Annotated in this window: 29 protein-coding genes, 2 tRNA genes and 1 pseudogene (1 of these 32 running past the window's edge); 11 read left to right on the top strand and 21 right to left on the bottom strand. The window is 50.6% G+C overall.

Annotated elements, in window-relative coordinates:
- Positions 1 to 339 precede the first annotated feature (339 nt).
- From B5G16_RS08690 to B5G16_RS08645, 11 genes are all read right to left on the bottom strand, one after another.
- A complete protein-coding gene (locus tag B5G16_RS08690) occupies positions 340 to 1,905 on the bottom strand; it encodes a calcineurin-like phosphoesterase C-terminal domain-containing protein (RefSeq protein ID WP_087263326.1) in 1,566 nt (521 codons plus the stop codon).
- Positions 1,905 to 3,926 carry an SUMF1/EgtB/PvdO family nonheme iron enzyme gene (locus tag B5G16_RS08685; RefSeq protein ID WP_087263324.1) on the bottom strand — a complete coding sequence of 674 codons (2,022 nt, stop codon included), beginning with the start codon at positions 3,924 to 3,926 and terminating at the stop codon, positions 1,905 to 1,907. The genes B5G16_RS08690 and B5G16_RS08685 overlap by 1 nt, the downstream gene beginning before the upstream one ends.
- 51 nt (positions 3,927 to 3,977) lie before the next feature.
- A complete protein-coding gene (locus tag B5G16_RS12585; protein WP_143260856.1) occupies positions 3,978 to 4,598 on the bottom strand; it encodes a hypothetical protein in 621 nt (206 codons plus the stop codon).
- A 75-nt stretch (positions 4,599 to 4,673) separates the two neighbouring features.
- Positions 4,674 to 5,984 carry a DUF5689 domain-containing protein gene (locus B5G16_RS12580; RefSeq protein ID WP_143260855.1) on the bottom strand — a complete coding sequence of 437 codons (1,311 nt, stop codon included), beginning with the start codon at positions 5,982 to 5,984 and terminating at the stop codon, positions 4,674 to 4,676.
- 12 nt (positions 5,985 to 5,996) lie between these two features.
- The gene (locus B5G16_RS08675) at positions 5,997 to 7,481 is read right to left on the bottom strand and encodes a SusD/RagB family nutrient-binding outer membrane lipoprotein (protein WP_087263320.1); all 1,485 of its coding nucleotides are present in this window, start codon (positions 7,479 to 7,481) and stop codon (positions 5,997 to 5,999) included.
- Between the two features lie 12 nt (positions 7,482 to 7,493).
- Positions 7,494 to 10,667: a SusC/RagA family TonB-linked outer membrane protein gene (locus B5G16_RS08670; protein ID WP_262481319.1), complete on the bottom strand. Its 3,174-nt coding sequence runs from the start codon at positions 10,665 to 10,667 to the stop codon at positions 7,494 to 7,496.
- A gap of 41 nt (positions 10,668 to 10,708) precedes the next feature.
- Positions 10,709 to 12,484, bottom strand: a complete 1,776-nt coding sequence (locus B5G16_RS08665) for an L-fucose isomerase (protein ID WP_087263316.1) — start codon at positions 12,482 to 12,484, stop codon at positions 10,709 to 10,711.
- Positions 12,485 to 12,506: 22 nt separating this feature from the next.
- The gene (locus tag B5G16_RS08660; RefSeq protein ID WP_087263314.1) at positions 12,507 to 13,991 is read right to left on the bottom strand and encodes a sodium:solute symporter; all 1,485 of its coding nucleotides are present in this window, start codon (positions 13,989 to 13,991) and stop codon (positions 12,507 to 12,509) included.
- An 87-nt stretch (positions 13,992 to 14,078) separates the two neighbouring features.
- Complete coding sequence (locus B5G16_RS08655; RefSeq protein WP_087263312.1) at positions 14,079 to 14,990, bottom strand: dihydrodipicolinate synthase family protein; 912 nt, start codon at positions 14,988 to 14,990, stop codon at positions 14,079 to 14,081.
- Positions 14,991 to 15,002: 12 nt separating this feature from the next.
- Positions 15,003 to 15,848 carry an alpha/beta hydrolase gene (locus B5G16_RS08650; RefSeq protein WP_239406051.1) on the bottom strand — a complete coding sequence of 282 codons (846 nt, stop codon included), beginning with the start codon at positions 15,846 to 15,848 and terminating at the stop codon, positions 15,003 to 15,005.
- 253 nt (positions 15,849 to 16,101) lie between these two features.
- Complete coding sequence (locus B5G16_RS08645; RefSeq protein ID WP_087263308.1) at positions 16,102 to 17,160, bottom strand: LacI family DNA-binding transcriptional regulator; 1,059 nt, start codon at positions 17,158 to 17,160, stop codon at positions 16,102 to 16,104.
- 111 nt (positions 17,161 to 17,271) lie between these two features.
- On the opposite strand from B5G16_RS08645, the pseudogene B5G16_RS08640 reads away from it, so the two are divergent.
- Positions 17,272 to 18,413: pseudogene (locus B5G16_RS08640) on the top strand (DUF6786 family protein).
- A gap of 12 nt (positions 18,414 to 18,425) precedes the next feature.
- Positions 18,426 to 20,060: a ribulokinase gene (locus B5G16_RS08635; protein ID WP_087263306.1), complete on the top strand. Its 1,635-nt coding sequence runs from the start codon at positions 18,426 to 18,428 to the stop codon at positions 20,058 to 20,060.
- Between the two features lie 610 nt (positions 20,061 to 20,670).
- Here the strand turns inward: B5G16_RS08635 and B5G16_RS08630 are convergent.
- Positions 20,671 to 21,903 carry a toxin-antitoxin system YwqK family antitoxin gene (locus B5G16_RS08630; RefSeq protein WP_204228068.1) on the bottom strand — a complete coding sequence of 411 codons (1,233 nt, stop codon included), beginning with the start codon at positions 21,901 to 21,903 and terminating at the stop codon, positions 20,671 to 20,673.
- Positions 21,904 to 22,162: 259 nt separating this feature from the next.
- Here B5G16_RS08630 and B5G16_RS08625 point away from each other — a divergent pair, with 259 nt between their 5' ends.
- From B5G16_RS08625 to B5G16_RS08605, 5 genes are read left to right on the top strand one after another with little or no spacing between them, the layout of a single operon-like run.
- A complete protein-coding gene (locus B5G16_RS08625) occupies positions 22,163 to 23,731 on the top strand; it encodes a type I restriction-modification system subunit M (RefSeq protein ID WP_087263304.1) in 1,569 nt (522 codons plus the stop codon).
- A gap of 6 nt (positions 23,732 to 23,737) precedes the next feature.
- A complete protein-coding gene (locus tag B5G16_RS08620; RefSeq protein ID WP_087263302.1) occupies positions 23,738 to 25,585 on the top strand; it encodes a DUF262 domain-containing protein in 1,848 nt (615 codons plus the stop codon).
- Positions 25,572 to 26,714, top strand: a complete 1,143-nt coding sequence (locus B5G16_RS08615; protein WP_087263300.1) for a restriction endonuclease subunit S — start codon at positions 25,572 to 25,574, stop codon at positions 26,712 to 26,714. The genes B5G16_RS08620 and B5G16_RS08615 overlap by 14 nt, the downstream gene beginning before the upstream one ends.
- 11 nt (positions 26,715 to 26,725) lie before the next feature.
- Positions 26,726 to 27,547, top strand: coding sequence for a haloacid dehalogenase-like hydrolase (locus B5G16_RS08610; protein ID WP_087263297.1), 822 nt, complete (start codon positions 26,726 to 26,728; stop codon positions 27,545 to 27,547).
- A 31-nt stretch (positions 27,548 to 27,578) separates the two neighbouring features.
- A complete protein-coding gene (locus B5G16_RS08605) occupies positions 27,579 to 30,737 on the top strand; it encodes a type I restriction endonuclease subunit R (RefSeq protein WP_087263295.1) in 3,159 nt (1,052 codons plus the stop codon).
- Between the two features lie 18 nt (positions 30,738 to 30,755).
- Here the strand turns inward: B5G16_RS08605 and B5G16_RS12575 are convergent, their stop codons facing one another.
- From B5G16_RS12575 to B5G16_RS08585, 5 genes are all read right to left on the bottom strand, one after another.
- Positions 30,756 to 31,772, bottom strand: a complete 1,017-nt coding sequence (locus tag B5G16_RS12575; protein WP_087405562.1) for a hypothetical protein — start codon at positions 31,770 to 31,772, stop codon at positions 30,756 to 30,758.
- Between the two features lie 125 nt (positions 31,773 to 31,897).
- Positions 31,898 to 32,782: a relaxase/mobilization nuclease domain-containing protein gene (locus tag B5G16_RS08600; protein WP_087263292.1), complete on the bottom strand. Its 885-nt coding sequence runs from the start codon at positions 32,780 to 32,782 to the stop codon at positions 31,898 to 31,900.
- Positions 32,779 to 33,147, bottom strand: coding sequence for a MobC family plasmid mobilization relaxosome protein (locus tag B5G16_RS08595; RefSeq protein ID WP_087263290.1), 369 nt, complete (start codon positions 33,145 to 33,147; stop codon positions 32,779 to 32,781). The genes B5G16_RS08600 and B5G16_RS08595 overlap by 4 nt, the downstream gene beginning before the upstream one ends.
- Before the next feature lie 74 nt (positions 33,148 to 33,221).
- The gene (locus B5G16_RS08590; protein ID WP_087263288.1) at positions 33,222 to 34,463 is read right to left on the bottom strand and encodes a site-specific integrase; all 1,242 of its coding nucleotides are present in this window, start codon (positions 34,461 to 34,463) and stop codon (positions 33,222 to 33,224) included.
- Positions 34,464 to 34,753: 290 nt separating this feature from the next.
- Positions 34,754 to 34,835, bottom strand: a tRNA-Leu gene (locus tag B5G16_RS08585).
- Between the two features lie 97 nt (positions 34,836 to 34,932).
- Here B5G16_RS08585 and B5G16_RS08580 point away from each other — a divergent pair.
- The 3 genes from B5G16_RS08580 to B5G16_RS08570 are packed head-to-tail and all read left to right on the top strand — an operon-like array spanning position 34,933 to position 38,334.
- The gene (locus B5G16_RS08580) at positions 34,933 to 36,486 is read left to right on the top strand and encodes an NAD(P)/FAD-dependent oxidoreductase (RefSeq protein WP_087263285.1); all 1,554 of its coding nucleotides are present in this window, start codon (positions 34,933 to 34,935) and stop codon (positions 36,484 to 36,486) included.
- Positions 36,487 to 36,497: 11 nt separating this feature from the next.
- Positions 36,498 to 37,382, top strand: a complete 885-nt coding sequence (locus B5G16_RS08575) for a glycosyltransferase family 2 protein (RefSeq protein WP_087263283.1) — start codon at positions 36,498 to 36,500, stop codon at positions 37,380 to 37,382.
- Positions 37,357 to 38,334, top strand: coding sequence for a Stealth CR1 domain-containing protein (locus B5G16_RS08570; RefSeq protein ID WP_239406048.1), 978 nt, complete (start codon positions 37,357 to 37,359; stop codon positions 38,332 to 38,334). The genes B5G16_RS08575 and B5G16_RS08570 overlap by 26 nt, the downstream gene beginning before the upstream one ends.
- A gap of 59 nt (positions 38,335 to 38,393) precedes the next feature.
- Here the strand turns inward: B5G16_RS08570 and B5G16_RS08565 are convergent, their stop codons facing one another.
- Positions 38,394 to 39,239, bottom strand: a complete 846-nt coding sequence (locus B5G16_RS08565; protein ID WP_087263279.1) for a glycosyltransferase family 2 protein — start codon at positions 39,237 to 39,239, stop codon at positions 38,394 to 38,396.
- Between the two features lie 903 nt (positions 39,240 to 40,142).
- Entirely contained in the window at positions 40,143 to 40,889 is a 747-nt protein-coding gene (locus B5G16_RS08560; RefSeq protein ID WP_087263277.1) for a DUF3298 and DUF4163 domain-containing protein, read from the bottom strand.
- Positions 40,890 to 41,031: 142 nt separating this feature from the next.
- Between B5G16_RS08560 and B5G16_RS08555 the strand changes: the two genes are divergently transcribed.
- Positions 41,032 to 41,103: transfer RNA gene (locus B5G16_RS08555), tRNA-Glu, on the top strand.
- Between the two features lie 179 nt (positions 41,104 to 41,282).
- On the opposite strand, the gene hpf is transcribed toward B5G16_RS08555, so the two are convergent.
- Both hpf and B5G16_RS08545 read right to left on the bottom strand, forming a co-directional pair.
- The gene (gene hpf / locus B5G16_RS08550; protein WP_087263273.1) at positions 41,283 to 41,579 is read right to left on the bottom strand and encodes a ribosome hibernation-promoting factor, HPF/YfiA family; all 297 of its coding nucleotides are present in this window, start codon (positions 41,577 to 41,579) and stop codon (positions 41,283 to 41,285) included.
- A gap of 23 nt (positions 41,580 to 41,602) precedes the next feature.
- Positions 41,603 to 41,812, bottom strand: partial view of a tyrosine-type recombinase/integrase gene (locus tag B5G16_RS08545; RefSeq protein WP_087263271.1) — the final stretch only. Its footprint extends 693 nt past the window's final position; only the last 210 of its 903 coding nucleotides appear in the window; its start codon lies beyond the right edge, outside the window; its stop codon occupies positions 41,603 to 41,605.

The raw sequence follows: 41,812 nt of genomic DNA, 5'->3' as shown, positions 1-41,812 counted from the left end.
AACACAAAAAGAAGAACAACACGCCGCGGCGTGTTGTTCTGAAACCAAGAATCGCTATATTTGCATATCTGAAGAATCTGAAGGCACCTCCCCAGACACACTTTTTGAAACACTACCGGTGCCGCGGATCGACCTGGATCGGGAATTATTCCCCGAGTGAAGACTATAACACAAAAATAAGATCCACACGCCGCGGCGTGTGGATCTGAAACCAAGAATCGCTATATTTGCATATCTGAAGAATCTGAAGGCTCCTTCCCAGACACACTTTTTGAAACACAACCGGCTTTTTCCTTCCAAATATACACTTTTGGAAACATTCCACAAAAAAATCAAACATTAATTCATATTTTCAAAAAAATATTTGGGCCTCTCCATCTTTTCTTCATAGACAATACCAAATCGATCCGTCACCCGAACGATAATCTGCGAATCGCTCCGTTTGGCCTTCGCTCGGAACATATGAATATTACTTACAGCTCGCCAATCATTCGGCCTATGATTAAATTGCTGAGTTTGGTCGCGCAAATACATATAAAGCGGATCTTTTCCCCAAAACTGCTCTACGGCAAGCTCTTGACCATCTTCATAAACCGCAACGCGCCACAAAGGATCCCAATTGAATACATTTACAATTATTTCATTTGCATCTGTTTCTTCACAATACTCCTTAGGAACAGCATTCATGTCATACGCACGGAATTGACTTTTTTCAATCGATAATCCCACTGCCTTATAAAACCACTGAATTTTTTTACCGGAAATCTCAAATATCTGATATCCACTCAATGTTCCATCTGTAGTGATCGGACGAATATCATTCAACTGCCAAGAAATAGCCGAAGCCGAAGCCAACGTATGCTCCGTAATATTATCAGCAATACATATATTGCGATTACGATGGTCATGTCCCGACAAAATATGAACTTCTGAATACGGTTTCAACAAGTCAATCAATACCGATACATCCTGATATTCCGAACTTCTTTTCTCTATAATAGGAATGCCATTCGACAAACCAGAATAACGATAAGCAGGAACATGCATGGAGACAATCAACGGGGTCTCTTTATCAACAAATGACAAATCCTTTTTCAACCATTCAAGTTGGACACTATCAATATAATATTTGTATTTTCGATTGCCAAGCCCAATGATGTTATCCAACATTATATAATGTACATCTCCAATATTCAACGAATAATAAGTAGGACCGATATATTTGCGATAAGCCCGGGACGCTTTCCAATCGACATCCTCATCCGTCAACCCCATAACAGCAGGATCATTATCATGGTTGCCCATCACATGATAAATCATCGTTGGATACTTTTTGAATTCATTTAAATAATTAGGCAACATGAAATTATTCTTATACCACCGATTATCAGTGGTCATATCACCCAAAGAGATCGAGAATTTTTCTCCGGAAGTTTCATTCAATGTTTGAGAAATATCCGGCAAAAATATCGTTCTGAATTGCTTCAAATCTTTAAATACAGCATCCCCTACTAAATGAATATCGGCCATAACGAATAGTTTATACGATTCATTCGGCATGGGCAATAATTCAAAATCCGCATGATCCATCTTTGTTCCTTTTATTGGCAAGCAATGGGCTGGAAGAATTCCGTCTTTCGCTACACTATAACCCGACGGTATGCTGATAAACACATATTCCATATGTTTATGCGCATTAATAAAATATATTCCTTCCGTATCCGTTTTGACAAGATCGACACCATCGGATATAATTGCACCTTCTACAGGCTTCCCTAAACAAGTTACCCTACCGGATATCGGTACAATCTGTTCGGTGTTGTCCTTTTTTCCTAATACATCTGTGGCACAGGCGTTAACAATATATGCCCCAACAAATAAAAAAAACAGTGCTCCTTTTTTCATTATTGTTCTTGTGTGTTGATTTCTGGTTTTTCCATGATCCAAGCCATATTGAAACGATAATGTATTCCACTGCTGACCAAATGGATCGTATTATCCGGAGTTTGAGTTGCAGCCAAATATCCTAAAGGCTCGGAATTTGTTTCTGTCATCCGAAAATACCCGGTCCAGCCTCGTCCGTCCAATAATCTCGGTATTCCATCCGTAAGCAAGCGCTTCACAGGCCATGTTTTACCCTCATCAAATGAAAGAGCCGCAAACATCCCATATCCAACATATTTTTGACCGGAAGCACTCTCAAATTCCATCCCTTGACGCTCTTTGTCGCTTGGATGATGAGTAAATGAAATTAGTAATAACGGGCCTTCATTCAATCTTCGCAGAACTAACCGTTGCCCTGAATAAATAGGAAGAAATTCCGTAGCCGAATAGGTCCAGGTTCTTCCCATGTCCGAAGATCGACTGCATGGCATACGCAATCCCGGATGATCGACATCACCCTCTATGTTGTTATTCCTACCTAAAGCCATCAGATCTCCATTATTGAGTTCTACGACTCCGGCATGAATCCCGGCAATCAGGCCGCCCTCATTTCCAGCTTCATATAACGGAATAACCGGATCCGTATAAGGGGTTTGCCAAGTCTTTCCATGATCTTTGCTAACGTGTATGGCCGAACCGCCAAAATGTCCCGGAACGGCATCGCAGGGTTGTACAAAACAGCCGTTACGGGTAATAAATCCTCCCGCAATGACCTGGTTTCTCAGCGTATGTTCAGGAACAATCATACGCGGCCGACTCCATGTCGCTCCATTATCATGGCTTTCTCGAAGTATAATGGCTAAATTCCGCCACCCCCCGAGAGCTTCAATTCCATTTAAATGATAAAGGACTCCGTTTTCGTCTCGCAAAAGCGATGATCCTGTCAAATTCCGATCCGCAACACATAAGAACTCTCTAGGCTTATCCCAACTTTCATGTCCAACTCGAAGTCGACTGTAAAGAATCACCATTTCCCGTCCAGATTCCTCCTGTGTTGAAAACCAAACAGCCAATAAATCACCATTCGAGCACCATGTGATAGCAGGGCAATGATTATGCCCGAAAAAAGGGACGGAACTCCAATTGTCGGGATCATAAATATAAGGGATCGGTTCCAGAAAGAACGGTTCCTTCCGGGGTTGATGCCATTTAAAAGAGTGCCGAGAGATTGGGGCGACATCGGATTTGACAGCAGAACCATAGGTCAGAGGCATATCCGTCTCAACGATTCTGAAACCGACAGCATAATTTCTATCCTCAGGAATCATCGCTGAGCGATTAGCCGATCGCAAATATTTTACAGGTGTATTATGGCTTCCTCCACGGGTGACTCGAAATAAGCCATCCGAAGGCCCGGCGGGATTGATTTGAAAATCTGAGCTATAAGGTCCATACCAATCGAGACACCACTCTTCGACATTTCCGTGCATGTCATACAGTCCCCAGTCATTAGCCGGATACATGGCCGTCCGCAAGGAAACAGGTTTGGGAGTCTGGTTATAAGCTTGTGCTTTATGCTGTTTCGCAGGCAAGCCGTTGGTTCCGGTATTAAAGGGCGTTGTTGTCCCAGCCCGGCAAGCATACTCCCATTCAGCTTCTGTCGGTAGCCTGTAATTTTTTTTCTCTTTTGCAGAGAGCCATTTGCAAAAACCGACAGCATCGTCATAACTAACAAATACCACTGCGTCGTCATCCTCCGTAGAAAATCCGTTTTTACCTCTCAGAGCACGATGAGTCGGATCATATTGTTCATATTGCAAATTCGTAATCTCCGTAGCTGACATTAGGAAGGGCGATTCAATACGCACAAGATGCGCGGGGGCTTCATCACGATCTTCAACAGCGCCATAACCTCTGGACCCCATGATAAATTCGCCAGAATCAATATGAGCCATTTTAATTCCCAATGAATTGACCGAATATTGTGCCCAAAGAGACAATGGTTGAAACAACAGGATACCGATAAAAACAAATCTTGCCATACAATTAATTATTTATCCATCAATCGGAGCCAATTCCAGCAATGTGCAAATTCAGTTTTCGACAGAACCATACACGGCCAAAGCCGGACGATTGGAGGTACTTTTTCCAATACGGAATGCCGTATTCTCCCAACCATCCTTACTGTCCCAGGCGTACAAGCGAAAGTATATGCGCGTCTTGGATGGGATGTTTTGTAAATCTGAAATCGTAGAAAGGTCTATGGGTTCTTGTATTTCTCCATCGTTGGATGTCGGTGAAACACGAACAGGATGTCCAACGTTCACATAATTGTCTCCATCCACACTATAAGCAAAAACATACTCCTGTGGGCCATTAGGCTGTATTCTCAAAATGAGCTCAATACGATCAAGACTCATTCGATAATTTTTACGGGTTTTCAAAGAAAACTGATAAAACGTTTTCTTACGAACGGCTTCCACAAAAGATTTACACTCCGGCCAAATTCCGGCAAATGAATAGGTTGCTTTCTGACGCTGAACACCGACACCTCTCGTCAATTCAGATCCAAACATATAAGGATCCTCAAATGTTGACATTGCGATTTCCTCATCTCCTCTTGTATCCGGTCCGAATTGCCAAGCAACCAATTGGGCACAAGCGATTCCAGGATAAAGGACCGAGGCAAATATTGCCACTATAATCCATTTCATGATTCAATGATTTATAAAGCCCCTGCAAGAGGATAGTGAAAGACTCACTAATCCTCTTGCTGAGGGGTAATTTTTCTATTCGCAACGGGTCATTCCTTCAATGGTCAAGGCATAAGGTCGTTCCGGACGACTTTGCCCGATACGAAATGCCGAAGTCGCATTCGTGGCTCCCCAGGCATATACCCGAATAATTATGGGAGATGAGAAACTTTGAATACCTTCCACTTCTTCCAACGACAGTGTCGGTTGTTGTATCCCGTTATTGTCCGAAGTCTTTCCTTCGAACTTGAGTTCTCCGCTCATCGGAACAAAATGTTCACCTTGGTCATCACTATACATCCACATATAATTTTTGGGAGCTTCTGTTTGTACACGTAAAGCAACGTCCAAAGATAATAAAGAAACTTTCGCATTATTTTTGGGAACAATCGAAAATTCATAGTATGAACCATGCTCCATAGCCGCTACTCGATCGATATCGATAGGCCATACGGCGGAAAAAGCATTGGATGCTTGCTGTGCCTCAAGGCCAGGACCTCTACTCAACGTAGAGATCTCCAGGTTTGGATCAACAACCGTGGCATCTCGTGTAAGTCCTGCTGAAATGTTATAACCTGTTAAATTCCAAGCGAGTAAAATATATTTTTCAATGATATCCGAAGCGAACCGAGGCCAAAGCGATATGACCGCTGTTCCACTCTGTTCATAGTCGGCAAATGCAATTCCAATATAAGTTGCAGGCTTCTCCGGAACCGACAGCTCCGACACAGGAGAGTCTGGTTGAGCATAGATAGTTAAAGAGCCTGTTTCATCTTCGACAAACAAACCGCCTTCATATGAAAGATCCGGAGACGAAGGATCTGCCGGTGAGCAATTGGCAATTTTGACCAATACGGATTCATATTCATCCGGAAGAGTCAGCAATGCAGACGCCGTTATCGTCTGAGGTGTAAGTCGATGATCCGAACTTAACACCTTTACGTCGGACTCGCCTACCCCATCAATCATCAAACATCCATTCCCCCTTACGAGGCGTTTGTCCTTGATTTGGAATAGAACGGAATCGCCCAATTTAAGAGTTGAGGCTACATCATCTCCGACACGCAATGCTATTCCACGAGTCTTTGTACGTAACGTGCTCTGGATCGTAATGATTCCATCAGGCATATTGCCGTTCTGATAATCTGCATTCACAACTCCAGCAATCTGTACTCCACCAGATAACTTGTCTTGCGTCAAAACCAGATCACTCCCTTTGTATAATGCTCGGACATCCATGATTGAGACCGTCGGATTCAAAGTTCCTGCAGCCCAATCCGGATTCTCTTTACATGCACTTCCCCAAAGACATGCAATAAAAGAAACGAAACATACTATTCTTTTCATAACCATAATTACTTATTCATTGACACCTCTTTGCCACCATACTTTGGTACTGATTTCATCACTGCCTTGCACGGCAACTGCAGCATAATAATTATCCCGGTTAGTAGTTTGCAAGTAAACCGGATAATTCAAGCGCGACGGCAGCTCCTTATTGTTGAGCAAACCCTCTCCTTTAGGCAATATGGGGTACCCAGTTCTTCGACATTCAAACCATTGCTGCAAATCGGTATAAAACAGCGCATAATATTTTTGCAAGTGGATCTTTGCCATTTTATCATCCAAGCCTTCAGCGTCATCCCACTTAATGGCTGGATTATCCAAATAACTGGCCGACACCGTTAAATCCCAAAAATCAAATGCAGCCTCGACCCCATTTTCATAATGCGTTGCGGCATCACCCGAAATATAGTTTTTTACAATGGCTTCCGCAAGTAAAAATTCCAATTCCGCATAATTCATCATATTTCCCAATCGAGGATCTGTTTTGAGAGCCACCAAAAAAGTAGATTTTCTTACAACGGACTCTCCGACTGGATAACCGCTCGGAATCCCCGCATATGCCCCTTCATAATCCACCATCCATTTCGACCTGCGCGGATCATTCCACAAGTTCAAATTATCTGCAAAAAATTCACATACGGGATAAACTCGCCAATCTTCATCCCGCATGGAATAAAATGGCGAGATATAAGGAGTTTCACCTGTCCAGCGTAAAACGGCAGAATCGTCATTACTTGCCATAATCGGATAATTGTCGGGACTGGTATCGATCATTTCTGCAAGTTTCGAAGCTACAAACGATTCATTTTTAGCCGAAACACGCATCAGTAACCTTATGTACAATGAATTGGCAAATTTGCGCCATTTCAAAGCATTTCCGCCAAACACAGGATCACATACTACCTGATCCTCGGGTAAATCGACACCGTCGCTCAACAAGGTATTCGCCTGTTCCAGTTTCTTGAAAATTTCCGTATAAACAAACTCCTGCCGATCAAACGCAGGTGTCAGAATCCCGTCCCGTCCCTGACAGGCTTCGGTATAAGGGATGTCACCGTAGGTATCCGTTAACATGGAGAAGACCCAACTTTCGCAGATCAACGATATACCCATATAAGTATTATAGACCTTCTCATTGGCTACGCTGTAAAGCGTTTGAGCGAATGCGTACATATCCTTGAAGTTGGTTATTTCCACATACCACTCGTTCCAAAGATAATCAGCTTCAGACTTCCGAATATCATAACGAAAAATTTTACCTTCCGTATCGCCATAATTTACAGTCACCTGCATCAGTTCATTATTAATACGGCGGCATCTGCTCATATTCGATTTCACAACGCTGGACAATGCCGGCGCAAGCAAAGCTTGAGGCAGCGCCGTTTCACTCGCATTAGGATTCCGACTGAGTTCCTCGAAATTCCTGGTGCAAGAGCCTGCAATAAGCGTAATGAGCGCAAATAATATTACAATGGCCGGTTTACAATATCGATTCATAAAACACGTTGTTTAAAATTCAATATTCAGTTTTACTCCGAAATTACGGGTTGCCGGGAATTGAGCTATTTCAAACCCCTTGTCAATCGAACCATTATTCAAGGTTCCGAATTCGGGATCAAATGCAGGCCAGTTTGTGATCATAAACAAATCACGCCCATAAATACCTATACTCAATTTCTGCAGGCCCAATTTTTTTGAAATTTTTGTAGGGAAAGTATAACCCAGTGTAATCTCCCGAAGTTTCAAAAAGTCCGTGCTATAAATGTTTCCTTCGATATTTTCACGGCCATAATGACGAGTATAATAAGTCCATATTTCCGTTGCAACAACATCGTTTTTACGATACGATCCGTCCGGATTCTGAATTACACCGTCTCCAATGATGCCATTATATCGTCCGGGCAGTGTCCTTTTGAGTTTTCCCTGCTCCATAAGGATTGCTGTAGTTTGCGAATAGCCTTTACCTCCGAACTGTCCGTCAAAAAGAATACTGAAGTTAAATCCTTTGTATTTGAGTTCCGTACCCATCGAGAATTTACCTTTTGGCGTACTGTCACCCAAATAGATCAGGTCTGTATTCAAAAGGGGATATCCATCTTCTCCGTATACGATCTGGCCATCCGGAGCACGCATGTATCCAGTTCCGTAAATAGCACTCATGCTTTGTCCGACACGAGCCTCCATAGCTCCACGACCCGACAAAGTATTCTGCAGGCGCAAGGCAAACAAATCATCCGTCAGTTCAAGAACCTTGTTTTCATTCATTGAGAATGTGCCGAACAAACTCCAGGTCCAGCCGTTTCGGTTACGAATGGGAGTGGCGTTGGCTTCGATTTCAAGGCCTCTGTTACGGACCACTCCTCCGTTTACCACCTTGTTATCATAACCTGACGACCGATCCAATGTAGCAGTCAAGATCTGATCCTTGGTTGTTCCTTGATACAAGGCAATATCAAAACCGAGCCTGTTGTTCAGGAACCGCACGTCTGCACCGATTTCCCAAGTTCGAGTTCGCTGAGGTTTCAAATCTGGATTAGGCAGCGTTTTGGGGTTCATCAATCCTCCGGCATAACCGTCGGCAATGGAATACACATAGGTATTTTGATAAACTTTCGTTCCGCTGCTGCCAACTTCCGAGAAAGATGCCCGTAATTTTGCAAAAGTGATCCATCGCGGCATCCGGAACATATCGGACAAAACAGCACTCAAGTTGACAGAAGGATAAAAGAACGAAGAGTTGTCAGTCGATTGCGGAGTTGCCAACACACTACTCCAGTCATTTCGGGCTGTAAGATCCAGAAACAGATAATTGTTGTACGAAAACGTCAGCATTCCGTAAATACTATTGATAACATAGTCACTCTGATAAGGAAGCGTCAATACCTGGAACTTACTGTTGGAAAGGCTGAATACTTGAGGATACATCAGCGCATCAGCCCTATTGTTTTCTCGTCTGTAACGGTTATGTAACGTACTTCCACCCAGTGATGCAGACAAATCAAATGCCGATATTTTTTTCTCATACTTGAGCAGGAAATCACCGGTGAGTTCCTGTGCAAATATTTTTGTCGTACGATACATGCCGTATTTGAATTTATTCGTATCCATAGGGCGTTGTTCCGATCTGTCTTCGTACGACATATCCATCGACCCCCGCAACATCAGACTTAAACCCTTGATGATGTTATAATTCATCTGGACATTTCCAGTCACCGTATGCCGATCGAGTTTGTTGAGCATTTCATTGACAATCAAGTAAGGGTTGTCGGGCGAAGAACTGAACGGATAGCTTTGTTCCACACCTTCTTTGCCAGGCATCCAGTAATCTTTCAGCCAATCCAGATTTCCATTAGGGACCTGCATGATGTTCCAATACATGACCGTCTGGTTGTTATAACCGGTAGCCGGAAGATTATCGCTGTTTTTATTGGTATAATTCACTTTGGTGGACAATCGGATTTTTTCCGACAGCTTGTGATTTACCGAGACGGAAACCGTATTGCGCGTATAACCCGTATTCGGCACGATCCATTCGTTGTATACATTGGTATATCCCAATCGGAAGTTTGTATTGGAAGATCCGCCGCTCAAAGATATGCTATTCGTATATGTCTGTCCAGTTCTGAAGAAATCCTTGTGATTATTCGGATATGGTTGCCACAGAGTTCGTTCTTTGCTCTGACCATGCGTAACGGGATCATACTGATAGAACATTTGTCCATCAAATTTAGGTCCCCAGGCTACGCTCGCCGAACGTGTATTGGGACCATCCTCCGTATTGCCCCAAGAAAAATAATTCACACCCTCTTTGCCAGACCCATATTCATACTGATAATCGGGCCAATGATATGGAGTTTCAAAATTGGCGGTCGACGAGAATGAAACCTTGACACCTTGCGTCGAACTCTCACCGGATTTCGTCGTGATAATAATGGCTCCATGTGCGCCTCGTTGACCATACAACGCTGCGGCACCAGCGCCTTTAAGGACATTGATGCTTTCGATATCCTCCGGATTTATATCATTCAATGCGCTTCCGAAATCGACCGGAGAATCTTCCCCCAAATAAGCATCATTTCCGGATCCCGTAGCTAAGCCACTGCTGTTATTTATAACAACTCCGTCAATGACAATCAGAGCCTGGTTATCACCGGTCAGATTACTCTCTCCGCGTAATATAATCTTGTTAGATCCCGAAGGACCTGCATCGGAGCGAACCAGATTCAAACCTGCAATCTTTCCAGACAGAGCTGAGGTCCAGTTATTAGACAAGGCCTCTGAAATCCTGTCACCATTGATTTGGGTTGTTGCATAACCTAATGCCTTCTGCTCTCTTTTGATTCCGAGGGCTGTAACAACGACATCATTGATTTTTTGAGATTCTTCTTTGAGGACTACATCTATCCGGGTTTGAGTGCCGACAAGTTTCTCTTCGGTTGAATAACCCATATACGAAAAAACCAATACGGCATGTTTCGGAACCGTTATTTTGTACTCTCCTTTCAAACCTGTAATACGTCCAATATTGGTATTCTTTACCAATACGGTCACGCCTACCATGGGAGCTCCTTTTTCGTCTGTTACGACACCCGAAACAGTAAATTGTTCTTGTGCAGCAAGACGAAACGAAATGAGTACGAATATCAAAACCAATAGGCACCTCCCAATTCGTTTTGCTAGCATACAAACATCCATCTTATTAATTTTTAAGGGTTAATAAATATTCACTTATAAATTGGCCCGTAATTCATGCAGGCGCGGAAATCGCTTCCTTCGGGATCGGTGCCAAAGGCGCCCCAGGCCGAGGGTCGGAACAGCGACTCTTCCGGGAGGTTGTGCATCGCTACCGGAATGCGCAGCATCGAGGCCAGCGTCACCAGATCCGCACCGACATGTCCGTAGCTGATCGCTCCGTGGTTCGCGCCCCAGGCGTTCATCACCGAATAGACGTCGCGGAAAGCGCCGTAGCCCGTCAGACGCGGGGCAAACCAGGTCGTCGGCCATGTCTGGTCGGTACGCTTGTTGATCACCTCGAAGATCTTCGGAGCAACGTTCACCGCCCAGCCTTCGGCGATCTGCAGTACGGGTCCGAGCCCCTTGACCAGATTCAGACGGCACATCGTCATCGGCATCTCGCCGCGCGTGAGGAAATGCGACGAGAAACCACCGCCGCGCATGTATTCGCGACCGGCCGGATACCACGTCGTGGCGGCCAGACTGGCCTCGACATCAGCCTGCGTGATCTCCCAGAAGGGCTTCATCACCGGTTCTCCGGCCGCATTGGTCTGCCGGCCCGTTGCGTCGAGCGTACACGAGCCCGAGTTGATCAGGTGGATGATGCCGCCTGCAGCCTTGCCTTCGAGCTGCAGCCCCGTCACTCGCTCCACGGCCTCGGGCGACCAGTAGGTGCGTACGTCGGCAAAAATCTGCGCACGGTTGGTCAGCAGGTGCATGAGCAGCATCGAGACGCCGTTCAGCGTATCGTTCTCCGTGGCAAAGGTGACCGCCTCCCGAATGCCGTTCCAGTCGAACGACGAGTTGAGCATCGCCTCCGAGAAGTCACCGTCGGGCCGGAAATCGGTCCACTGACGCTGGCCCTGAAATCCACCCGCAATGGCGTTGTGACCCATGGCCTCCTCCTCGAAGCCCATGGAGGCCAGAACCGGATTGCCGTGCATCAGGTCACGGATGATCATCGTCATCTTCACCACATACTCCCAGATCTGCTCCTTCTTTTCGCGCGGATAGATCAGATGCTCGGGATTGCAGTCCCGGCCTTCGTTCACCTTGCAGTATTTCGTCACCCAGGCCATGGCCCGCTCAAACTCCCCGTGGTCGTAGATGCCCAGTTCGATCCGCCGCTCGATCTCCGAGCAGTCGACCGCCTCGTTGCGCATCCCGAGATACTCCTGGAAGAAGTCCGGATTGGGCATCGAACCGGCAATGCCCATCGACACCGAACCGATCGAAAGATAGGATTTGCCGCGCATCTGCATCACGGCCACCGCGGCACGTCCGAAACGCAGCAGTTTCTCGCGCACGTCGGCCGGAATCGTCTCGTCGGTCACGTCCTGCACGTCGCGGCCGTAGATACCGAAGGCCGGCAGCCCCTTCTGATTGTGTCCGGCCAGCGCCGAGGCCAGATAGACGGCTCCGGGGCGCTCCGTACCGTTGAAGCCCCAGATGGCCTTCGGCGTCAGCGGATCCATGTCGATCGTCTCGGCGCCGTAGCACCAGCACGGAGTCACCGAAAGTACGGCTCCGACATTCTCCACCCGGAATTTTTCGGCGCAGGCGGCCGCTTCGGCCACACCGCCGATCGTCGTGTCGGCAATCACGCACTCAACGGGCGTACCGTCCGAATAGCGCAACTCCTCGGCATACAGGCGGGCCACACGCCGGGCCATGCCCATGGTCATTGCTTCCAGTGATTCACGGATCCCGCCGCGGCGGCCGTCGATGATCGGACGGATCCCAATTTTAGGTCGATAGTTTTTCATGGCTCTGTTGGTTGGTTTTTCGTTACAAATTGGCTTTTTTACGGGTCAGCGCCGTCAGCAGGAAGCCGACCAGGAAGATGACCGTCGTTCCGAAGACGATCGTCAGATAGGTATGCAGCGGGCTGTGGAACCGGTAGAAGGGCGAACCCTCGTTGATCAGCGGCGAGAGGCTCATCCAGGCAATGGTCAGCAACCCGAGAATCACCGCCACAACGGCATGTACCCGACGGACATTGCGGCAGACGACACCCAGCAGGAAGAGACCCAGCATGCCGCCGCTGAAGATCGACGAGAGTTTCCACCAGGCATCCAGCACGCCGTCGATGCTCATCATCATCAACCCCATGACGATACCCAGTGCTCCGACCACGAACGACGTGGCATAGAGCACCCGCATGCTGCCCTTTTCGGAGAGGTCGCGCTTCGAGAGGCGCTTGGCGAAATCCGTCAGCACGATCGTGGCCGAGGAGTTGATGCTTGTCGCCACGGTGGACATGCCGGCCGAGAAGAGCGAGGCGATGACCAGACCCGTCAGACCGGTCGGCAGCCCGTGGACGATGAACCACGGAAAGATCTGATCGGCCGGCGTCCCGGCAGGCAGCAGCTCGGGCTGCGCCGTGTAGTAGGAGAAGAGTGCCGTGCCGATGTAGACAAAGACGAGCGACACGGGGATGTAGAGCAGACCGCCGAAGAGGGTCGACTTCACGGCTTCGGCCGTCGAACGGGTCGTCATGTAGCGCTGCACGTAGTTCTGGTCGATGCCGTAGTTCTGCATGTTGACGAAGAGACCGTAGATGAGCACCACCCAGAAGGTCGGCTCCGTAAGGCTTGTGCCGAAGCTGCCGAGGCTGAACTTGCCGTGTTCGGCGGCGATCCGGAAGAGCTGCCCCGGGCCCTCGGGCATGCCGAAGGTCAACAGCAGTGCGCAGGCCACAGCCCCGACGATGAGGATGATGCCTTGAATGGCATCGGTCCAAACTACGGCGGCGATTCCACCCAGCAGCGTATAGGCCAGCGTGGCGATGCCTGTGCAGACGATAATCGTCGCCACGTCCCAGCCGAACATCGTGTGCAGCGGCAGGGCCAGCAGCAACAGGATCGAGCCGACGCGCGCCAACTGCGTCAGCAGGTAGCAGATCGCTGCATAGCACCGCGCCCAGTAGCCGAAGCGGAGTTCCAGATAATGATACGCCGAGACGCTGTTGACGTTACGGTAGAGCGGGATGAAGACCTTAGCCGCGAGCCATGTGGCGATGGGAATCGAGAGGCTGAAGACGAAGGGATTCCAGTTGCCTTTGTATGCATCGCCGGGCAACCCCAGAAAGCTGATGCTGCTGACAAACGTGGCGAAGATCGACATGCCCACGACCCACGTGGGAAGCGACCCTTCGGCTGCCGTGAAGGCCGCGGCACCCTTGCGGCTGCGGAAGTAGAACGAGCAACCGAAAAGGGCGACACCGCCGACAAAAAGAAAGAAGACGATATAATCGAGGATGGTTATATCCATGGTTGTTCAGGTTAGATTTTCGATTCGGTATTCAATCCGGGCGTGGCGGTCCGGAGAGCGTCCTACCCGGGATTTCGGGACTCAGGATCAACCGACGCACTTGACACCCAGCGTCTCGAGGGCCTGGCGGATCCGGTTACGCTCCTCGGCGCGGAACTTCCGGTAGGGATACGAGAGGTAGTCGTCGCAGATACCCAGCAGCGACAGGGCGCACTTCACGCCTTTCAGGTAGCTCGAGCCGTACTTCCCGACGGTGTAGATCGAGGTGCTGATCTGCATGATCCGGCGCTGCAGCTCGCGGACGCGGGCAATGTCGTGTTTGCAGGCCGCGTCGTACATCGCCACGTAGAGCTCCGGGAAGAGGTTCGCACCGCCGTTCACGCCGCCGTCGGCTCCCATCAGCACGCATTCGCCCGTCAGCTCCTCCGGACCGACATACAGCGCAAAATCATCCCGGTCGCCCAGGTGATAGATCAACGTCTGGAAGTAGGTCATGTTGGCGGAGCTGTCCTTCAGTCCGACGATGTTCGGGTGGTCGGCGAGCGTCTTGACGGTTGCAGGTTCGAGGAAGACCTTGACATGCGAAGGCATATTGTAGAGGTAGAGCGGCAGCGGAAGCCGATCGGCCAGTGCCGTATAATACTCGATGAGCTCCTGCTGCGAGGGAGCAAAGTAGTAAGGTGCGGCGGCCACAACGCCGACGGCACCGCATTTGGCAGCGTGTTCAGCCAGACGGACGCTCTCGTCGAGAGAGGTGTCCGTAACGCCCACCAGCACGGGTACACGCCCCGCCACTTGCCGGCAGACCCGTTCCACAAATTCATAGCGGAGCCGGTAGGTCAGGCTCTGGGCTTCACCTGTCGTTCCGAGCAGAAAAAGCGCATGGACGCTGCCGGCCAGCATGTGCTCGACCAGGCGCGAGGTTCCTTCAAGATCCAGTTCGTCATCCCCTTTCAGCGGGGTGATCATCGGTGGGATGATTCCTTTGATGCAAGTCATGGTTTTTCGTTTTTATTTGGATTGTTTCGTATTGTCGTGTTCGCGGATCCAGCGCAGAATGAGCGGATAGGTCTCCTCGCCATAGCGGTAGCGCTCGCGCATCCAGAAGCCGTGGCCGCCCTGCGGGAAGATGTGCATCTCGGCCCGCACGCCCTGCTTCTTGAGGGCCCGGTAGAAGCGGATCGAGTTTTCGGGAACCACCGCCCGGTCGTCGTCGCACAACACCAGCAGCACCTCGGGCATCCCTTCATGCACCTGTTCGCAGGTCGAGTAGCGTTTCCGAAGGGCCTCCTCCCCGCTGCGCGCACCGAGCAGGTTTTCGCGCGTCCGCGCCGAGGAGTAGCTCATCGTGATCACGGGATAGACCAGCACGCCGAAATCGGGCCGCGACTCTGCATCGGGATACTCCGTCAGGAGCGTCGAGACGAAATGCCCCCCGGCCGAGAATCCTATCACACCGACGCTCCGCGGAGCGACACCCCACGAGCTGGCCTCGCTGCGGATTACGTGCATGGCCTGCACGCCGTCTTCAAGCGGAATTTCAGGATGGCCGTTCGGCATCCTGTATTTCAGCACGGCGGCAACGATTCCCTGCCCGTTGAGCCATTCTGCCGTCCGGTACCCTTCATAGGTGACGCAAACCTTCTCGTAACTGCCCCCGGGGACCACCAGCATGATCTGTCCCGTCGCCCGGGCCGAGTCGGGAAGAAAAACCTCCAACTCGGGGATGCTCACCCCTACATAATAGCCCTTGTCATTGATCGACTCGGGAGTTCCCTCCAGTCCGTTCTTCGAGGGCGTTCCCTCCGGGAACAGCGGAATGCGTAGCGGCTCCCGAGCCTCAGCGATACTGGCCATAAATAAGGTCAGTCCGATTAGAAGATAGCGTCTCATAATATAAATCCTGACAAAATAAGCATCCGACTATCAAGTATTTCGCTCTCCAATTGTTTTCAACTTAAGAATCAATCAACTTTTGATATTAACGAGATAACTTAATTAAAGAAAAAAGGAATATAAGTAAAAACGTTTTAATAATTCATCTATAATGTGCCATTACTAGTCGTTTTCTTACTATCACACCTTTTCCGGAAGACAAACCTCAATAGCCTTATCCCTTTACAGTTGTTGAGTCATCGACCGACTCTTTATCAGTATATTCAATAATTTCAGGCGACAGCACGACGCGCGTGCAGACCATCGGTTGATCCCGATGTTCGATACTCTTCAGCAACAGATCCAGTGCTTCAGCTCCGAAGCGGTCAATGGGTTGGCTCACGCAGGCCGCCGCTGTCTTGTAGAGGTCGAACGCCTCGTTCGTATCGAAGCAAACCATCGAAAAGTCACGCGGGATCTGCCACCCCTGCCGGAAAATGACGGTAACGCCCTGCAGCGCCAACGTATTGGTTGCGAAGACAAAAGCCTCAACCTGCCGTTCGCGTACATCCCGCAGGATCTCGGTAATGCGATCCATGCGGTCGTGGCGCAGGTGGTGAATCCGGACATATTCGCCCAGTCCGTTCTCCGTCATGCAGGCACGATATCCCTCCTCACGTTCGCGGATATTCGAAAGATTCATCGAATAAGAGATCATCTCAATCTTCCTGCACCCCTGTTTCACAAGCACTTCCGTCACCTGACCGCCAGCCCGTCGGTTATTGAGCACCACACTGCTCAGATCGGCCCCGGGAACTTCACGGTCCAGCAGGACCAGCGGAAAATTCTCGTCGGCAAGTTTACGGAGAATCGGGTCTGCTCCTTCGCAGGGGACCACGATCAGTCCGTCGATCCCCTTGTTGCGGAAGACTTCGATCAGATTCTCGAGTTTCTGTGAATTTTCGTCCGTACTGCCGAACAACACCGTATACTTATGTTTATAGGCCCGGTCCTCGATGCAGCGCGCAATGTCGGCAAAGAACTTGTTCGAGATGTCCGAAACGATGACCCCGATCGTGTTGGTCTTGCCGCTCCGCAGCATTCTGGCCGCATCATTCGGTTGATAATTAAGATGTTCCGCCACGGATCGAATCCGTTCGGCCGTCTCCTTGTTGACCCGGTAGCCGCCCTTTCCGTCCGATTTGCCGTTCATGACAAACGAGACCAGCGCAATCGAAACGCCGGCTTCCGCAGCAATATCCTTGATTGTTATCTTACGAGTCCGTTCTCCCATTTTTTTATCTGTCGGATAATTTGGAGGGATAGAAATTTTCGTTACCTTTGCAAAGGTAATTAAAACGTTTTAACAAACAAATTTTTTCCATCTTTTTTTATTCCATCCGACATGAGAAACTATGCAGAGGAGCTGGATTTTCTGAAATCCTGCCAGATCGAAACCCTCGAACTCTCCGACGAAACACCCGCCGGGGCACGAGTCTGCATCGTCCCCCAATGGCAGGGATGGGTGATGACCTCCACGGCCCGCGGCGAACGAGGAGCGGGTTTCGGATGGATCAACCGCCCGTTGATCGCATCGAAATCCACCCTCCCGCATTTCAACCCCGTAGGCGGCGAGGAGCGCTTCTGGCTCGGACCGGAAGGCGGCCCCTATTCCTTTTATTTTGCACCCGGAGCTGCGCAGAACTATGAAAACTGGCGCGTCCCGGCGGCTCTCGACACTCTGCCGTTCGAGGTTGTCGAGGCTTCGAAGCGCAAAGTCCGGCTGATGCAGGAGGTGGAACTGGGAAACGCATCCGGACACCGGTTCCGGATCGGCATCGACCGCAGCATCAAGCTGCTCCGCCCCACCGAATCCGAATTTCTGCGCAAGATTCCGGCCGCAGGCAAACTCGACACGGTCATCTACCGCAGCGTGAACCGCATCACCAACCTCGGAGAGCAGGTCTGGACTCCCCAAAGCGGGGCCCCTTCGATCTGGATGCTCGGCATGTTCCCGCCCACGACCTCGACAACCGTCTTCATCCCCTACGCCAACCCCGGCTCAGGCGAGATCGTCCGCAGCGACTATTTCGGGGCGATGCCGGCCAACCGGCTCCGGGTCAGTCCGGGACTGGTCTGCATCGCATCGACGGAGCCTTCCGCTCCAAAATCGGCATCCCGGCGGGCCGCGACACCGGCTGCTGCGGCAGCTACGATCCCAAGGCCGGCAGCATCACCCTCATCCGCCACACCCGCTCGACCGAGGGCGACCGCTACGTGGACAGCCGCTGGGGCCATCAGGATGACCCGTTCGGCGGCGATGTCATCAACGCCTACAACGACGGTCCCACGGAGACCGGCGAGATCATGGGTCCCTTCTACGAACTCGAGACCTCGTCGTCGGCCGCCTTCCTGCAGCCCGGAGCATCGAAGACTCACATCCAGGAGGTCTACCACCTGACGGGAGAGCCCGCCGGTCTGGATGCCGTTCTCGAGGCGATTGTCCCGGGAGGGGCCGCGGCCGTGAAAAATGCATTCAAACTCTAAAACATACACACCATGCAACCCGAAACTACCTACACCATCGGCATCGACTTCGGAAGCGATTCCGTACGGAGTCTCGTCGTCGACACGAAGGACGGAGCGACCGTAGCGACCGCCGTCGTAGCCTACCCGCGCTGGAAGCAGGGACTCTACTGCGATCCCCGCTGGAACCAATACCGCCAACACCCGCTCGACTACCTCGAATCGCTCGAGCAGTGCATCCGCGAGGCCCTGCAGGCATGCGGCCCGGAGGTTGCCGCACGGATCTGCGGCATCAGTTTCGACACGACGGCCTCGACCCCCGTCCTGACCGATGCGACCGGCACACCGCTGTCGCTGTTACCCGAGTTTGCCGAGCACCCCGATGCGATGTTCATCCTCTGGAAAGACCACACGGCCCTTGCCGAAGCGGACGAGATCAACGCCCTGTCGAAACGCTGGGAGATTGACTACACCCGTTACAGCGGTGGCTCGTACTCCTGCGAATGGGCATGGGCCAAGATGCTGCATGCCCTGCGCCACGCCCCTGAACTGCGTGAAAAGGCCTATTCATGGGTAGAGCATTGCGACTGGATGGCCGGTTTGCTCACCGGCAACACCCGTCCCGAGACCATGCCCCGCAGCCGTTGCGTGGCCGGACACAAGGCCATGTGGCACGAGGCGTGGGGTGGTCTACCCTCGGCTTCGTTTTTCGAGGCTGTCGACCCGCTGTACAACCTGTTCCGGGGGCACCTCTACACGCAGACCTCGACGGCCGACGAATGCGTCGGACACCTCACCGAGGAGTGGGCCCGCCGCCTGGGACTCCGGGCCGGCATTGCCATCGGCATCGGAGCCATCGACTGCCATTTCGGGGCCGTCGGAGCGGGTATCCGCCCCGGAACGCTGGTAAAGGTGATGGGCACCTCGACCTGCGATATTGCCGTCGCCACCTATGACGAGATCGGCGACAAGGCCGTCCGCGGCATATGCGGACAGGTCGACGGCTCGGTCCTCCCCGGGCTGGTCGGGCTCGAGGCCGGGCAATCGGCCTTCGGCGACATATACGCCTGGTTCCGCCGCATGCTGGCGTGGCCCCTGCAACAGCTGTGCCCCGAACGGAGCGACCTCGAAGGCGAGATCCTCAACCGGCTGACGGAGGAGGCGCAGAAACTGCCCGTCACGGAGGAGGATCCCGTGGCTCTCGACTGGTACAACGGACGCCGAACGCCGGACCTCGATCCCCGCATGCGCGGTGCTATCGAGGGTCTGACGCTGGGCACCTCGGCGCCGGCCGTCTTCAAGGCACTGGTCGAAGCGACGGCCTTCGGATCGCGAGCCATCAACGAGCGATTCCGCGAAGAGGGAGTTCTCATCGACGAGGTGATCGCCATCGGCGGCATTGCCCGCAAATCGCCCTTCGTCATGCAGACCATGGCCGACATTGCCGGTATGAAGATCCGCGTGCTGGACAGCGACCAGGCGTGCGCCCTGGGAGCCGCCATGTTCGCCTCGGTCGTCAGCGGCGTCCATCCCGACATCGCAACGGCACAGCAGGTGATGAAGCCGGGATTTTCGGCCGAATACACCCCCGACCCGCAGCGGCAGGCCATCTACGACAAACTCTACGCCCGTTACCAGAGCTTCGGGCAAAGCCAGAAGAATAGTTAGATTGATGAGGTGCATTTCAAACAAGGGATTGGTGATTTTTTACCAATCCCTTGTCTTTTAGCGTGTAATAATGTTCTTAAAATTAATTTTATTGTAAAAATGAATGAAGTATGGTATTGAATTGGAAATTAATTGCTTTTTAAACATGCATGAAGTGTATTGTAACGTTTCACTTTGCCCATGAGGGTTTACTGAATGGAACTTAATATTATCTTTGCAACACAATCAAGCGCTCTTTATAATCTAGTTATGCAAAATTGAGCGATTCAGAGAATATCGCTCGTCTCCAAATCGTTACCTATAGAATAATTCATCTCTGTAAGTGCTTTATACTCATTGCTGATAATCGGATTCCGGTACAATAGGAACCTGTCTGTATATCAGAATATTAGGTGAACCTTCAAGGCCGGGTTGACGCCTTGCCCATCAGTTTTCTGCGCTGCGCTGCATCGCGCCTGTATCTTCTTGTCAGACAATGCAAAAGTAGTAAAAATTCCGGAATTCTCCAAATGCGGAAAATTTTACGGAAGCAGGCGGTTTTTTGTATATTTGAACCTATAATTTAACTATGGTGAGTGAGGTGGCGTGTATCGGAGGTGTGCTTATTTCTTTATTGATTAAGTAAGTAGGAGTTTTTGCGGTCGAATCCCCACTCAAAGAGGTATTCGGCACCGCCGATATTGATGACAAAGACCACCCGGTTTCCTTTTATCCATGTGGCGTAGATATATCCGCAGATGGAATCTCCCGGATAAATGGTGTATCGTTTCAGGTAGCCCATCTGCTTGATGTTTCGTTCGTTCTCCTGTGCTTGGGCAAAATTGGCAATTCGTTGTTGGGAGGCCTGATTGGCGATGTAGGCTGCTGTCGGATTGTACGTTGTGGTGGTAAAGCTAGTGTAGCCGCCATAGCTGCTGTATCCCGTGGTCGTGGAGGTCGAATAACCGGCTCCGGCCGTGGCCAGTCCCTCGCTGAATCCCATCAGGGCCGCTTCCCAAGCCTGGCTTCGTTTAATCTTTTTCATGTAGTTGTCATAGGATAAAATCTGCAGATCGGTAGTTTGGTTGATCTCCTCTGCGGAATAAGCCACGATGTCGGTTTCCGGCGTAAATTCGATCGGAATGGTTGAGTTGTTGACGATCAGTATGCCGATTCGATGCCATTTTCCGTAATCCCGGACGATGGAACTCGTTAGGGAGACGATCAGTCCGTTTTTGAAATAGGTTTCCCAAGGCGTGCCATCCTGGAAATTCGTGACTCGTTCCGCAATGGCTGGTGTCTCCCAAACGGGCATATCGTCAGCCATGCGGAATTTGAGTGTATTGCCTTGCGGGTCTGTCAACAGATAATAATCGTGGAGAGGCTTTCCTTCGCTGTATTCCACGATCCGGAATGAACCGTCTTCGTTGCTGGTTTTGTATGGACCAGACAGTTTCCCATCCAGGTAGCAGGCTTCGATTTTCAGTTCTCCGCTTTCGTCGTATTGCTGGTAACTGCCGTTGAGTTGTCCGTTTGCATAGTGCTTTTTCTCGAAGGTCTTCCCGCTCTTGTAATAGCTATTGTTTTCGCCGTCGAAGAGGGTTCGGCTGTCGTCCAGCGAATCGATACGGAGGAAATATCCTTCGCTTCGCAGCTCTCCGGTGAGATAGAAATCTTTGTACTCTTTGCGGGCTGTCGAGTCTGCCGGATAAAGTGCGATGCGCAGATATTCGGCAAATACGGGATTTGCTGCGCTTTTCCCCGATCGATTGTAATAGATGGAGTCGATCCGGTCCTGACGCTCTTGTGCCGAAACGCCTCCAATAGTCAGTAAGGTTAGTATACCAAGTAAAATTCGCTTCATGTTTTTAGCAATTGGAGCCGGTCGGGATTCTTTGTTTGTGGAATTTGGGTTCCCGACGTGTCTGTGGTGTCTATTCTGTCATGTAAAAATAAGAAATTAAATTGGAAAAACTGAGAGATGAAGTTATTTTCCTAGAAATAGGTGATTCATGGATATTTTTGGTAAATTTGTATAATATATACGGATACTGACCGGACAATTGAAGAATCAAAATGCATTCGTGTTGGTGAAAGTGAGTTGTCCGGAAAAGATTTGAAGCATGGCAAAGAAACAACTGAAAGAGAAAAGTATTGAGGAGACTTTGTGGGAGTCGGCCAACAAACTGCGGGGATCGGTGGAGCCGTCGGAGTACAAACATGTGGTGTTGAGCCTGATATTCCTCAAATATGCATACGACCGCTTTGTAGAGCGGCGCGATGAGCTGATTGCCGACGGCAAGTCGGCTTTCGTGGATCAGGCGGTGTTCTATAATGCCCGGAATGTTTTCTATCTGAACGAAATCAGCCGCTGGGACTACTTGATTGAAAATGCCAAACAGAACGACATTGCCATCAAGATCGATGCGGCTTTGGCGCAGGTCGAGAAGGACAATCCTTCCTTGCGGGGAGCCTTGCCCAGCAACTATTATTCGGGGCTGGGGCTCGACCGCACTAAACTGGCGAGTCTGCTCGATGTGATTGGCAAGATCGATACCCTCAAGGACAAGGAACACGACCTGATTGGCCGCGTCTACGAATATTTCCTGGGCAAGTTCGCAATTGCCGAGGGCAAGGGAAAAGGCGAATACTATACGCCCAAGACCATCGTGAATCTGATTGCCGAAATGATCCAACCCTACCGTGGAAAGATATACGACCCGTGCTGCGGCTCGGGCGGTATGTTCGTGCAGAGCATGAAGTTCATCGAGGCACACCACGGCAACCGGAAAGATATCTCCGTCTATGGCCAGGAATATACCAATACGACCTACAAACTGGCGAAGATGAACCTCGCCATCCGTGGCATTGCCTGTAATCTGGGCAAGAAGGCGGCCGATACGTTCCACGACGACCAGCACAAGGATTTGAAGGCCGATTTCATCATGGCCAACCCTCCGTTCAACCAGAAGGACTGGCGGGCCGATAACGAGTTGACCAAGGACCCGCGCTGGCAGGGGTATGACGTACCGCCTACCAGCAATGCCAATTACGGTTGGATTCTGAATATCGTCTCGAAACTCTCGGCAAACGGCATGGCCGGATTCCTGCTGGCCAACGGCGCGTTGAGCGGCGACGGTACGGAGTTGAATATCCGCCGTCAACTGCTGAAAAACCATTTGGTCGAGGCCATCGTGATTTTGCCGCGCAATATGTTCTATTCCACCGACATCAGCGTCACCCTGTGGATTCTGGCCCGCAATCGCAAGGCCCGCACCGTCGAGCAGAACGGCGAACTGGTTAAATACCGGGATCGCGAAAATGAGGTGCTGTTTGTCGATCTCCGTCAATGGGGCGAACCTTTCGAAAAGAAGTACATCCAGTTTTCGCAGGAGCAGATTGCCCGTATTGCCGAGAATTTCCACAACTGGCAGCGTGAAGGCTACGAACAGACCTATCGGAATGTTCCGGAGTATTGCTACTCGGCAACACTCGACGAGATTGAGGCCAAGGGGTGGTCGCTGGTTCCCAGCAAATACATCGAATTCCTCGACCGTGATGAGAATGTGGATTTCGATGCGCAAATGAAAGCGATTCAGCAAAGCCTTTCAGAACTATTAAAAGAAGAGGCTAAAAGTAACGCTGAACTACAACGATTATTTGAGAATATAGGATATAAATTAAATATGTAATTTACCATGCAACAAACTATTGATCCAAGGAACCAAACAGTAGAAAGCTGCCTTAAAAACAAGTCATATTATATCGACTTTTATCAGCGCGAATATGTGTGGGCTAAAGAAACAGTAGAAATACTTCTTCGCGATATTTTTTATGCTTTCGAACTTTCATACGAGCAATATAAAGACGCAGAACTCACACAAGAGGTTCTCGATAAATATAACTGGTACTACCTCAACATATTTATTACAAACAATGTCGAAGGAAAGGTCTATATCGTTGATGGACAACAACGGCTCTCTACTTTAACATTAATTGCTGCAAAACTATATCACACAACCCAAAATGAAAATTTACGGGACACGCTAAAAGACTGCATCTTCGGAAAAGACAAATGGAAGGGCAACGTTTATCGTCTTGACCATGATAAACGTAAAGACATTATGGATTGCATCCTTAACAATACCGAACCACCTAAATCTTTTAAGAACAAGACCGAAGAAACGCTTATCGCTCGATATAATGATATATCTGAGTATATTAACAAGAAAGCAATGGACGAGAAGGAACTAAATACTTTTATTAGTTACTTCTTAGAGCGGCTTGTATTAGTAGAACTTGGAATAACAAAAGATGATACTCCAATGATATTTGAAGTTATTAACGATCGTGGTGAGCCCCTAAAACCATTTGAAATACTAAAAGGAAAACTTATTGGCGCGTTGAGTAAAAACGATACGGAACAATTTTCCGAGATATGGGATGTTGCACTCAACAGACTATTTAATATAGAAGATGAATTCTTTATTGATTACATAAAATCGCATTTTGTTTTTAAAAGAAACTCCAAACAAGAGTCAGCTATCAATAATGCATATCATCGATATATTTTTGAATCGAATGACATAGCCTCCCAATTGGCATTTCGCAAAGTAGATGAGCACCAGATCTCAAACATTAAAAAATTCATCCGCGAAGATCTTGACTATTATAACAAATTGTATGCAAAGATTCGAAAGAATAATGATGAATTTTTGATATATACCAATTCTGTTCTTGCACTGTCTGGTCAATATCAAATTATTTTATCAGCTTGCGAGATTAATGACCCCCAAGAGGAAGAAAAGATTCATAAAATCGCATCCGAGTATGATCGACTCTTTATATTATTAACACTAAATGGTGTATATAACAGCAATACTTTTCAGGAAATTTCATACTCTCTCAATGAAAAAATTAGGGGTTTAGAACTATCTCGGTATCGAGAGATTTTTGATAAATGTATACAAAGAGCCATTCAAGAGCGACGCGGAACGACTAATCTAACTTCCCTTTTGGACTATCAGGTATTTCTAAAAGCGAACTATACAAATATCGACAAACGTACGCTTCGGTATTTCCTCGCCCGTATCGAAAAGTTTATATGCGACAAGCTTCAACGAGAGATGAATAACGATGTACTATATATAGCTACGAGAACCGGATATAAGACAGGATATCACATTGAACATATTTTAAGTCACAACGATACGAATCTCAGGCAGTTTAAGGATGAAGAAGATTTTGAGAATAAACGCAACCTGCTTGGAGGTCTTTTACTACTCAAAGATCAAGATAATATTAGTTCCGGGAATGAAGAGTATCAGGATAAATTAAAAACATATAGTGCCGGTTTAGTATGGGGGCATACGCTCTGTAAAGATTTCTACCATATAAATAAAAAGATGGATGAACTTAACGCTGAGCTTCAAGCAAAGTGTGGCCATAAAATACATAGTATAGACTGTTTTGACGAACAAGCATTAATGAACAGATGTGAATTACTATATAATCTCGTAAAACTAATCTGGGATGTTGAGGGGTAAACGATTGGGCGACTATATCCGCGAAGTCGATGTGCGCAACAGAGATTTGTCTGTTACGCAACTGCTGGGTGTTAGCATAACCAAAGAGTTCATGCCATCGATAGCCAACACGATTGGCACGGATATGAGCACATACAAAATCGTGAAAGCAGGACAATTCGCATATGGGCCTGTCACATCCCGGAATGGTGATAAAATTTCCATTGCGCTTCTTTCCATGGTTAATCCGGTAATCATATCTCAAGCGTACACCGTTTTCGAAGTTAAGAATACGGATGCATTGTTACCCGCATATCTGATGATGTGGTTTCGTCGCCCCGAATTTGATCGCTATGCAAGATTCCACTCACATGGCAGCGCTCGCGAGATTTTCGATTGGACAGAATTGTGCGATGTCCAATTGCCGGTTCCGTCGATAGAGCGTCAGCGGGCGATGGTTGCGGAATATGAGACGTTGTCGCGGCGTATCGACCTGAATCGTTCGATGATTGCGCAGCTGGAGGCCACGGCGCAAACGCTTTACCGCAAGATGTTTGTGGACGACATCGACCCCGAGCATCTTCCCACCGGTTGGCGAATGGGAACAATCGGCGAATTTTGTAAAGAGATGACATCCGGAGGGACTCCCAGTAGAACGTGTAGCGAATATTGGAATTCTAAAGATTATCGTTGGCTCAAAACTGGGGAAGTTCAGAATAATATAATTTTTGATACGGAGGAATATATTAGTGAACAAGGATTAAAAAATAGTTCAGCAAAACTTATCCCTATCAATACCGTAATTATGGCAATGTATGGCGGTGGTACGGTGGGTAATGTTGCGTATTTACAATGTGAAACAGCGACCAATCAAGCATGTTGTAATATGATATGCTTCAACAATAATGATGCGGCATATTTATATTTTCATCTAAGATATTATCAAGAAAAAATTAAAAGACTTGCGAATGGTGGAGCTCAAGAAAACTTAAGTCAAGAGATTATAGCTCAACAGCCTATCTTGATTTTGGAGGATGGAATGTATATCCAACCGTTTGTTGGTATTTTAAATCAGATGATTGTAAAAACAAAAGAAATAATAATTATAACCAAATTACAGTCTTTGCTATTGGCAAAGATGGGACAATAAAAATAAATATAATGCATTGCGCTATCATTTATGATTTTGATGGGACCTTGGCGAAAGGCGATTGTGCCCAACATGGCTTAATGCCAGATTTAGGTATTGATAATATTCCAAACTTCTGGCAAGAGGTAAAGGAGGAAACTCGTAAACATGATGCAGATGAAATAAGTATGTATCTGTGGAAATTATTGGAAAAGGCAAAAGCCAGAAATGAATTGGATAAATTATCCTCGAGGAATCTTATACAATATGGATCGCAAATTCCCTTGTTTAATGGAGTATCGGAATGGTTCTCGTTGATTAACAGATATGCTGCAGATAATGGAATTGGCCTTAGTCATTACATTGTATCAAGTGGATTAGAAGAAATGATTCGGGGAACGTCTATTGCGAAATATTTAAAAAAAATATTCGCTTGTAGATATATGTATGATGAATCTGGTGTTCCTTTATGGCCTGCTATTTCCATTAATTATACAACAAAGACACAATTCATTTTTCGTATAAATAAGGGTATTGAAAATTGCTGGGATAATACGAGTATTAATCGATTTATTGAACCATCGAAACGTGCTATCCCATTCCACAATATGATTTATATTGGAGATGGAGATACGGATATTCCTGCTATGAAAATGGTTAAGACTCAAGGTGGGCACTCTATTGCAGTCTTTGATGTTGAATCTTGGGAGAAAGAGGCAACTCAAAATAAAGTACAGAAACTTATAGCTGAAGAACGAACGGATTATGTTGTTCCAGCAGACTATCGAGATCATAGTCAATTGACAATTTCTGTTAAAGGAATCTTACAGATGATAAAACGTAAATATTATTAATGGAGAGTCCTTCATAAATATATCTTCAATCATGCCCCACTTCAACGAATATGCCCTCGAAATGTCCATTATGGAGCTTTTCCGGCAGGAGGGTTATATCTATACAAACGGTGAAGAGATTCACAAGGAGGTGAGCGATGTCTTGCTGCGCGACGATTTGCGGGCCTATCTCCGCGGTCGCTACGGCGAGGCCGGAATCACATCGCTCGAAATCGAGCGTGCCGTGGCCAAACTCACCGCCAACGTGGGATTCTCGTTGTATGAAAACAATCTGCACACCTATCGGCTGATGGTGGAGGGGTTTTCGTTGAAGCGCGACGACAGCTCGCTGCCCGATTTGTATGTCGAGCCGATTGACTTTGGCGAGAGGTGTCTGTCGAACAATATTTTCAGAGTAGTCAATCAGCTGGAAATCAAGGGGACGGAGACCCGCATCCCCGACGGGATTGTCTATGTGAACGGTTTGCCGGTGGTGGTGCTGGAGTTCAAAAGTGCCGTCAAGGAGGAGACAACCATCATGGATGCCTATCGGCAGCTGACGGTGAGGTATCGGCGGGATATTCCCGAGCTGTTCAAATACAATGCGTTTGTCGTTATCAGTGACGGTGTGAACAATAAATACGGCTCGCTGTTCGCTCCCTACGACTTTTTCTATGCATGGCGCAAGGTTCACGCCGAAGAACGGGCTCTTGACGGCATCAACTCGCTGAAGACGATGATGCAGGGGCTGTTCCGGCGGGAGCGGCTGTTGAGCGTGCTGAAAGACTTTGTCTTTTTCCCGGATTCGTCGAAGGATGAACGGAAGGTTGTTTGTCGTTATCCGCAATTCTTTGCCGCGCACAAGCTGTTCGAGAATATCCGTCTGCACTCCAAACTCCGCCCGGACGGGGATGGCAAAGGTGGCACCTATTTCGGCGCGACGGGGTGCGGAAAGAGTATCACGATGCTGTTTCTGTCGCGGATGTTGATGCGGAGCCGGGAGTTTGCCAGCCCGACAATCGTGCTGATAACGGACCGCACGGATCTGGACGATCAGCTGTCCAAACTGTTCGGCACGGCCAAGCGGTTTATCGGAGATGAGTGCGTGGTGGAGGTGGAGAGTCGGGAGAAGCTGCGCGAACATCTGGCCGGCAGGACAAGCGGAGGAGTGTTCCTCACCACCATTCACAAATTTACGGAGGATACGAGTCTGTTGTCGGAGCGGGCCAACATCATCTGCATTTCCGATGAGGCGCACCGCTCGCAAACCAATCTTTCGTTGCAGGTCAGGCAGACGGATAAGGGCGTCAAGCGTAATTACGGATTTGCCAAGTATCTGCACGATTCGCTGCCGAATGCGACCTATGTCGGTTTTACGGGAACGCCGATTGATGCTACAATCGACGTGTTCGGCGAGGTGGTCGATGCCTATACCATGACCGAATCGGTTGCGGACGGCATCACACGGCGGATTGTTTACGAAGGTCGCGCGGCAAAGGTATTGCTCGACCATGCCAAACTCAAGGAGATAGAGGAATACTATAAACAGTGCGCCGAGGAGGGGGCGAACGAATATCAGATAGAGGAGAGCAAGAAAGCCGTTACGAAGATGGAGCGGATTCTTGGGGATGCGGATCGTCTGCAGGCTGTAGCCGAAGATTTTATTGCCCACTATGAGAACCGGGTTGCCGAAGGCAGCACGGTGGAGGGGAAGGCCATGTTTGTCTGCGCGAATCGGACGATTGCATTTGACCTCTATCGGAAGATTATTGCCTTGCGTCCCAAATGGGTGCAACTACCCGAGCCGGAACCGGTTTCAGAAGGGAGTGATGTCGGCGAGGGGCAGGAGCGTCCTATCGAAAAGATCAAGCTGATCATGACCCGCAACAAGGACGATGAACCGGCGTTGTACGATTTGTTGGGTACGGATGAAGACCGCCGGGCCTATGCCGAAGCGTTCAAAAAGCCCAAGTCGAATTTCAAGATTGCGCTGGTTGTCGATATGTGGACAACGGGTTTCGACGTGGATTGTCTCGATACGATGTACATTGACAAGCCCCTGCAGCAGCATACGCTGGTGCAAACCATTTCGCGGGTCAACCGGGTCTATCCCGGAAAAGAGAAGGGCCTGGTGGTGGACTACATCGGCATCAAGAACAATATGAACATTGCGTTGCGACGCTATGCGCAGGGAGATTTTGGTCTGGATTCGGTTGAGAATGTCGAGCAGTCGATTACGCTGGTCAAGGATGAGTTGGATATCATTCGGCGCATGTTCGGTGAGTTTGATTATTCGGTTTTTACGACGGGAACTCCTTTGGAGCAGCTCGATTGCTTGAATCGGGGTGCGGAGCTCATGCAAAGGACCAAAGAGCAGGAGAATCTGTTTATGGGCCACGCCAAAAAGTTGAAGTCTGCGTTCAATTTGTGCAGCAACAGCGATCAGATTAGCGATGCCGAACGTGAAGAGATTCATTATTTCTGCGGAGTCCGCTCGGTCATCTATAAATTGACGATGGGCGAATCTCCCGATGCGTCGCAGATGAATCGTCGCGTCAGTGAGATGATTGAGGAGGCCATACAGTCGGAAGGGGTGGAGGAGATTATTCAGATCGGGAACGATAAGGATAATCTGGATGTGTTGAGTGAGGAATATATGGAACGACTGAGTCGCTTGAAACTCCCGAATACGAAGGTCAAGTTGATGGAACGTTTGTTGAAGACGGTGATTACCGAGTTCAAGAAGGTGAACAAGGTTCGTGGAGTCGATTTTTCAAAGCGATTGAGTGCGTTGGTCGAGAAGTACAACAGCCGTAAGGATAGCGCCGTCTTTGCCGATGAGGTCTTGACCGAGGTGGCAAATCAGATGGCCGATTTGTTAAAGGAACTGAACAAGGAGAAGAGATCGTTCCTGGATTTGGGAATCAGTTATGAAGAGAAGGCCTTCTATGATATTCTCGAGGCGATCGCCAAACAGTTCGGGTTCGAATATCCAAAGGATAAGATGCTTCAGTTGGCGGCTGCGATTAAGAAGATTGTGGAGGATAAATCCAAGTACACGGACTGGGCGGCCAGAGATGACATAAAGGCCGAACTTAAAATGGATTTGATACTCGTTTTGGCAGAATATGGTTATCCTCCCGTGACAAACGATGAGGTATACAAAGAGATTTTGGAGCAGGCTGAGAACTTTAAGCGTTATAACGGTTGAGAACGCTATTGTCTCTTTTTACGATCGTGTTGAACGGATGCGGTCAATCACTTTTGTTACATGGCTCGGATAATGCCCCGCAAAGTATTCATAAATTTGAGGATCTCCAGTAAAAAATTGTGATACGAATTCAGACCATACGGAGACAGGAATATCTCCGTCTATTCTGAATAATTTGATTGAACGGGGTTTTATCTGCTTGTCATTCTTTCGGTTGAAAGTTAGATCGTACCCTTTTCGTAAATCAATCTCTTTTGGTAAATAGAGATGAATCGCTCCATCCATATGGCAGAATGTTCGCCTTCTCAAATCGTATTGAGCGTGAATATATCGAACCGGATGATAGATGATTCCATTCGATTCTATTGTTACATACTCTTTTTTTAATTCTTCGGCCTGAAATGTTTTTAGGTCATTGCTTTCGGACCAAAGAATATCCAATTTTAGAACCTCACCAAAAAAATTATCATAAAGGTCCGGAATATCTGGTGGCGGGGCCAAAGCTATTGATCCATTGCCTGTTTGTGCAATATCTGTTGAGAATCGAGCACCATACCAGATATCTCGTTCTATACATACACTATTATCCACATTAATACGAACACGGTCGCTATCCAATGCAATACATTTATCGATTCCGGGTAGATCCAATTGCCAGAACCTTTCAACAAACCGAGGTGCAAAATTGTTTATCGGATTATAATTCCTTCGAAATAAAGGATGCGCCATCGGCATGTAGGCGTCAGCGTAATAGAACCCGGTTATATGTGGCCGTTTGGTAAAACTGTTTAATAGCTTGTTTTCATGGAATAAGCCATCTTTGGTTGGTTGTAAACAGGATAAAGATTGCAAAATGTTGGGATACTCTACATAGTAGCCAATGGTGTGTATATAGTGAAAGTTTTTCGCTTCCAGAATAATGTCCCTTTTTTTGCAATACTTTGAAAACGAATGAATCAGGTCTCTGTTCTTATTTAATTCTTCTTGCTCTATTTCTTGTAGCATGATTGCTGTCTGTGTTCTGATATCGTCCATTTTGTAGGCTCAATTCTTTTTGTGACAAAAATAATTCTCGGGATTTTTGTTAACAAATCGTTTGTAATTATTCTCGTCTTAAAACGGCTGAATCCGAGTAGTTTTTTAGGCAAAAGGATGGCTGTTTAACGCCGTCGTCCGCGGCGTCTGCGCTGTTGTTCCTGCTGGGTTTGTTCCGCCTCGTCGGGATCAAACCTCGGACGCAGCAAATCGTCCAGCAGGTAGCTGAACGAGGGTGTCAGGGTCGGAGTCGATTGGCGTTCGGGAGCAAGCGCCTGTCGGCTGTTCCGTTCCAGTGCGGTGGCGATTTTCGAATAGCTGAACTGCCGGTCGATCTTTGAACCGTTGAACGGGTAGCCGTTTTTGGCAAACACGACTCCCTGCACGTCGGAAGTGCCTCCGCGCATCCGGAACTCCGTGGCGATCCCTTCGCGGCGCAGGGCCGCCGTCAGCTCCTCCCAGTTACGGCAGCGAGGAACGGCATCGCACAAGGCATGGTAGATTTCGTATTTTGTCTTGTCCGGTTCGCGCAACCGATACTCCTTGACCTGCTCCTTGCCCGATGCAAAGTAGAGTCCGTAGCGGGCGGTCAGTTGCTTGCAGAGCCGCTCCGAACGGTAGCGGTCGTTGCGGTCGGAGATCGTCCGTCCGTCGTTGCCCACGCGGTTGAAGAGAATATGCAGGTGGGGATGTTCCCGGTCGCGGTGGCGGACAATGATAAGTTGTGTATCCTTGATTCCCATCCGGTCCAGATACTCCACCGCAATGGAGAGCAGCAGTCGGTTGTTCAACCGGGCGGCATCCCGAGGCGAAAAGGAGAGTACGACGTGTCCCACGGGTTTCGAAACCTTGGGGTTTTGCGCAGCCTGCCGTTCGAATCCACGGATGATGGAGGGCGTGTCCTTGAACAGAACGCCCATCCCGGCCAGACAATCGGCGCCCTTCCCGGGACCGAAAATGTATTGGACGGCTCCGCTGAAGGAGCAGCCTTTCGAGAGTTTGGCAATCATGGCAGTTTGTCGATTCGAGTGAGCAGTGTATCAATTCGGTCGACCAACGCCGCCAAAGTGGCGGCATCGCGTCCGTATCCGGCCACATGCGCCATGCGGGCGAGTTGGTTGAGGTTGTTCGCCATGCCGGTGAGCTGCCGCAGCAGGGTGAGCATCTCGGGAGTCATCCGGGCGCGGACGATGCTCCGGGCAAGGGCGCGCCGGGCGTATTCGGCACACACGAGACCGGCGACCCGTGCCTTGCGGCACAGGGCGTCGTAATCGGTCTCGGTCAGGCAGACGACCAGCCTTCGTTTGAGTCGTTCCGTTTCGGGTTTGGGCGGGCGGCCGCCTCGCGGGCGGTTCGGATTCTTCGGACTTTTCATCTGTGTAACGTATAATAGACCAGCGGGATGGATTCAGGAGGTTTCGAGTGTCTCGAAACATAAACTTGCTTTTATTACAACCCGGAATCTCCCTCTGCGGCTGCCGAAGCCAGTTTTTCGCCGAAAGCCTCCATTTCACGGCCGATCACCGTCTCGGAAAATTTGGCGTAATGGCGGGTCATGTTGGTGTTCGAATGTCCGAGGATTTTGGCCAGCACGTCGATCGGCATTCCGTATTCGACCGCCATGCAGGCGAACGTATGGCGGGCGCAATGCGTGGTCAGCACCTTGTCGATGCCGCAGACGATGGCGATCTCCTTCATAAAGGCATTCATCTTCTGGTTGCTTGGCAGGGGCAGCACCCGTCCGCGGGCCTGGCAGACTGCGTCGTGCTCGTAGCGGCGGAGGATCTCCAATGCCATCGGGAGCAGGGGAATGCGGCTCATCACGGCGGTCTTTTCGCGTGGCTTGTGGATCCACCAGCGTCCTTCGTCGTCGCGCGAGATGTGTTCGCTTCGCAGGTGGTCGGCATCGGCGAAAGCCAGCCCCGTCAGACAGCAGAAGACAAAGACGTCGCGGATACGGGCCAGTCGGTGGTCGAGTTGCTTGCGGGTCAGGATTTCCAGCTCGCGGGCCGTGAGGTGCTCTTTGGCCTGCGCCTGATCCTCCTTGAGCTTGTAGTAGCGGAAGGGATTCTTGGCAATCCATTCGTTGCGCAGACAGTAGAGTACGAAGTTACGCAGACAGTCCATGACGGCCACGGCACCGTTGTGGCGGCAGCGGTGTGCCGTTTGCAGGAAGAGGCTGAATCCGTCGAGAAACTCGTAGTTCATCCGCTCGACGGGAATGTCCTCCTCCGGACCGCGCTGGGCGAGATACTGTTTCAGATAACGCAGCAGTCGTTCGTATTTGTCGGCTGTCCGCTGGGTGATGCGCACGCCGACCTCCGCCTGCCGTCGTTGGACGTAGTCGCCCAGCCCCGCGATCAACATCATGGTGTGTTTGATCGGGTTGAAGTAACGCTGTTTGATTTGCAGGGCATTGGCCTCGAAACCTTCGGCAAGCAGTTTGCTGCGGATGTCGAGAATCTGTACACGGAATTCGTCAAGCATCTCGTTGATCTTCACGGATAGACGGCTGGTCCCCATCATCCGTTCTTTTCGCTGGTTCCACAACTCGGGTCGTCCCTCGCAGTTGAAATAGATCTCTTGACGGAAACTGCCCGTTGTAATTCGGGCATAAATGGTTGCGAATCCGTCTTTTTTCATTCTTCCCTTTCGCATCAGGAAGAGAATCCTGAAACTCTCTTGTCTCATGGTTTTGTAAAATTTAGAGGTTAACAAAACGCTGACAAGAAAAATCTATTGCGATGCAAAACGCAGCAGGTCAATGCATTATAAGCAAGAAAGGTGGCAGTTTACTCGCCCGGCTCCCGATTTGCCCCCTTTGCCACCAAATTGCCACCCGAAGGTTTTCGGCGAAATACTTTTCGGGAGCGGAGGTCGGGATGTTAGCTGAATTGTTTAATATGTTGATATACAACTGTTTTGCTTTGTTTTGCGTCCGGGGTTTCACAAAGAAAGGAGCCCCAGAAAAGGCTCCTTTGTGCGGATAAAGGGACTCGAACCCCCACGCCGTAAGGCATCAGATCCTAAGTCTGACGTGGCTACCAATTACACCATATCCGCAGTCAGTCAGACAAAGGTAGATAAAAATTTACAATTCTCAATCCCGAACGTCGATTTATCCGGCTTTTTTGGTTACTTTTGTGGGGAATATCTCACTATGCCGAAACTCGTTACCCTCGTCCTTGCGCCCCGACAGGCTGCCGATGCGAAATTTTATACGTCGCTGGCCGCCCGCCGTATGGGTATCCGCGAGGACGAAATTGCCCTCGTCCGGGTCGTCAAGCGCTCCATCGACGCCCGGCAACGGCAGGTCAAGGTCAACCTTTCGCTCGAAGTCTATGTCGATCGCGAGCCGCAGCCGGCTCCCGTCCACTTCGACTATCCCTCCGTGGAGGGGCGGACCGAAGTGGTGATCGTCGGTTCGGGACCCGCCGGGCTCTTCGCCGCCCTGCGGCTCATCGAACTCGGGTTGCGTCCCGTTATTCTGGAACGGGGCCGCGATGTTTCGGCCCGCAAGCGCGACATCGCGCAGATCAACCGCAACGGCGCGGTCGATCCCGATTCGAACTACGCCTTCGGCGAGGGCGGCGCCGGAACCTTCTCCGACGGCAAGCTCTTCACCCGCAGCAAGAAACGCGGCGATTACAACAAGGCCTTGCAGACACTCGTCTTCCACGGCGCGACGCCCGAAATCCTCTTCGAGTCGCATCCCCATATCGGGACCGACAAACTGCCCCGCATCATGCAGAACATCCGGCAGACGATCCTCGATGCCGGAGGTCTCTTCCGCTTCGAGAGCCGCGTGACGGATCTGATCCTCGCCGACGGCCGTATCCGGGGGGTCTGCTGTGGCGGCGAGCGGATCGAAGGCGCGGCCGTGGTTCTCGCAACCGGGCATTCGGCGCGCGATATTTATGAGTTGCTGCACCGCCGGGGCGTGCGTCTCGAAGCCAAGCCCTTTGCCATGGGCGTACGCATCGAGCACCCGCAGGCGCTGATCGACTCGATCCAGTACCATTGCGAGACGCGCGGCGAATACCTCCCGGCCGCTTCCTATTCGCTGGTCAGTCAGGAGAACGGCCGCGGCGTCTACTCGTTCTGCATGTGTCCGGGCGGTTTCATCGTCCCGGCCATGACCGATGCCGCACAGTCGGTCGTCAACGGCATGTCACCCAGCGGCCGTACGTCGCCCTATGCCAATTCGGGGCTGGTGACCGAAGTCCGGCTCGGGGATTTCGAGCCCCTGCGCGCCGAGTGGGGCGAGTTGGCCGGACTGAAATTCCAGCAGCAGTTCGAGGAGCTGGCGCGCCGCGAGGGCGGGGAGCATCAGATTGCCCCGGCGCAGCGCGTCGCCGACTTCGTGGCCGGGCGTGCGAGCGGTTCGCTGCCCCGTACCTCCTATATCCCGGGAATCATCCCTTCGAGGCTCGACCGCTGGATGCCCGACTTCATCGCCCGGAGCCTGCGGCAGGGGTTGACGACCTTCGGACGCCGCATGCGGGGCTATGTGACCAACGAGGCCGTGGTCGTGGGTGTCGAGTCGCGGACGTCGACGCCCGTGCGGATCCCGCGTGACCCCGCGACGCTCATGCACCCCGGAATCGAGGGTCTTTTCCCGGCCGGCGAGGGGGCCGGATACGCCGGCGGAATCATCTCGGCAGCGCTCGACGGCGAGCGTGTCGCCGAAAAAATCAAAGAGTTCATCCGATAACCGACAGACCCATGAATCCGAAAGTCAGTGTCATCATTCCGGTTTACAACGTCGAACGCTTCCTGACCCGCTGCCTGGACAGTGTGGTGGGGCAGACGCTGCGCGAGATCGAGATTATCTGCGTCGACGACGGAAGTCCCGACCGGTCGATCGACATCCTGAACCGGTATGCCGCGCAGGACGACCGTGTGCGCGTGATCTCGCAGGAAAACCGGGGTCTGGGCGGCGCCCGGAACCGCGGCGTAGATGCCGCGGCGGGCGAATACGTCCTCTTCGTCGATTCCGACGACTGGATCGATCCGGAGTATTGCCGGGCGTTGTACGATGCAGCCCGGGAGACCGGGGCCGACGTGGCGTGTGCTTCGATCCTGAAATCCAAACCTTCCCGTGAAAAATGGACGATCCGATATGCGGAGCGAATCGTGGTGGAGACGCTCGAAGAGCGCTTCCGGCTGGCCCATTGTCCTCCGGATTTCTACGTGATGAACAAACTGATCAAACGGGAGCGGCTGCTGGACCTGGGGCTGCGGTTCCGCGAACGGGTCTGTTACGAGGATGTCGAGTACATGATGCGTCTGCTCGGCGAGTGCGGCCGGCTGGTGACCGTGCCGGGTGTCGTCTATCACTACATGTTCAATGCGACGTCGATCACCAAGAGCCGCCAGACCCCCAAAAAACAGCAGGACAAGTACGAGGCACACCGGCATTTCGTAGCCTACGCCGACCGGATCGGGCTGCGCCTGGCTCCGAGGTACCGCTCCGTGACCCGCCGCCTGTTCGAGTGGTGCGGCGTGACGCTCCTCAAACAGAAGGAGTGCGACGGCGTGCGTACATGGCGGCTTTTCGATTTCTTACCGATTTGGAGAACTCATGAAAAAGAAGGAAATGGATATTGATCTGGTCTACCTGTGGGTCGACGGCAGCGATCCCGAATGGTTGGCCAAGAAGAATTCCTATCTGCCGGACGACCGGCAGTTGCCTCCCGATGTTGCGGGGACATGCCGTTATGTGGAAAACGACGAACTGCGCTATTCGTTGCGGTCTGCCGAGCGGTTTGCGCCGTGGATTCGGCGGATCTTTATCGTGACCGACGATCAGACGCCCCGCTGGCTCGATACGGAGAATCCCCGTGTGCAGGTGGTTTTTCATCGGGATTTCATCCCGGCCGAGGTGCTGCCGTTGTTCAACTCTGCCGCGCTCGAATGGTTCCTGCCCGATATTCCCGGATTGTCGGAGCATTTCCTCTATGCCAACGACGACATGTTCTTCGGGGCTCCGGTCGATCCCGGGTTCTTTTTCGAGGAGAGCTCCGGGTTGCCGATCGCCCGGCTCAAAAGGCAGCGCTTGAAGAAGCACGACGACGATATTTATTGCCACAAGATTCTCTGTATGCAACAGCTGGTGCGGGCGCGTTTCGGTCGCTGTACGTCGCTGGCGCCCCACCACAATGTCGACGCCTATCTCCGGACGGATTTTCTGAAATGCCGGGAGACGTTCCGCAATGAGATGCCGCTTGTCGCCAACCGTTTCCGTGCGGACGAGGACTGGCAGCGTTCGCTGGCGCTCTATTACAGCCTGGCTCTGCGCCGCGCCGTTCTGCGCAAGGTCAACCGCTACAACAAGGTGCACGGATGGTCGGGGTATCTGCGTTCGTTCCTCGGCAAGCGCTGCGGCAGCGATTCACGCTGCATTCCGGCCTATACGCAGGATCTGCAAGGGGTGATGGACAAGTATGCTCCTTCGCTGTTTTGTCTGAACGACGATCCCCGCGTCTCGGATGCGGATCGCCGGCGGATCGGGCAGTTCCTCGAAACGCTGTTCCCCGGCAAATCCTCCTTCGAGAAATAGCGGGCCTCCCTCCCGGGCATTCGGGGCACCGGGTGGCGCGTCGTGTGGATGCGCTGCGGTCAGTCGCGGAGCTCCCCGGGGGATTTACGGTCCGTTTCGGGGGCCGTAGCGGATGTCTGACGGATGGCGTGGCGGTCGATTCCCTGTTCGCAGCGGAGCCGGTGATCGCGGATCGTCTCGCGGTAGCGCTGTTCGTTGACGTCGCTTCCCGAGCGTTCCGCAAGGTTGTGGTGCAGGTGGAAGACGATGCCGCGGAATTTCATGCAGCGCTGCTTGATGCCGCAATTTTTCAGCCGGATGCAGATCTCCGCATCTTCATATCCCCAGCCGTTGAACCGTTCGTCGTAGCCGTTGACGCGGATCAGGTCCTCGCGCCAGAAGGCCATGTTGCAGCCGCGGGGCGAGCGGGTCGGTCCGAATGTCAGGTAGAGCAGCGATGCGATGGGGGAACGGACGGCGTTGTTGCTGCTGCTGATGCCCTTCATCAGCGGCGACAGCGAGGTGATCTCGCCGTTGAGCACCTTCTGGGTCAGCATTTCGGTGATGATTCCGCGGGATCCGGTCACGAAACACCCTTTGCGGGCGAAGATGATGTGGTCCTGAATGAAATGCCGGTGGAGGATCAGGTCGCCGTCGATCTGGATGACGTATTCGCCCGAGCTGGCGGCAATGGCCTTGTTGCGGATCGCAGCCAGCCGGAATCCCCGGTCCTCATGCCAGATGTGGTGTACGGGAACCGGCGAGATGTTCTCGAAATGCTTCACGACATCTCGGGTGCTGATGCCCGAACCGTCGTCCGCGATCAGGATCTCGGTCGGCATTACGGTCTGCTGCATGACGCTGTCGAGACACAGATAGAGGGCGCGCGGCCAGTTGTAGGTGGAAATTATCAGGGAAACTGTCATGATACGGTGCGAATTTATCTGGTCGTATGGCTACGACCTGCAAAAAAACTGCCGTGTGGCCTGGTGAGAACTCTCCCGACCGGTTTATTTCTTACAAATGTAATAATTTATCGGTTATTTCAATATACTTGTCCTATTTTTGGCGCTTGTCCTGTAATAAACGTCTTTTTGGAACAAATACTGCACAGCCGTCTCTGGCGTGTGCTCTGTCGGAGCAGGTTTCTAAATTGTTGAATGTCGGGGTATTGGTGCTTGTGTTCGGCCGGGGAAATTAATTTTTCTGAAAAAATTCGAAAAATATTTTAATAAATACTTGCGCGGATCGTTTTTTCGGCTTATCTTTGCAGCGAAGTTTTAAGGTTCATTTAGGTTAGTAGTTTTAGGTTGGTGAGGAAACTGTGGAATCGGGACTGGCTCCGGATTCCGGGTTTCCTTTTTTTGTGCTTTCTTTTTTCCGTTTGCAATCCGCCTCTGTCGGTTGCGCCCGTTTTGCCTTTTTCCCGGGAATCGAGCGGAAATACGATCCAAAGTTTTAAAAATGAATGGTTTGCCTTCTGTCGGTACGTTCTGCCCCGATAAGAAATTGGTTTGCCAATGTTACCAAATTGTTAAATATATTTAAAATATTCATAAAATATTTGCATAACTCAATTTCTGCCCTTATCTTTGCGGTGAAGTTTTAAGGTTCATTTAGGTTAGTAGTTTTAGGTTGGTTGAGGAGATCGGCAGGTTGTGACGGATGATCCGTCACTAAGACTTGAAGGCGGTGCTCGCCTGACAAGTCGAATACCTCCGATTGACCCTCATTTTTGGAGGGGTTCTTCCCCCGCCAAAAAAAAGGTTCCCCGTCGTGATGACTCGGACCTTTTTTTCGTTTTGGGACCTGGGGGTTCGTACCGGGCGTCACTCGTTGCCCGGATCTTCTTCGTCGTCCAGCATGGCGCGGCTGATCGCCACTTCCACGCTCCCCAGGGCATAGCAGCCGATTTCATAGGGATTGTAGCAGAAGACGAATCCGTCGGGCGTGATGCGGAAGTTCTCCGTCGGGAGGATGTATTCCGGGAAGAATCCGGCCCGTGTGAGCGCTTCGTCGGTCGGAGCGTCGTACTGTCGTTCGATTTCGCGGCGGATCAACCCGCCGAGCCGTTCCATCTCTCCTGCGGTGAGGAGGTCGGCCAGCGAGAGTTCGAAGCCGTCGGTCAACGAATAGGTATGGCATTCGGTGCCGTACATCCCGTGTGCTCCTCCGGTGTACCCTGCACGGGTAATGACGCAGCAGAGAAGCGAATCCACGACCGAGATCTCCGATTCGGCCGAGATTTCGTATTCCGCACCGCCCGGACCGCTTCCCTCGGGGAGGTAGTTGGTCAGAATTTCGTTCAGGGCGGCTTCCGCTCCTTTTTCCGCCGTGCCGGAGAATGCTTCGAGTTGGAAGAAGTAGCCGATGTTGGCCTGTTCGATGGTTTCGAGTGCGGGGGAGTCCGACGCATTGCGGATCGTGGCGAAGCGGTAGTCGACCTGACAACTGGTTCCGTTCCGGGAAAGAAGCGTGTCGATGCATAGCGTGCCGAGTTGCGGGAGTGCGGGCCGCCTGGTGCATGCGGCCAGGCAGAGGAGACTCGCAAGAGGCAGAAAATGTCGGAGTTTCATGTCGAAAAATCGAATTGATCCATTCGTAAAGATAGGAAAAAAGCGGCTTCGGGCAAGAAATCCGGAAAAAAATCGCAGATTTTGTCGGAAAATTTTGGAGATTCAAAAGAAGGCGCTATCTTTGCACCACAAAACGCGACATGGTGGATTCATCTAAGGGTTAGGATACATGCCTCTCACGCATGACATAGGGGTTCGAATCCCCTATCCACTACAAGAAAAGCGATCGGAAACGATCGCTTTTTTCGTGTTTCCTGTGCGATGCGGAGCGTGGAACGGGATGCGGAGTCCGGAATCGGCCGGGAGTGGGTGCGGAGCGACGGCCGCAAATACGACGGCCGCCTGTTCAGGGCGGCCGTCGCGTCGGTTCATTGAGTTTGTTAGGTTGGTGGGTTATTTTTCGAGTTTCCCCTTGAAGCGGTCCAGCTGCCGTTTCAGGGCGTCGATCGCTTCGTCCACCGACTCCTCGAAGGCTTTCGACTGGTGGCAGGCGACCAGATCCTCTCCCGGCATGTGGAGCGTGATGGTTGCGATCTTGTTTCCTTTTTCGTGGTCTTTATCGAGTTTGAGAATGACCTCGGCTCCTGTCGAGCGCTCCGCAAAGCGGTCCAACTTCGCCATCTTGGCATTCACGAATTCGATCAGCCGTTTGTCGGCGTCGAATTTCACGGATTGAATCTGTACGTTCATAGCCTTACAGTTTATAAAATTAATCACTTGCCTCCCTTTTCGCGGGGATGGGCCTTCGCGTAAACCTCCCGGAGCCTGGCGATGCTGTTGTGGGTGTACACCTGGGTTGCCTGCAACGAGGCGTGGCCGAGGAGTTCCTGGATCTCTCGCATGTCGGCGCCTCCGTTCAGCAGATGGGTGGCGAACGTATGGCGGAGTACATGGGGACTTTTCTTACCCTGTACGCCGCCGCG

It is taken from the genome of Alistipes sp. An66 (assembly GCF_002161445.1).
Lineage (GTDB): Bacteria > Bacteroidota > Bacteroidia > Bacteroidales > Rikenellaceae > Alistipes > Alistipes cottocaccae.
This window is presented reverse-complemented; position numbering and strand designations above follow the sequence as displayed.

Bases quoted from the DNA above. Each gene is read 5' to 3' on its own strand.
- B5G16_RS08690 (WP_087263326.1), bottom strand. From the start codon at position 1,905: ATGAAAAAAGGAGCACTGTTTTTTTTATTTGTTGGGGCATATATTGTT.
- B5G16_RS08685 (WP_087263324.1), bottom strand. From the start codon at position 3,926: ATGGCAAGATTTGTTTTTATCGGTATCCTGTTGTTTCAACCATTGTCT.
- B5G16_RS12585 (WP_143260856.1), bottom strand. From the start codon at position 4,598: ATGAAATGGATTATAGTGGCAATATTTGCCTCGGTCCTTTATCCTGGA.
- B5G16_RS12580 (WP_143260855.1), bottom strand. From the start codon at position 5,984: ATGAAAAGAATAGTATGTTTCGTTTCTTTTATTGCATGTCTTTGGGGA.
- B5G16_RS08675 (WP_087263320.1), bottom strand. From the start codon at position 7,481: ATGAATCGATATTGTAAACCGGCCATTGTAATATTATTTGCGCTCATT.
- B5G16_RS08670 (WP_262481319.1), bottom strand. From the start codon at position 10,667: ATGCTAGCAAAACGAATTGGGAGGTGCCTATTGGTTTTGATATTCGTA.
- B5G16_RS08665 (WP_087263316.1), bottom strand. From the start codon at position 12,484: ATGAAAAACTATCGACCTAAAATTGGGATCCGTCCGATCATCGACGGC.
- B5G16_RS08660 (WP_087263314.1), bottom strand. From the start codon at position 13,991: ATGGATATAACCATCCTCGATTATATCGTCTTCTTTCTTTTTGTCGGC.
- B5G16_RS08655 (WP_087263312.1), bottom strand. From the start codon at position 14,990: ATGACTTGCATCAAAGGAATCATCCCACCGATGATCACCCCGCTGAAA.
- B5G16_RS08650 (WP_239406051.1), bottom strand. From the start codon at position 15,848: ATGGCCAGTATCGCTGAGGCTCGGGAGCCGCTACGCATTCCGCTGTTC.
- B5G16_RS08645 (WP_087263308.1), bottom strand. From the start codon at position 17,160: ATGGGAGAACGGACTCGTAAGATAACAATCAAGGATATTGCTGCGGAA.
- B5G16_RS08635 (WP_087263306.1), top strand. From the start codon at position 18,426: ATGCAACCCGAAACTACCTACACCATCGGCATCGACTTCGGAAGCGAT.
- B5G16_RS08630 (WP_204228068.1), bottom strand. From the start codon at position 21,903: ATGAAGCGAATTTTACTTGGTATACTAACCTTACTGACTATTGGAGGC.
- B5G16_RS08625 (WP_087263304.1), top strand. From the start codon at position 22,163: ATGGCAAAGAAACAACTGAAAGAGAAAAGTATTGAGGAGACTTTGTGG.
- B5G16_RS08620 (WP_087263302.1), top strand. From the start codon at position 23,738: ATGCAACAAACTATTGATCCAAGGAACCAAACAGTAGAAAGCTGCCTT.
- B5G16_RS08615 (WP_087263300.1), top strand. From the start codon at position 25,572: ATGTTGAGGGGTAAACGATTGGGCGACTATATCCGCGAAGTCGATGTG.
- B5G16_RS08610 (WP_087263297.1), top strand. From the start codon at position 26,726: ATGCATTGCGCTATCATTTATGATTTTGATGGGACCTTGGCGAAAGGC.
- B5G16_RS08605 (WP_087263295.1), top strand. From the start codon at position 27,579: ATGCCCCACTTCAACGAATATGCCCTCGAAATGTCCATTATGGAGCTT.
- B5G16_RS12575 (WP_087405562.1), bottom strand. From the start codon at position 31,772: ATGGACGATATCAGAACACAGACAGCAATCATGCTACAAGAAATAGAG.
- B5G16_RS08600 (WP_087263292.1), bottom strand. From the start codon at position 32,782: ATGATTGCCAAACTCTCGAAAGGCTGCTCCTTCAGCGGAGCCGTCCAA.
- B5G16_RS08595 (WP_087263290.1), bottom strand. From the start codon at position 33,147: ATGAAAAGTCCGAAGAATCCGAACCGCCCGCGAGGCGGCCGCCCGCCC.
- B5G16_RS08590 (WP_087263288.1), bottom strand. From the start codon at position 34,463: ATGAGACAAGAGAGTTTCAGGATTCTCTTCCTGATGCGAAAGGGAAGA.
- B5G16_RS08580 (WP_087263285.1), top strand. From the start codon at position 34,933: ATGCCGAAACTCGTTACCCTCGTCCTTGCGCCCCGACAGGCTGCCGAT.
- B5G16_RS08575 (WP_087263283.1), top strand. From the start codon at position 36,498: ATGAATCCGAAAGTCAGTGTCATCATTCCGGTTTACAACGTCGAACGC.
- B5G16_RS08570 (WP_239406048.1), top strand. From the start codon at position 37,357: ATGAAAAAGAAGGAAATGGATATTGATCTGGTCTACCTGTGGGTCGAC.
- B5G16_RS08565 (WP_087263279.1), bottom strand. From the start codon at position 39,239: ATGACAGTTTCCCTGATAATTTCCACCTACAACTGGCCGCGCGCCCTC.
- B5G16_RS08560 (WP_087263277.1), bottom strand. From the start codon at position 40,889: ATGAAACTCCGACATTTTCTGCCTCTTGCGAGTCTCCTCTGCCTGGCC.
- hpf (WP_087263273.1), bottom strand. From the start codon at position 41,579: ATGAACGTACAGATTCAATCCGTGAAATTCGACGCCGACAAACGGCTG.